Source organism: Verrucosispora sp. FIM060022 (assembly GCF_003977705.1).
GTDB classification, from domain to species: domain Bacteria; phylum Actinomycetota; class Actinomycetes; order Mycobacteriales; family Micromonosporaceae; genus Micromonospora; species Micromonospora gifhornensis.
The window spans coordinates 402,951-459,258 of the sequence record NZ_RQIV01000003.1; the positions used below are offsets into that span (position 1 = coordinate 402,951).

The 56,308-nt window shown below is 71.4% G+C and carries 57 protein-coding genes (2 of these 57 only partly in view); 23 read left to right on the forward strand and 34 right to left on the reverse strand.

Annotation, left to right across the window (positions count from 1 at the left end; genetic code table 11):
* Both hutI and hutH read left to right on the forward strand, forming a co-directional pair.
* On the forward strand, positions 1–410 hold the 3' portion of the coding sequence (gene hutI, locus EG812_RS12355; RefSeq protein ID WP_199743865.1) for an imidazolonepropionase. The gene continues 781 nt to the left of window position 1, outside the view; 410 of the gene's 1,191 nt are visible here — the last part of the coding sequence; the start codon falls outside the window, past its left edge; its stop codon occupies positions 408–410.
* On the forward strand, positions 407–1,942 hold the full coding sequence (gene hutH, locus EG812_RS12360) for a histidine ammonia-lyase (protein ID WP_126711614.1): 1,536 nt from the start codon (positions 407–409) through the stop codon (positions 1,940–1,942). The genes hutI and hutH overlap by 4 nt, the downstream gene beginning before the upstream one ends.
* Positions 1,943–2,057: 115 nt before the next feature.
* Here the strand turns inward: hutH and rdgB are convergent, their stop codons facing one another.
* The 9 genes from rdgB to EG812_RS12405 all read right to left on the reverse strand — a co-directional run bounded on the left by rdgB (position 2,058) and on the right by EG812_RS12405 (position 8,858).
* Positions 2,058–2,663 (reverse strand): RdgB/HAM1 family non-canonical purine NTP pyrophosphatase, encoded by a 606-nt coding sequence (gene rdgB / locus EG812_RS12365; RefSeq protein WP_013731868.1) that lies wholly within the window; start codon positions 2,661–2,663, stop codon positions 2,058–2,060.
* Between the two features lie 111 nt (positions 2,664–2,774).
* On the reverse strand, positions 2,775–3,506 hold the full coding sequence (gene rph, locus EG812_RS12370; protein WP_126711615.1) for a ribonuclease PH: 732 nt from the start codon (positions 3,504–3,506) through the stop codon (positions 2,775–2,777).
* Between the two features lie 56 nt (positions 3,507–3,562).
* Entirely contained in the window at positions 3,563–4,309 is a 747-nt protein-coding gene (locus tag EG812_RS12375; protein WP_126711616.1) for an MBL fold metallo-hydrolase, read from the reverse strand.
* Between the two features lie 267 nt (positions 4,310–4,576).
* Positions 4,577–5,542: a PLP-dependent cysteine synthase family protein gene (locus EG812_RS12380; RefSeq protein WP_013731865.1), complete on the reverse strand. Its 966-nt coding sequence runs from the start codon at positions 5,540–5,542 to the stop codon at positions 4,577–4,579.
* 10 nt (positions 5,543–5,552) lie between these two features.
* Positions 5,553–5,891, reverse strand: a complete 339-nt coding sequence (locus EG812_RS12385; RefSeq protein ID WP_013731864.1) for a MoaD family protein — start codon at positions 5,889–5,891, stop codon at positions 5,553–5,555.
* Positions 5,892–5,954: 63 nt separating this feature from the next.
* The gene (locus EG812_RS12390) at positions 5,955–6,443 is read right to left on the reverse strand and encodes a M67 family metallopeptidase (RefSeq protein WP_126711617.1); all 489 of its coding nucleotides are present in this window, start codon (positions 6,441–6,443) and stop codon (positions 5,955–5,957) included.
* A gap of 54 nt (positions 6,444–6,497) precedes the next feature.
* Positions 6,498–6,992 (reverse strand): DUF2017 domain-containing protein, encoded by a 495-nt coding sequence (locus EG812_RS12395; protein WP_193386308.1) that lies wholly within the window; start codon positions 6,990–6,992, stop codon positions 6,498–6,500.
* 2 nt (positions 6,993–6,994) lie between these two features.
* Complete coding sequence (gene clpS / locus EG812_RS12400; protein WP_013731861.1) at positions 6,995–7,285, reverse strand: ATP-dependent Clp protease adapter ClpS; 291 nt, start codon at positions 7,283–7,285, stop codon at positions 6,995–6,997.
* A gap of 115 nt (positions 7,286–7,400) precedes the next feature.
* Positions 7,401–8,858 carry a P-loop NTPase family protein gene (locus tag EG812_RS12405; RefSeq protein ID WP_126711618.1) on the reverse strand — a complete coding sequence of 486 codons (1,458 nt, stop codon included), beginning with the start codon at positions 8,856–8,858 and terminating at the stop codon, positions 7,401–7,403.
* A 199-nt stretch (positions 8,859–9,057) separates the two neighbouring features.
* Here EG812_RS12405 and EG812_RS12410 point away from each other — a divergent pair, with 199 nt between their 5' ends.
* From EG812_RS12410 to EG812_RS12425, 4 genes are all read left to right on the forward strand, one after another.
* Positions 9,058–11,736, forward strand: a complete 2,679-nt coding sequence (locus EG812_RS12410; protein ID WP_199743854.1) for a LuxR C-terminal-related transcriptional regulator — start codon at positions 9,058–9,060, stop codon at positions 11,734–11,736.
* 16 nt (positions 11,737–11,752) lie between these two features.
* Entirely contained in the window at positions 11,753–13,039 is a 1,287-nt protein-coding gene (locus EG812_RS12415) for a nicotinate phosphoribosyltransferase (RefSeq protein ID WP_013731858.1), read from the forward strand.
* Positions 13,040–13,052: 13 nt separating this feature from the next.
* Positions 13,053–13,634: an isochorismatase family protein gene (locus tag EG812_RS12420; RefSeq protein WP_013731857.1), complete on the forward strand. Its 582-nt coding sequence runs from the start codon at positions 13,053–13,055 to the stop codon at positions 13,632–13,634.
* A gap of 71 nt (positions 13,635–13,705) precedes the next feature.
* A complete protein-coding gene (locus tag EG812_RS12425; RefSeq protein WP_013731856.1) occupies positions 13,706–14,941 on the forward strand; it encodes an MFS transporter in 1,236 nt (411 codons plus the stop codon).
* Between the two features lie 236 nt (positions 14,942–15,177).
* On the opposite strand, the gene ctaD is transcribed toward EG812_RS12425, so the two are convergent.
* Both ctaD and EG812_RS12435 read right to left on the reverse strand, forming a co-directional pair.
* Entirely contained in the window at positions 15,178–16,935 is a 1,758-nt protein-coding gene (ctaD, locus tag EG812_RS12430) for an aa3-type cytochrome oxidase subunit I (protein ID WP_013731855.1), read from the reverse strand.
* Positions 16,936–17,049: 114 nt separating this feature from the next.
* Complete coding sequence (locus tag EG812_RS12435; RefSeq protein WP_013731854.1) at positions 17,050–18,156, reverse strand: FAD-dependent monooxygenase; 1,107 nt, start codon at positions 18,154–18,156, stop codon at positions 17,050–17,052.
* 365 nt (positions 18,157–18,521) lie between these two features.
* On the opposite strand from EG812_RS12435, the gene EG812_RS12440 reads away from it, so the two are divergent.
* Positions 18,522–19,643: a glycoside hydrolase family 12 protein gene (locus EG812_RS12440; protein ID WP_013731853.1), complete on the forward strand. Its 1,122-nt coding sequence runs from the start codon at positions 18,522–18,524 to the stop codon at positions 19,641–19,643.
* A 45-nt stretch (positions 19,644–19,688) separates the two neighbouring features.
* Here EG812_RS12440 and EG812_RS12445 read toward each other — a convergent pair whose 3' ends face one another.
* A complete protein-coding gene (locus EG812_RS12445; protein WP_013731852.1) occupies positions 19,689–20,477 on the reverse strand; it encodes an aldo/keto reductase in 789 nt (262 codons plus the stop codon).
* Between the two features lie 141 nt (positions 20,478–20,618).
* Between EG812_RS12445 and EG812_RS12450 the strand changes: the two genes are divergently transcribed.
* Entirely contained in the window at positions 20,619–21,665 is a 1,047-nt protein-coding gene (locus EG812_RS12450) for a DNA polymerase ligase N-terminal domain-containing protein (protein ID WP_126711619.1), read from the forward strand.
* 16 nt (positions 21,666–21,681) lie between these two features.
* Entirely contained in the window at positions 21,682–22,875 is a 1,194-nt protein-coding gene (locus EG812_RS12455) for a threonine synthase (protein ID WP_126711620.1), read from the forward strand.
* A gap of 7 nt (positions 22,876–22,882) precedes the next feature.
* On the opposite strand, the gene EG812_RS12460 is transcribed toward EG812_RS12455, so the two are convergent.
* The 4 genes from EG812_RS12460 to EG812_RS12475 form a co-directional block, all read right to left on the reverse strand.
* On the reverse strand, positions 22,883–24,676 hold the full coding sequence (locus EG812_RS12460) for a glycoside hydrolase family 15 protein (protein WP_126711621.1): 1,794 nt from the start codon (positions 24,674–24,676) through the stop codon (positions 22,883–22,885).
* A gap of 30 nt (positions 24,677–24,706) precedes the next feature.
* Positions 24,707–25,096 carry a cupin domain-containing protein gene (locus EG812_RS12465; RefSeq protein ID WP_013731848.1) on the reverse strand — a complete coding sequence of 130 codons (390 nt, stop codon included), beginning with the start codon at positions 25,094–25,096 and terminating at the stop codon, positions 24,707–24,709.
* A 244-nt stretch (positions 25,097–25,340) separates the two neighbouring features.
* Positions 25,341–25,715 carry a hypothetical protein gene (locus EG812_RS12470; RefSeq protein ID WP_013731847.1) on the reverse strand — a complete coding sequence of 125 codons (375 nt, stop codon included), beginning with the start codon at positions 25,713–25,715 and terminating at the stop codon, positions 25,341–25,343.
* A 303-nt stretch (positions 25,716–26,018) separates the two neighbouring features.
* A complete protein-coding gene (locus EG812_RS12475) occupies positions 26,019–26,522 on the reverse strand; it encodes a septum formation initiator (protein WP_013731846.1) in 504 nt (167 codons plus the stop codon).
* A gap of 103 nt (positions 26,523–26,625) precedes the next feature.
* Here EG812_RS12475 and EG812_RS12480 point away from each other — a divergent pair, with 103 nt between their 5' ends.
* The 3 genes from EG812_RS12480 to EG812_RS12490 all read left to right on the forward strand — a co-directional run bounded on the left by EG812_RS12480 (position 26,626) and on the right by EG812_RS12490 (position 29,333).
* Complete coding sequence (locus tag EG812_RS12480) at positions 26,626–27,321, forward strand: response regulator transcription factor (protein WP_013731845.1); 696 nt, start codon at positions 26,626–26,628, stop codon at positions 27,319–27,321.
* Positions 27,318–28,592, forward strand: a complete 1,275-nt coding sequence (locus EG812_RS12485; protein ID WP_013731844.1) for a sensor histidine kinase — start codon at positions 27,318–27,320, stop codon at positions 28,590–28,592. Before EG812_RS12480 ends, EG812_RS12485 begins: the two co-directional genes overlap by 4 nt.
* Positions 28,593–28,799: 207 nt before the next feature.
* Complete coding sequence (locus EG812_RS12490; RefSeq protein ID WP_126711622.1) at positions 28,800–29,333, forward strand: PepSY domain-containing protein; 534 nt, start codon at positions 28,800–28,802, stop codon at positions 29,331–29,333.
* Positions 29,334–29,477: 144 nt separating this feature from the next.
* Here the strand turns inward: EG812_RS12490 and EG812_RS12495 are convergent, their stop codons facing one another.
* Positions 29,478–30,362 (reverse strand): sulfotransferase domain-containing protein, encoded by an 885-nt coding sequence (locus EG812_RS12495; RefSeq protein ID WP_126711623.1) that lies wholly within the window; start codon positions 30,360–30,362, stop codon positions 29,478–29,480.
* A 115-nt stretch (positions 30,363–30,477) separates the two neighbouring features.
* Here EG812_RS12495 and EG812_RS12500 point away from each other — a divergent pair, with 115 nt between their 5' ends.
* Positions 30,478–31,536 (forward strand): beta family protein, encoded by a 1,059-nt coding sequence (locus EG812_RS12500; protein WP_502697184.1) that lies wholly within the window; start codon positions 30,478–30,480, stop codon positions 31,534–31,536.
* Between the two features lie 8 nt (positions 31,537–31,544).
* Here the strand turns inward: EG812_RS12500 and EG812_RS12505 are convergent, their stop codons facing one another.
* From EG812_RS12505 to EG812_RS12525, 5 genes are all read right to left on the reverse strand, one after another.
* Positions 31,545–31,826 carry an adhesin gene (locus EG812_RS12505; protein WP_013731840.1) on the reverse strand — a complete coding sequence of 94 codons (282 nt, stop codon included), beginning with the start codon at positions 31,824–31,826 and terminating at the stop codon, positions 31,545–31,547.
* Between the two features lie 300 nt (positions 31,827–32,126).
* Positions 32,127–32,441: a hypothetical protein gene (locus tag EG812_RS12510; RefSeq protein WP_013731839.1), complete on the reverse strand. Its 315-nt coding sequence runs from the start codon at positions 32,439–32,441 to the stop codon at positions 32,127–32,129.
* Positions 32,442–32,540: 99 nt separating this feature from the next.
* Positions 32,541–32,978: a nitroreductase family deazaflavin-dependent oxidoreductase gene (locus EG812_RS12515; protein ID WP_126711625.1), complete on the reverse strand. Its 438-nt coding sequence runs from the start codon at positions 32,976–32,978 to the stop codon at positions 32,541–32,543.
* Positions 32,979–33,053: 75 nt separating this feature from the next.
* Positions 33,054–33,914, reverse strand: coding sequence for a hypothetical protein (locus EG812_RS12520; RefSeq protein WP_013731837.1), 861 nt, complete (start codon positions 33,912–33,914; stop codon positions 33,054–33,056).
* Positions 33,915–34,032: 118 nt separating this feature from the next.
* Complete coding sequence (locus EG812_RS12525) at positions 34,033–34,629, reverse strand: pentapeptide repeat-containing protein (protein ID WP_126711626.1); 597 nt, start codon at positions 34,627–34,629, stop codon at positions 34,033–34,035.
* Between the two features lie 70 nt (positions 34,630–34,699).
* Here EG812_RS12525 and EG812_RS12530 point away from each other — a divergent pair, with 70 nt between their 5' ends.
* From EG812_RS12530 to EG812_RS12540, 3 genes are all read left to right on the forward strand, one after another.
* Complete coding sequence (locus EG812_RS12530; RefSeq protein ID WP_126711627.1) at positions 34,700–35,932, forward strand: serine hydrolase domain-containing protein; 1,233 nt, start codon at positions 34,700–34,702, stop codon at positions 35,930–35,932.
* 70 nt (positions 35,933–36,002) lie between these two features.
* A complete protein-coding gene (locus EG812_RS12535) occupies positions 36,003–36,644 on the forward strand; it encodes an NAD(P)-dependent oxidoreductase (protein WP_126711628.1) in 642 nt (213 codons plus the stop codon).
* 106 nt (positions 36,645–36,750) lie between these two features.
* The gene (locus tag EG812_RS12540; RefSeq protein WP_198408924.1) at positions 36,751–38,193 is read left to right on the forward strand and encodes a M28 family peptidase; all 1,443 of its coding nucleotides are present in this window, start codon (positions 36,751–36,753) and stop codon (positions 38,191–38,193) included.
* A gap of 84 nt (positions 38,194–38,277) precedes the next feature.
* On the opposite strand, the gene EG812_RS12545 is transcribed toward EG812_RS12540, so the two are convergent.
* Together EG812_RS12545 and EG812_RS12550 are read right to left on the reverse strand one after the other, a co-directional pair.
* The gene (locus EG812_RS12545) at positions 38,278–38,742 is read right to left on the reverse strand and encodes a PPOX class F420-dependent oxidoreductase (protein WP_126711629.1); all 465 of its coding nucleotides are present in this window, start codon (positions 38,740–38,742) and stop codon (positions 38,278–38,280) included.
* Between the two features lie 69 nt (positions 38,743–38,811).
* Positions 38,812–39,441 carry a DUF6642 family protein gene (locus tag EG812_RS12550; RefSeq protein WP_013731830.1) on the reverse strand — a complete coding sequence of 210 codons (630 nt, stop codon included), beginning with the start codon at positions 39,439–39,441 and terminating at the stop codon, positions 38,812–38,814.
* A gap of 301 nt (positions 39,442–39,742) precedes the next feature.
* Here EG812_RS12550 and EG812_RS12555 point away from each other — a divergent pair, with 301 nt between their 5' ends.
* The gene (locus EG812_RS12555) at positions 39,743–40,531 is read left to right on the forward strand and encodes a M15 family metallopeptidase (RefSeq protein ID WP_126711630.1); all 789 of its coding nucleotides are present in this window, start codon (positions 39,743–39,745) and stop codon (positions 40,529–40,531) included.
* Positions 40,532–40,614: 83 nt separating this feature from the next.
* On the opposite strand, the gene EG812_RS12560 is transcribed toward EG812_RS12555, so the two are convergent.
* The 3 genes from EG812_RS12560 to EG812_RS12570 form a co-directional block, all read right to left on the reverse strand.
* Positions 40,615–41,160, reverse strand: coding sequence for a hypothetical protein (locus EG812_RS12560; RefSeq protein ID WP_013731828.1), 546 nt, complete (start codon positions 41,158–41,160; stop codon positions 40,615–40,617).
* Between the two features lie 115 nt (positions 41,161–41,275).
* Positions 41,276–42,010 carry a response regulator gene (locus tag EG812_RS12565; protein WP_502697187.1) on the reverse strand — a complete coding sequence of 245 codons (735 nt, stop codon included), beginning with the start codon at positions 42,008–42,010 and terminating at the stop codon, positions 41,276–41,278.
* Positions 41,986–43,227, reverse strand: a complete 1,242-nt coding sequence (locus EG812_RS12570; protein ID WP_126711631.1) for a sensor histidine kinase — start codon at positions 43,225–43,227, stop codon at positions 41,986–41,988. Before EG812_RS12570 ends, EG812_RS12565 begins: the two co-directional genes overlap by 25 nt.
* A 133-nt stretch (positions 43,228–43,360) precedes the next feature.
* Here EG812_RS12570 and EG812_RS12575 point away from each other — a divergent pair, with 133 nt between their 5' ends.
* From EG812_RS12575 to EG812_RS12585, 3 genes are read left to right on the forward strand one after another with little or no spacing between them, the layout of a single operon-like run.
* On the forward strand, positions 43,361–44,332 hold the full coding sequence (locus tag EG812_RS12575) for an ABC transporter ATP-binding protein (protein WP_126711632.1): 972 nt from the start codon (positions 43,361–43,363) through the stop codon (positions 44,330–44,332).
* On the forward strand, positions 44,329–45,114 hold the full coding sequence (locus tag EG812_RS12580) for an ABC transporter permease (RefSeq protein ID WP_126711633.1): 786 nt from the start codon (positions 44,329–44,331) through the stop codon (positions 45,112–45,114). The genes EG812_RS12575 and EG812_RS12580 overlap by 4 nt, the downstream gene beginning before the upstream one ends.
* On the forward strand, positions 45,111–45,812 hold the full coding sequence (locus EG812_RS12585; RefSeq protein WP_126711634.1) for a YqeB family protein: 702 nt from the start codon (positions 45,111–45,113) through the stop codon (positions 45,810–45,812). The genes EG812_RS12580 and EG812_RS12585 overlap by 4 nt, the downstream gene beginning before the upstream one ends.
* 95 nt (positions 45,813–45,907) lie before the next feature.
* Here EG812_RS12585 and EG812_RS12590 read toward each other — a convergent pair whose 3' ends face one another.
* From EG812_RS12590 to EG812_RS12615, 6 genes are all read right to left on the reverse strand, one after another.
* Complete coding sequence (locus tag EG812_RS12590) at positions 45,908–47,518, reverse strand: M28 family metallopeptidase (RefSeq protein ID WP_199743855.1); 1,611 nt, start codon at positions 47,516–47,518, stop codon at positions 45,908–45,910.
* Positions 47,519–47,750: 232 nt separating this feature from the next.
* The gene (locus tag EG812_RS12595) at positions 47,751–48,401 is read right to left on the reverse strand and encodes a 4Fe-4S single cluster domain-containing protein (protein ID WP_126711635.1); all 651 of its coding nucleotides are present in this window, start codon (positions 48,399–48,401) and stop codon (positions 47,751–47,753) included.
* Positions 48,394–49,212, reverse strand: a complete 819-nt coding sequence (locus EG812_RS12600) for a ComEA family DNA-binding protein (RefSeq protein WP_158632505.1) — start codon at positions 49,210–49,212, stop codon at positions 48,394–48,396. The genes EG812_RS12595 and EG812_RS12600 overlap by 8 nt, the downstream gene beginning before the upstream one ends.
* A gap of 79 nt (positions 49,213–49,291) precedes the next feature.
* Positions 49,292–49,504 carry a DUF2997 domain-containing protein gene (locus tag EG812_RS12605; RefSeq protein ID WP_126711637.1) on the reverse strand — a complete coding sequence of 71 codons (213 nt, stop codon included), beginning with the start codon at positions 49,502–49,504 and terminating at the stop codon, positions 49,292–49,294.
* Entirely contained in the window at positions 49,504–49,956 is a 453-nt protein-coding gene (locus EG812_RS12610) for a hypothetical protein (protein ID WP_126711638.1), read from the reverse strand. The genes EG812_RS12605 and EG812_RS12610 overlap by 1 nt, the downstream gene beginning before the upstream one ends.
* Positions 49,957–49,984: 28 nt before the next feature.
* Positions 49,985–51,631, reverse strand: coding sequence for a Ycf46 family AAA ATPase (locus EG812_RS12615; protein ID WP_126711639.1), 1,647 nt, complete (start codon positions 51,629–51,631; stop codon positions 49,985–49,987).
* A gap of 147 nt (positions 51,632–51,778) precedes the next feature.
* Here EG812_RS12615 and EG812_RS12620 point away from each other — a divergent pair, with 147 nt between their 5' ends.
* The 3 genes from EG812_RS12620 to EG812_RS12630 all read left to right on the forward strand — a co-directional run bounded on the left by EG812_RS12620 (position 51,779) and on the right by EG812_RS12630 (position 54,741).
* A complete protein-coding gene (locus EG812_RS12620; protein WP_126711640.1) occupies positions 51,779–52,618 on the forward strand; it encodes an aldo/keto reductase in 840 nt (279 codons plus the stop codon).
* 255 nt (positions 52,619–52,873) lie between these two features.
* Positions 52,874–53,887 carry a daunorubicin resistance protein DrrA family ABC transporter ATP-binding protein gene (locus tag EG812_RS12625; protein ID WP_013731815.1) on the forward strand — a complete coding sequence of 338 codons (1,014 nt, stop codon included), beginning with the start codon at positions 52,874–52,876 and terminating at the stop codon, positions 53,885–53,887.
* On the forward strand, positions 53,884–54,741 hold the full coding sequence (locus tag EG812_RS12630; RefSeq protein ID WP_013731814.1) for an ABC transporter permease: 858 nt from the start codon (positions 53,884–53,886) through the stop codon (positions 54,739–54,741). Before EG812_RS12625 ends, EG812_RS12630 begins: the two co-directional genes overlap by 4 nt.
* Positions 54,742–54,824: 83 nt before the next feature.
* Here the strand turns inward: EG812_RS12630 and EG812_RS12635 are convergent, their stop codons facing one another.
* Positions 54,825–56,308, reverse strand: the final stretch of a protein-coding gene (locus tag EG812_RS12635) for an ATP-binding protein (RefSeq protein ID WP_126711641.1). It continues 1,765 nt past the right edge of the window; 1,484 of the gene's 3,249 nt are visible here — the last part of the coding sequence; its start codon lies beyond the right edge, outside the window; it ends in the stop codon at positions 54,825–54,827.

A 56,308-nucleotide genomic window follows, 5' to 3' on the forward strand; every position in this document is an offset into this window, starting at 1 on the left:
CCTCGACGGCCGTCGACACACCGGCCGGGCCGCAGACGACGACCGTGGCCACCCTGCTGCCCGGTGCCGAGTTCTCCACCAGGTCGCCCTACCCGGATGCCCGTCGACTGCTCGACGCCGGTGTCACAGTGGCGCTGGCCACCGACTGCAACCCCGGTTCGTCGTACACCTCGTCGATGCCGTTTTGCATCGCGCTGGCCGTACGCGAGATGGGGATGACCCCGGCGGAGGCGGTGTGGGCGGCGACCGCCGGTGGCGCGCGGGCGTTGCGCCGCGACGACGTCGGGGTGCTGCGGCCCGGCACCCGGGCCGACCTGATCATCCTCGACGCCCCGTCCCACCTGCACCTGGCCTACCGGCCGGGGGTGCCTCTGATCCGCCAGGTCCTGCACAACGGAGTACCGCGATGACCGTGACCATCCAGCCCACCGGGATCTGTCCCGCCGACGTGCTCGCCGTGGCCCGGGGCACCGCCAAGGTCGTCCTCGATCCGGCCACCCTGGACGCCATGGCGACCAGTCGGTCCATCGTGGACGGCATTGAGGCCGCCGGCCGCCCGGTGTACGGCGTCTCCACCGGCTTCGGGGCGCTGGCCAACACCTTCGTGGCCCCCGAACGCCGCGCCGAGTTGCAGCACGCGTTGATCCGCTCGCACGCCGCCGGGGTCGGTGCGCCGATGCCCCGCGAGGTGGTCCGGGCGATGATGCTGCTGCGGGTCCGCTCGCTGGCCCTGGGCCACTCGGGCGTCCGCCCGCTTGTCGCCTCGGCGCTTGTGGACCTGCTCAACCACGACGTCACCCCGTGGGTGCCCGAGCACGGTTCGCTGGGCGCCTCGGGTGACCTGGCGCCGCTGGCGCACTGCGCCCTGGTGCTGCTCGGCGAGGGTTGGGTGCTCGGTCCCGACGGTCAGCGGCTGCCCGCCGCAGACGTGCTGCGCCAGGCCGGGCTCGCCCCGATCGAGCTGGCCGCCAAGGAGGGGCTGGCACTGATCAACGGCACCGACGGCATGCTCGGCATGCTGCTGCTGGCCAGCCACGACGCGGCGCATCTGTTCACCATGGCCGACGTGACCGCCGCGCTGGCCATCGAGGCGATGCTCGGCTCGGACCGGCCGTTCCTGCCGGAGCTGCACGCCATCCGCCCGCACCCCGGGCAGGGCGTCTCGGCGGCCAACATCCACCGGCTGTTGCAGGACTCGGCGGTGATGGACTCGCACCGCGACGACGTGGCTCACGCGGTGCAGGACGCCTACTCGATGCGGTGTGCCCCGCAGGTGGCCGGCGCGGCCCGGGACACCCTGGACTTCGTTCGCACGGTGGCCGGGCGGGAACTGCTGTCGGTGGTGGACAACCCGGTGGTGCTGCCGGACGGCCGGGTCGAGTCGACAGGCAACTTCCACGGCGCCCCGCTCGGTTTCGCCGCGGACTTCCTGGCCATCGCCGCCGCCGAGGTCGGTGCGATCGCCGAGCGCCGGGTGGACCGGCTGCTGGACGTGACCCGCTCCCGTGACCTGCCGGCGTTCCTCTCCCCCGATGCCGGGGTGAACTCCGGGCTGATGATCGCTCAGTACACGGCGGCCGGCATCGTCGCGGAGAACCGCCGGTTGGCCGCGCCCGCCTCGGTGGACTCGCTGCCCACCAGCGGGATGCAGGAGGACCACGTCTCGATGGGCTGGGCGGCGGCCAAGAAGCTGCGTACCGTGCTGGACAACCTGACCAGCCTGCTCGCGGTGGAACTGCTGGCCGCCGTACGCGGACTGCAACTGCGGGCCCCGCTGACCCCGTCACCCGCCGGGCGGGCCGCCATCGCCGCGCTCGGCGAGATCGCCGGCGAGCCCGGCCCCGATGTCTTCCTCGCGCCGGTGATGGAGGCCGCCCGCGAGGTGGTCGCCACCCCCACCCTCCGCACCACCATCGAGCAGGCGGTCGGCACCCTCGACTAGCTCCCTGGACCTCGGCACCGTCGGGATCTTGGTACGGCAGCGCCCCTGGAGGGGCGATTTCGTACCAAGATCCCGATGCTCAGCGAGACTTCGCGGGGCGGCGGACTTCGCGGGGTCAGAGGACCTTGGCGACCAGGGCGGCCAGTTCGCGCAGGGCCTTGCCGCGGTGGCTGATGGCGTCCTTCTCCTGCGGGGTCAGCTCGGCGTTGGTGCGGTCCTGACCGTCGCCGAGGAAGATCGGGTCGTAGCCGAAGCCACCGTCGCCGCGCGGGGCGCGCAGCAGCCGACCCTGCTGCCGGCCGTCCACCAGATGCTCCTTGCCACCGGGCAGCACCAGCGCCACCGTGCACACGAAGGAGGCGCCCCGGTGCTCGTCCGGCACGTCACCGATCTGGTCGAGCACCAGTTGCAGGTTGGCCTCGTCGTCACCGTGCCGACCGGCCCAGCGGGCGCTGAACACCCCCGGCATGCCGTTGAGCGCGTCCACCGCCAGCCCGGAGTCGTCCGCGATCGTCGGCAGCCCGGTGCGCCGGCAGCCCTCCCGCGCCTTGATCAGCGCGTTCTCCCCGAAGGTGAGCCCGGTCTCCGGCAACTCCGGGTACGCCTCGACGTCGTCCAGCCCGACCAGGGCGATCCGGTGCGCGCCGAGCGCGCCGTCGAGGATGCGCTGCAACTCGATGAGCTTCTTGCGGTTACGGGTGGCGAGCAGCACCTTGTTCATAGAGAACCACCTTTCGTTCGCGACTGCGGGGCTCGCAAGCTCACTCCTCGCGCTTCACAGGGGCTACCTTTCGTTCGCGACTGCGGGGCTCGCAAGCTCACTCCTCGCGCTTCACAGGGAGCCAAGAGCCTTTCGCTGGGCTTCGGCCAGGTCCAGACAGCCGACGGTGGCCAGGTCGAGCAGGGCGTCCAACTGGTCGCGGGCGAACACGCCGGCCTCACCGGTGCCCTGCACCTCGACGAAGTCACCGGCGCCGGTGCAGACGACGTTCATGTCGACCTCGGCGGCCACGTCCTCGTCGTAGCACAGATCCAGGCGCGGCTCGCCGGCGACGACACCGACGCTGATCGCGGCGACAGACCGGTGCATCACCTTCTCCGGGGTGCCGGTCAGGGCCTTGCGGGCGGCGAGCCAGCTGACCGCGTCGTGCAGGGCCACGTACGCCCCGGTGATCGCGGCGGTCCGGGTGCCGCCGTCGGCCTGGAGCACGTCGCAGTCGAGCACGATCGAGTTCTCGCCGAGCGCCTTGAGGTCGATGGCGGCGCGCAGGCTGCGGCCGATCAGCCGGGAGATCTCGTGGGTACGCCCACCGACCCGGCCCTTGACGCTCTCCCGGTCCGAGCGGGTGTTGGTGGCCCGGGGCAGCATCGCGTACTCGGCGGTGACCCAGCCGAGCCCGGAGCCCCGACGCCAGCGGGGCACCCCCTCGGTGACGCTCGCCGTGCAGAGCACCCGGGTCGCGCCGAACTCCACAAGCACCGATCCCTCGGGATGGGTACTCCAGCTTCGGGTGAGGGTCACCGGACGGAGTTGGTCGGGCTGCCGCCCGTCAGGTCGCGCCATGCCTGCACCCTATGCGGTGCCGTGATCGAACCGTCCCCCGGTGCCCGTCCGGCGACTCAGATGTCGTACGTGGCGCCGGGGCGGACCACTTCCAGCGGCCCGGTGTACGCGGCGGAGGCGGAGGCGACGGTGTGCGCCTCGCTGCCCCAGGCGGCCACCAGGTGGGTCAGCAGCAGCCGACCGACGCCCGCCTTGGCCGCCGCCTCGCCCGCCTCCCGGCCGGTGAGGTGCAGATCCGGCGGGTTGTCGACGCCGTCGAGGTAGCTCGCCTCGCAGAGGAACGTGTCCGCGTTCTGGGCCAGCCGGATCAACGCCTCGCAGGGCGCGGTGTCCCCGGAGTAGCAGAGCACCCGGCCGTCGTGCTCCAGCCGCACCCCGTACGTCTCGATGGGGTGCAGCACCCGGTCGACGGTGACGGTGAACGGGCCGATCGGGAAGGTGCCGGGCTCCAGTGCGTAGAACTGGTAGACGTCCTCGACGCTGGCGCCCTCCTGCCCGTACGCGGTGGCGAGCCGTTCCGGGGCGCCGGCCGGGGCGTAGACCGGCAACGGCGGATACGGGCCGTCCGGGGCGTACCGGCGCACCACCACGTACGACGTGGCGTCCAGGATGTGGTCGCAGTGCAGGTGGGTCAGGAGGATGGCGTCGGGGGCGTGCAGCCCGGCGTAACGCTGCAGGGTGGACAGCGAGCCAGGGCCGAAATCGATCAGAAGCCGGAAGTCCTCGGCCTCGATCAGATAGGCCGAACAGGGGGACTCGGGTCCGGGGAAGCTGCCCGCACAGCCCAGGACGGTCAATCGCATCGAGTTGTCTCGCTGTCACGGTAGGTGGTGATCTTCCGGGCCACCGCTCCGGCGGTGATCACTACCGACGCGTACGCCACGCTGCGCAGCCTACGCCCGCCGATGCGAAGGCAAGAATGATCCGCTGGAAGTTGTCACCAACGTGACACCCACCCCGGCCGTCCGATCGAGTCGACGTTGGCTGAGTGGCCAGTCAGTCCAGGCCGACGGACGAGGGCCACCGGCGGTACGCCGGTGGCCCTCGGAGTCGTCACTTTCCGCACAGGGTCAGGCCCAGAGCTGCCCCTCCAGGGCCTCCTCCGCGTCGGCGAGGGTGCCGCCGTACGCCCCGGTGCTGAGGTACTTCCAGCCGCCGTCACTGACCACGAACGCCACGTCGGCGCGACGGCCGTCACGGACCGCCTCGTGCGCCACGGCCAACGCCGCGTGCAGGATCGCCCCGGTGGAGAAGCCGACGAACAAGCCCTCGACCTCGACCAGCTGCCGGGTCCGCAACACCGCGTCCCGGGTGCCCACGGAGAACCGCCGGTTGAGCACGGTGGCGTCGTAGAGCTCCGGGACGTACCCCTCGTCGATGTTGCGCAGGCCGTAGACCAGTTCGCCGTAGCGCGGCTCGGCCGCGACGATCTGAATGCCTTCGACCTTCTCCCGCAGGTAGCGGCCGGTCCCCATCAGGGTGCCGGTGGTGCCCAGCCCGGCCACGAAGTGCGTGATCGTCGGCAGGTCGTGCAGCAGCTCCGGGCCGGTCGTCTCGTAGTGCGCCCGGGCGTTTGCCTCGTTGCCGTACTGGAAGAGCATCACCCAGTCCGGATGCTCGCCGGCGATCTGCTTGGCGGTGGCGACCGCCTGGTTCGAGCCACCGGCCGCCGGCGAGAAGATGATCTCCGCGCCGTACATCCGGAGCAGCTGCACCCGCTCGGTGGAGACGTTCTCCGGCATCACGCAGACCAGCCGGTAACCGCGCAGCTTGGCCACCATGGCCAGGGAGATGCCGGTGTTGCCGCTGGTCGGCTCCAGGATCGTGTCGCCCGGGCGGAGCCTGCCGGCCGCCTCGGCGGCCCGGACCATGAACAACGCCGCCCGGTCCTTGATGCTGCCGGTCGGGTTGCGGTCCTCAAGCTTGGCCCACAGCCGCACCGGCGGCGCCCCCTCGGGCACCGTCGGCGACAGTCGGGGCAGGCCCACCAGAGGTGTGCCGCCGCAGGCGTCCAGCAGGCTCTCGTACCGCGCCATCGAGCTCGCCTCAGCCGGCGGTGACGGGCGTACGGCCGTGCTGCGCGATCGCCGCAGCGGCGGCGAAGCCGAACGCGCCGCCGGCCACGGCCGGCAGGATGGTGACGCTGTCGCCGTCGGAGAGCTTGGCGTCCAGCGCGCCGAGGAAGCGTACGTCCTCGTCGTTGACGTAGACGTTGACGAAGCGGTGCAGCGCGCCCGCGTCGGTGACCAGCCGCGCCCGCAGCCCGGCGTGCCGGGAGTCAAGGTCGGCGAGCAGGTCGTTCAGGGTGTCGCCGCTACCCTCGACGACCTTCGCGCCGCCGGTGTAGCTGCGCAGGATGGTGGGGATGCGAACCTCGATGGCCATGATGTCTTACTCCTTGATCAGGTGTGCTCGGTGACGTGCCGGAAAGGGTGTGCGGGGCTGGGATCAGCTGCCCGAACACTCGTAGTCGACAGTCGCCGGGCTCTGCCCGAACATGTAGGACTGCACGGCGTGCGGATCCACCCCGGCGTCGAGAATCCGCACCGGCTCCTCGGTCACCATCCCGTCCACGATCCGGAAGGAGCGAATCTCCTCGGTGTCCGGTTCCCGGGTGGAAACGAGCAGGTAGTGTGCGTCCGGCTCGCCGGCGAAGGCGATGTCCGTACGTGACGGGTACGCCTCGGTGGCGGTGTGCGAGTGGTAGATGACGACGGGCTCCTCGTCCCGATCGTCCATCTCCCGCCAGACCCGCAACTGCTCCATCGAGTCGAACTCGTAGAACGTCATCGAGCGGGCGGCGTTCTCCATCGGGATGTGCCGGGTGGGCTTGTCGCTGCCTACCGGGCCGGCGACCACGCCACAGGCCTCGTCAGGGTGGTCCCGACGGGCGTGGGCGACGATCGCGTCAACGATCGACCGGTCGATGGTCAGCACGTCGCCAAGCCTAGCGCCCGCCGCTGGCGATCCGCGAGGCGGCGCGGGTCACACTCACTCGATCAAGGCGTTGAGCAGGGATTCCTGGAGGTAGCCCAGGTATGCGTAGACCGAAAGTTGGAACACCCGGCTGGAGGAGGGATCTTCGGCCACCGCGTCGTCGAGCTCGGCGCCCAGGTCCGTCCCGTCCTTGATCTCCAGCCGTACGCCCATCGCCAGCCGGGCGTCGTTGAGTGCCCGCAGCCACGCCTCGGCCGCCTCGGCGTCCAGGAGTACCTCGCCGCCGCCCTCGCCGGGCAGCGCCGCCAGGATCGCCCCGGCCTGGTCGATTTTCGCGGTCTTCAGGTCACCTTCGGTGTACCTGCGGAACTCCGCGGTCCCCGCCGCGTCGTCCGGATACACCTCGGGGAACAGCCGGCACACCACCGGATCGGTGTGGTCGAACCCGTCGGTGAGCAGGCCGACCACCTCGGAGGCGACCTTGCGCAGCACGCGTACCTCGTCGACGGCCAAGCTGGCGACATACCGGTCGCCCTGACGGCGGAACATGCTCACGACCGGTCCACCGTCGCCCAGAGCCCGTACGCGTGCAACTGCGCGGCGTCGTGTTCCATGCGTTCCCGGGCGCCGCTGGAGACCACGGCCTTGCCCTTGTGGTGCACGTCCAACATCAACTGCTCGGCCTTCTCCCGGCTGTACCCGAAGAGCTTCTGGAAGACCCAGGTCACATAGCTCATCAGGTTGACCGGGTCGTCCCACACGATCGTCACCCACGGCCGGTCCGAAGCCGACACCTCGTCGGTGGCCGGAGTCTCGACCGGTGCAACCTGTGGAGCCGCCATGCCCCCCATCGTGCCACCGGATCGGCGGAACCGAGGAACCGGAACGCCGGACCGCCTTCCGGCAGCACCCGCAGGCACCCCGCCGGGGCCGCCGACGGGGTGCGCCGACGGGCGGTCAGGCGAGCAGGATGCCGTGTTCGGCAGCATCGGAGAGCACCGTGCCGAGCGAAATGCGGATCGCCTCGAAACGGCGGGCAACCTCTCGGGACAGTTCCAGTTCGATCTCGCGCAGGGCGCGCTGGGCCCAGGCCCGGGCCGCGTCCGAATCGTTGTTCGCCGGGGTACGCCAGTGCTGCCAGCAGCCACCCGACAGCGCCACCGCCACCGGCGGAAGCACCTCACTGCGGGCCGGCCCGGGATACGTCGACAGCGCGTCGATCGCGGCGGTGCCGCTCAGCCCCGCGACACCCGCGGTACTGGTGATCAGCAGCACTCGCTCCAGCTCCGGTCCGGGAGTGTGCTCGGGCATGCTCCAGGCGACGGCCTGGTAGATCCGCTGCCGGACGCCGGCCGCCAACGGCCCGCCGAAGAGCCGACCGGCGATGTCGTCGACGAGCACCCGTACGGCGTGGTCGCACTGCGCGGTGGCCAGCAGCGACAATGCCTCCATCTCACGGTCGACCAGTTGGGGCAGGCCGGCGCAGCCGCCGCCGAAGAGGATGTCCTGCACCACGCGCAGGTGCACCCTGGCCAACTCCAGCGCCAGACACTGACGGATCCGCTGGGCGGCCGCACGCGACTGCCGGTCGAGTTGTTCGGACCAGGCCCCCGGCTCCGCCACCACCGGCACCCGACCGTGCGTACCGGGCAGCTCCGGCGGCTCGCCGCTGGCGCGGCACAGCCCTTCGTCGGCGGCCCAGGCGACCATGGCCCGCTTCAGGTCGGCCGCGTCACCGTTGATGATCGGGAACCAGCGGGCGTCGGCCAGTCCCGGCACAGCGGCGAGCAGCGCGGCCCGGCACGCGTCGACGGCGGCCGGATCGATCGTGGGGTTGCCGGTGCCCGGCGTGACCGCGAAGAAGACCCGCACCGGGGTTCCTGCGATCTCGGCGAGCAGGTTCAACTCGGCGGAGCTGAAGGACTGGTCCGCCGCGATCACGAAGAGCAGGGCACCGGCCCGACCGACCGCGTCCAGCAGGAGCTGTCCGCCGGCCGGGCCCATCGTCCCGGTGTCCGGCGTGTCGACCAGGGCGAAGTGCTTCAGCAACGGCTCGGGAAGGTTCAACTCGACCCGGCGCGGCGGCCGCGCCAGGGCCGGCCCCACCGTGGGCAGGTCCACCCGGTACGAGTGCGGCTGCCGGTAGCCGGGCACGAAGGCGGCCCGGGAAGGCTGTAGGGCATGGCTTACCACCAGCCAGCTACCGGCCAGGGTGGTGAGCATGCCGGCGTCGAGTTCCAGCAGTGCGGCGAGCACCTCGGTGCGGCCGGCACCGGCCGGGCCGACGGCGATCACCGCGAGCGGCTCGCGCGGGCTGGTGGCGCTGACCCCGAGCCGTTCCGGAAACGGACCGGTGCCCGATAGGCCCGGCGTGCCGTCGGTCGTACCCAGGTGATGGAGAGGGCCCGGCTTCATCAGGCGGCGGCCTCCGTGGCAAGGCGACCGGCAGCGCCGGCCGCGTGAGCATCCGGTGGCGACATCCGGATGCCGGAAGAGTACGGCCGCCAGCGTCGCGTACGAGACAAATCGAGTACTCAGCGGTAACTGTGGCACTACTCAACTTCGCCCGGTCGGGCTACCGGTCGACGCGCAGTAACGTCGATATGCTGCGCGGATGACTCCGTGGAGGTTCGTGGGCCGCACGATGGAACTCGACCGCCTGCATGCGGCGGTGACCGGCCCTCAGGGACGGGGGATGTTCTTCACCGGCAGCGCCGGCATCGGCAAGAGTCGCCTGCTGCGGGAGGGCATGGCCGCCCTGCCCGCCGAGAGCTACGCGGTCTGGTGGATCGCGGCCAGCGCCACCACCGCGGCGATGCCCTTCGGTGGCCTGGTGCAGGTCCTTCCCGTCGAGCAACCGCAAGGGCTCTCGCCCGCCGGCATCCTGCGGTGGGCGGTCGACGTGTTGCAGCAGCAGGCCGCCGGTCGACGGATCGTGCTCGCGGTCGACGACGCGCATCTGCTGGATCCGCCGTCGGCGGCCCTGGTGCACCTGGTGGCCCGTTCCGAGAACGCCTGCGTGGTAGGCACGCTGCGCGACGGTGAGCAGATCCCGCTGCCGATCAGGGCACTGTGGACGGACGGGCTGGTCGAGCACGCCGAGCTCAGTCCACTGGCGCCGACCGAGACCGCCGGGCTGCTCGCCGCCATCCTCGGTGGCCCGGTCGACGGCGGCTCGTCGGACCGGCTGGGCCGGCTCAGCTCCGGCAATCCGCTGCTGCTGCGCGAGCTGGTGCACGCCGCCCAGGGCAGCGAGGAGCTCACCAGGCGGTACGGCATCTGGACCTGGACCGGGCGGCTGGAGCTCGCCCCCAGCCTCACGGATCTGATCGACATCCGGATCGGCCAGCTCAGCCCCGGGGTGCGCACGGTGGTCGAGTTGGTCGCCTTCGGCGAGCCGCTGGGGCTCCAACTGCTCTACCGGGCCGCCAGTCAGACCGATGTGGAGACCGCTGAGGAACGTGGGCTGATCACGATGGTCAAGTCCGACCGGCGGCTCGACGTCCGGCTGGCCCATCCGCTCTACGGCGAGGTGGTACGCCGGCAGTGCCCGGTCAGCCGGACCCGTCGGTTGCAGGCGGACCTGGCCGAGCTGTTGGAGGGGGTCGGTAAACGGCGGCGGGAGGATCTGCTGCGGGTGGCGGTCTGGCGACTGGACTCCGGCACCGCGCAGGATCCGTCGATGCTTGTCGCCGCCGCCGGGCAGGCGTTCGCCCGGTACGACGTACCGTTGGCGACCCGGCTGGCGCGGGCGGCGCTCGACGCCGACGGCGGCTTCAACGCGGCGGAGCTGCTGGCCACCATCCTGATGTTCGCCGACCGGCCGGCCGAGGCGCTCGGTGTGCTCGACGCCGTCGCTCCCGACAGCGACGACGAGGATCGGCTCAGCCGGTGGCTGACCGCCCGCGGCATGGTCAGCTACTGGGGGCTCAGTCAGGAGTCGACGGTGGAGGAGATCGCCGAGCGCGGCGCCAGCCTGACCGATCTCGCCGCGCAGGCCCGGATCCGCGCCTTCGAGGGGATCATGCGTCTGCACCGGCTGGACGCGCCGGCCGCGCTGCGGCTCGCGCAGGGCGTCCTGGACCGGCCGGCGGCCAGCACCGCCGCGCGTGAGCTGGCCCGGTGCACCATCGCCCACCTTCAGGCCGTGCAGGGTCAGCTGTGCCGCAGCGCCACGGCGGTGGACCTGGTCCAGGCGAAGGCGGCCAGTTGGCGGGCGGACATGCCGTACCTGCAACTCGCGGTGGAGCTGGCTCGGGGCACCCGGCTGGCGCTCTCCGGCGACCTGGCCGGCATCGACCGGCTGGTCGCGGACGAGTTCGCCGACCTGGCCGACGCGGGTGACTTCCGGCTCGGCAGCGGATATCTGGCGATCCTGCGGGCGTACGCGGCACGGCTGCGCGGGCGCAGCGACACCGCCCTGCAGGCCGCGCTCGGCGCCTGCGCGATCCTGGCTACCAGCCGGGTGTACGCCGGACTGGCCCAGGCCGAGCGGGCGCAGGCCGCCGCCCTGCGCGGTGACGCCCGGCAGGCGGCCGAGGCGATGGCCGAGGCCGACCGGATCCACGCGCCGAACATGGCGGTGCTGTACCCGTGGCTGGAGCAGGCCCGGGCGGCGGCGCTCGCCGTCGGCGGTGACCTGCCCGCAGCCGTGGCACACCTGCACGACCTGGTCGGTCGGTTGCGTGCCGACGGTTTCACCGGGCACGAGGTGCTGGCCCTGCACGACCTGGTACGCCTCGGCGAGGCCGGCGCGGCGACCGGCCCGACCTGTTCCGACGACAACCGCCGTACCGTCGCCCAGCGGTTGGCCGAGTTGTCGGAACGGGTCGACGGGGATCTTCCCCCGCTGCTGGCCCGGCATGCGCGGGCGGCTGTCGAGGGCTCACCCGAGCAGTTGCTCTCGGTCGCCGACAACTTCATGGATCTGGGGCTGGCCCTGCCGGCCGCGGAGGCCGCCGCAGGGGCCGTGCACCTGCTGCGGCAGCGCCGCTCGCCGGACATCGCCGTGGCCAGCGAGCGGCTCGCCGTCCTGCTCGGCTGCTGCGACCTGGTGCAGACCCCGGCCCTGCGGGCGGCCACGCCGGTGCTGACCGAGCGGGAGTGGCAGGTGGCCCGACTGGCGGCGGACGGCGAAACCAGCCGGGCCATCGCCGAACAACTCTTCCTTTCCGCCCGGACGGTGGAGAACCACCTGCAGCGGGTGTACACCAAGCTCGGACTCAACGGTCGTGCGGAGTTGAAGGCGGCATTGCGGACGATCCCGGGGCACGACGGCACGACAAGCACCTGAACTCTAGGCTGAGGGCGTGCACACCCTTCGTCCCGCGCTGTTGACCGACCACTACGAGCTGACCATGGTCAGTGCCGCCCTGCGGGACGGCACAGCGCACCGCCACTGCGTCTTCGAGGTGTTCAGTCGCCGGTTGCCCGCCGGACGTCGCTACGGCGTGGTCGCCGGCACCGCGCGGCTGATGGAGCTGATCCGCGAGTTCCGCTTCGACCCGGCCGAGATCGACTTCTTGCGGCGTACCGGCGTGGTGGACGAGCCGGCCGCCGCGTGGCTGGCCGACTACCGGTTCACCGGCGACATCGACGGGTACGCCGAGGGTGAGTTGTTCTTCCCCGGGTCGCCCATCCTCACCGTCTCCGGCACCTTCGCCGAGTGCGTGGTGTTGGAGACGGTGGTGCTGTCGGTGCTCAACCACGACTGCGCGGTGGCGGCCGCCGCGGCCCGGATGGTGACCGCGGCCCGAGGTCGCGCCCTGATCGAGATGGGGTCCCGCCGGGCGCACGAGGAGGCCGCGGTGGCGGCGGCCCGGGCGGCGTACCTGGCCGGGTTCCAGTTCACCTCCAACCTGGCCGCCGGTCAGCGGTACGGCATCCCCACCGCCGGCACCGCCGCGCACGCGTTCACCCTGCTGCACGACGACGAGCGGACCGCGTTCGCCTCGCAGGTCGCCACGCTGGGCAGCCAGACCACGCTGCTGGTCGACACGTACGACATCAGTCAGGGCATCCGCAACGCGATCGAGGTGGCCGGGCCGGAGCTACGGGCGGTCCGGATCGACTCCGGTGACCTGGCGGTGATCGCCCAGCAGTCTCGGGAGTTGCTGGACTCGCTCGGCGCCACCGAAACCAAGATCATCGTCTCGGGTGACCTCGACGAGTACGCCATCGCCGCGCTGGCCGCCGAGCCGGTCGACATGTACGGTGCCGGCACCTCGGTGGTGACCGGCTCCGGCGCGCCCACCGCCGGCCTGGTCTACAAGCTGGTCGAGGTCGAGGGACGTCCGGTGGTGAAGCGCTCCGAGCAGAAGGCCACCATCGGCGGGCGCAAGGTCGCCGTACGCCGGCACAAGCCGACCGGCACCGCCACCGAGGAGATCATCGTCCCGCAGGGCGTGCCGGACCGGCACCCGAACGACCGGCTGCTGCAACGGTCGTACCTGACCGGCGGCGAGGCGGTGGCCCTGCCGACGCTTGACGAGTCGCGGGATCACCTGCGGCAGTGCCTGATCTCCATCCCGTGGGAGGGACTGAAGCTTTCCGCAGGTGACCCGGCCATTCCGGTCACCGTGGTACCGACCGAGTAAGAGGAGCAGGTCCATGGCCAACGCCCTGATCATCGTTGACGTGCAGAAGGACTTCTGCGAGGGCGGCTCACTCGCCGTCGCCGGCGGCGCGGGGGTGGCCGCCGGGATCTCCCGGTTGCTGGCCAGCGAGCCGCACCGCTGGGATCACGTGGTGGCGACGAAGGATTACCACGTCGATCCCGGCGCGCACTTCGGCGATCCGCCGGACTTCGTGAGCACCTGGCCACAGCACTGCGTGGTCGGCACCCCCGGTTCGGAGTTCCACCCCGAGTTGGCCACCGACCGGGTGGAGGCCATCTTTCACAAGGGCGAGTACGCCGCCGCGTACTCCGGTTTCGAGGGCCATGCCGGGGACGGCGAGACTCTGGCCGACTGGTTGCGCCGGCACCAGGTCGACTCGGTCGACGTGGTCGGCATCGCCACCGACCACTGCGTACGCGCCACCGCCCTGGACGCCGCGCAGGAGGGCTTCGCCACCACCGTGCTGCTCGACCTGACCGCCGCCGTCGCTCCGGACACCCTCGACGTCGCGCTGCGGGCGTTCGAGGGGGCCGGGATCACCACGCACGGCACCCCTGTGATCAGAGCCGCATGACGCGCTAATTCGTTGGCGATCGCCGCCGCGCAGGTCGAGGATGACCGGCGGAGGTACGGACCGACGTGAACATGAAGCCTTACCGGGAGGCGCTCGCCCTGCCCGGTCTGCGGTCGCTGCTGCTGGTGGCGATCCTGGCCCGGGTGCCGTTGACCGCGACCGGGATCACGCTGACGTTCTACGTCGTACAGGATCTGGGGCGCGGCTACGGCGCGGCCGGGCTGGTCGGCGCGGCGATCACCGTCGGCGCGGCGATCGGTGCTCCGCTGCTCGGCCGGCTGGTGGACCGCCGTGGCTTGCGGCCCGTCCTGGTCCTCACCGTGGTGGCCGAGGCGATCTTCTGGTCCACCGCGCCGATGCTCTCGTACGCCCTGCTGCTGCCCGCCGCGTTCCTGGCCGGCCTGCTGGCACTGCCGATCTTCTCGGTGATCCGGCAGTCCATCGCCGCGCTGGTGCCGGTGGCGAAACGACGCCCGGCGTACGCGCTGGACTCCATGTCGGTCGAGCTGTCCTTCATGATCGGCCCGGCGCTCGCCACGGTCGGCGTCACCACCATCTCGGCCCGTCTCACGCTCTACCTGGTCGGCGCCGGCATCGTCGTCTCCGGTGCCGTGCTGTGGCTGCTCAACCCCCCGGTACGCAGCGCAAGCGAGACGACCAGCGGACCGCAGCCGAGGCTGGCCCGCCGGCAGTGGCTCACCTCCCGGATGATCGCCGTCTTCGCGGTGAGCGCCGCGGCCACCCTGGTCCTCGGCGGCACCGACGTGGCGGTCATCGCCGCACTGCGGGAGAACGACGACACCGCCTTCACCGGCGTGGTGCTCGCGGTCTGGGCAATCGCCTCGCTGGTGGGCGGCTTCGCCTACGGCGCCGCCCGCCGCTCCTTCTCACCGGTCGCGCTGATCGGCCTGCTGGGCCTGCTCACCATCCCGGTCGGGCTGGGCGGTTCACACTGGTGGCTGCTCGCTCTGGCGCTGATCCCCGCCGGCGTGCTCTGCGCACCGACCCTCGCCTCCACCTCCGACGCGGTCAGCCGACTCGCTCCAGCGAGCGTCCGCGGCGAGGCGATGGGCCTGCACGGTTCCGCGGTCACCCTCGGCATGGCCGTGGGCGCCCCACTGTCCGGCGCGGTCATCGACGCCTCCAGCCCGCTGTGGGGCTTCGCCGTCATCGGCGCGATCGGCACCCTGGTGACCCTCGCCGTACTCCCCGTCGAACTACGCCACCGCCGCGACGACGCCGCCGCGCTCACCACCGCCACCACCGACAAGAACACCCCGCAGCCCCTCACCCCCACCTCCGCCTGACCACCCGCCCTGACGCCCACACTCGGAAGGGCTGACGCGCTGGGGGCGAGGCGTGCGGAGAGCGAGGTGCCGGGAGCCAGGCGTCCCCGGGGGGCGAGGTGCGGGAGCCAGGGGTCCCTGGAGGGCGAGCGTCCGGAGGGGGAGGGCGTCCGGCGAGGTGTCGGGGGGAGGGCAGGCAAACAGGAACGGACGCCGCGCCCTGGTGGGGGCGGCGCCCGTTCTGCGGGGTACGGAGGTCAGCGGCGGTCGATGTCGCTGGCCACGTCCTCGGTGTAGCTGGCGCCACCGTCGGACTCGCTGGTCAGGGGCTTGGAACCACCCTCGGGCGGGCCGGCGATGGTCTGGCCGGCCGCCAGCTCGGGGAACTTCGCGTCGAAGGCGGGGCGCTCGGAGCGGATCCGCGGCATCCGGTCGAAGTTGCGCAGCGGGGGCGGGGAGCTGGTCGCCCACTCCAGCGAGTTGCCGTGGCCCCACGGGTCGTCGACCTCGACCACCGGGCCGGCCTTGTAGGCCTTCCAGCAGTTGTAGAGGAACGGCAGCGTGGAGATACCGGTGATGAACGCGCCGATCGTGGAGACCATGTTCAGCGTCGTCCAGCCGTCGATGGCCTGGTAGTCGGCGTAGCGGCGGGGCATGCCCTCGTTGCCCAGCCAGTGCTGCACCAGGAACGTGGTGTGGAAGCCGATCATGGTCAGCCAGAAGTGAATCTTGGCGAGGCGCTCGTCGAGCATCCGGCCGAACATCTTCGGGAACCAGAAGTAGATGCCGGCGAAGACCGCGAACACGATCGTGCCGAAGAGCACGTAGTGGAAGTGCGCCACCACGAAGTACGAGTCGTGCAGGTGGAAGTCCAGCGGCGGGGCGGCCAGCAGAACGCCGGTCAGACCACCGAAGAGGAACGTCACCAGGAAGCCGATGGACCAGAGCATCGGCGACTCGAAGCTGATCTGGCCCCGCCACATGGTGCCGATCCAGTTGAAGAACTTCATACCGGTCGGCACGGCGATCAGGTAGCTCAGGAAGCTGAAGAACGGCAGCAGCACCTGGCCGGTGGCGAACATGTGGTGCGCCCACACGCTCATCGACAGGCCGGCGATGGCGATGGTCGCGGCGACCAGGCCCTTGTAGCCGAAGATCGGCTTGCGGGAGAAGACCGGGATGATCTCGCTGATGATGCCGAAGAACGGCAGCGCGATGATGTAGACCTCGGGGTGCCCGAAGAACCAGAACAGGTGCTGCCAGAGCATCGGCCCACCGGTGTCCGGGCTGTAGACCTGGGCACCGAGCAGACGGTCGGCGGCGAGTGCGAACAGCGCGGCGGCCAGCAGCGGGAAGACCAGGATCACCAGGAGGCTGGTGACCAGCATGTTCCAGGTGAAGATCGGCATCCGGAACATGGTCATGCCGGGGGCGCGCAGGGTCAGGATCGTGGTGATCAGGTTGACCGCGCCGAGGATGGTGCCCAGACCGGAGATGGCCAGACCCATCACCCACATGTTCCCGCCGACGCCCGGGGCGTGTTCGGTGGTGCTCAGCGGGGTGTACGCGGTCCAGCCGAAGTCGGCCGCTCCGCCCGGGGTGAGGAAGCCGGCGGTGGCCATGGTCCCGCCGAACAGGTACAGCCAGTACGCGAAGCTGTTCAACCGCGGGAACGACACGTCCGGCGCGCCGATCTGGATCGGCACGATGTAGTTACCGAACGCGAACACGATGGGCGTCGCGAAGAACAGCAACATGATCGTGCCGTGCATGGTGAACAGCTGGTTGTACTGCTCGGGCGACAGGAACTGCAGCCCGGGCCGGGCCAGCTCGGCCCGCATGATCAGGGCCATCAGACCACCGATCATGAAGAACACGAACGCGGTGACCATGTACATGATCCCGATTTGCTTCGCGTCCGTGGTCCGCAGCATCCGCGCGATGGCCGACCCCTTGACCGGCTCCCGGACCGGCCAGGGCCGGGTCACGACCGGCTTGGGTGCGACGGTGGTCACGAGTGGCCTCCGGTTCTGGGTTGTCCCGCTCGGCACGCTGTCGGGGCGGCCGTCATCCGCAAGGAGGATAGTCCCCGGCAGGTGGCAGCGCCGCGTGGGGTCACCGGGCGTGGATCACAGGGGGCCCAGTAGCAACCGATAGTGCTCGCCGAAGATGCGGTCGCCGCGTCCGCGCAGCAGCGGATCGCGCAGCGCGGGCGGCACGTCGCGGGTGCGGTTGCGGTCGCGGGTCCGGTCCCGCACCCATCGGGTACGCGGCCGGCGGCGACTCTCGTACGCAGTGAGCGCGGCCTCCACGCTGTTCGCGGCGTGCAGCGACTCGGCGAGCACCACCGCGTCCTCCAGCGCCATCGCCGCCCCCTGGGACAGGGTCGGTGCGGTCGCGTGGGCAGCATCACCCACCAGCAGCACCCGACCCCGGTACCAGCGCCCGAGTTCGACCTCGTCGGTGGTCGTGACGTGCACCTGGTCGAGTGCGTCGAGCACCTCCGGCACCGGCCCGCCGTAGTCACCGAACAGCTCCACCAGCCGAGCCCGGGGGTCCGCCGGCACCTCGGTGCCGGCCTCGTCGGCGTAGCAGTGCAATCGGCCGGCGCCGATCGGCACCACGAGGAAGCCGCTGCGCTGCCCGAGCAGCGCAGTCCACTCGTCGACCGCCGGGCCGTCGCGCACGATGCTGCGGTACACCACCTGCCCGGCGGGTCGGGGCGGGCCGCCGAGGGCCGCCAGAGCGCGGATCGAGGACCGTGGCCCGTCCGCGCCGATCACCAGGTCGTACTCCGACCAGGTGCCGTCGACGAAGGTGACGCCGACGCTTGTGGGCAGCAGGTCGATGCTGCACACCTCGGCGCCGTGCCGGACCGCGCCGCCGGCTCCGCTGAGCAACACCCGGTGCAGGTCGCAGCGGGACAGTGCCCGGCACTCGCCGACCTCGGCCCACAGCGCGTCGAGATCAACCTCACAGAGCGGCAGCCCGGCCGCGTCGAGGAAGCGTTGCCGGTGGATGACCTGACCGAAGGGGCGGACCGGACCGTCGAGATCCAGCCGCTGCAGCGCCCGGGCGGCGTTGCCGGGAAGGTAGAGACCGCCGTCGTCGAGCTCGTTCGATGGCGCCTTGTCGGTGACATCCGGCCGGAAGCCGGCCAGGCGCAAGGCCCGGGCCACGGAGAGACCGGCGATGCCTGCGCCGACGACAAGGATGCGCAGGGGGGAGCCACGCATGGGGGTGTACGCCTCCCGGAGGGGGTTCGGAACGCGTCGGAGGCAAGACACTACTCGGCGCAATCGCCGCACACCAGAGGCAATCGGATTCACCACCGGCGCCCACCGATGGGCCACGCCGCCCTTCAGACCCCTCCCGATCCGACCAAGGGGCAGCGGCGACGCACCGCTCGGGCGACGCCTGACACACCTCACTTTCCACCTCATTCTCCCTCGTCGGTTGCGCCAATTGGTCGAGGGATGTAAATGTGACGATGAAGATGGGAGCGCTCCCGGTCCCCACCACCCGTCCGCGTTCCCCCACCACTTCCGTCCGCACCTCCCGTCCCCGGCGTTTCTGCGACGCCGCAGCGCAAGGAGCACTCATGAGACGTACCCTGCGAGCCCTCGCGGCCGCCGGCCTGCTCGCCGCGAGTTCGGTCGTCGCCGTGGCTCTCGGCGGCACCGCCGCCGCCGACACGGTGATCTGCGAGCAGTACGGCAGCACCGTGATCCAGAACCGCTACGTGGTGCAGAACAACAAGTGGGGCACCACCGCCCAGCAGTGCATCAACGTCACCAGCAACGGCTTCGAGATCACCACCCAGAACGGCAGCAACCCGACAAACGGCGCCCCGACGGCGTACCCGTCGGTCTTCCTGGGCTGCCACTACACGAACTGCTCCCCCGGCACCAACCTGCCGATCCAGGTCAGCCAGATCAGCAGCGCGACAAGCAGCATCAACTACCGGTACGTGAGCAACGCCATCTACAACGCCTCGTACGACATCTGGCTGGACCCGTCGCCCAAGCGGGACGGGGTGAACCAGATGGAGATCATGATCTGGCTGAACCGGCAGGGCTCGATCCAGCCCATCGGCTCCCCGGTCGGCAACGCCAACATCGACGGGCGCAACTGGGAGGTCTGGCGGGGCAACAACGGCGGCAACAACGTCATCTCGTACGTGGCCCCGTCGGCGATCAGCAGCGCGAACCTCAACCTGCTGGCCTTCATCAACGACACCCGTAACCGCGGTGCGATCACCAACTCCTGGTACCTGACCAGCATCCAGGCCGGCTTCGAGCCGTGGCAGGGTGGCGCCGGGCTGGCGGTGACCAACTTCTCGGCCGCGGTCAACGGCGGCGGCAACAACCCGCCGCCCACCACCACGCCCCCGCCGTCGGGTTCGGGCGCCTGCGCGGTGAAGTACACGGCCAACTCGTGGAACAACGGTTTCACCGCCGACGTGCAGATCACCAACACCGGGTCGAGCACCATCAACGGCTGGACGCTGGCGTACTCGCTGCCGTCCGGTCAGCAGGTGACCAACTCCTGGAACGCCACGGTGAGCCAGAGCGGATCGTCGGTGACCGCCCGCAACGTCGGCCACAACGGCACGATCCCGCCCGGCGGTACGGCCAGCTTCGGCTACCAGGGCACCCTGAACGGGGCGTACGCCAACCCCACCAGCTTCACCCTCAACGGCACCGCCTGCTCGCGCTCCTGACCAGACCGGCCGGGGGTGCGGCGGTTGCCGCGCCCCCGGCACGGTTCAGACCGTGCCGAGGGCGTCGATGTCGCGCATCTCCTCGGCGGTCAGCGAGAAACCGAAGACGTCCGCGTTGGCCCGGATCCGCTCCGGGGTCACCGACTTCGGGATGGCCACGATCTCGTGGTCGAGGTGCCAACGCAGCACCACCTGGGCCGGCGAGACGTCGTGCGCCGCGGCGATCCGGACCAGCACCGGATCGGACAGGTCGCTGGTCTTGAACGGGCTGTATCCCTCCAGCACCACCCCACGGTCCCGGTGCTCGATGTGCCGCTGCCGGTCGTACAGGAACGGGCTCCACTTGATCTGGTTGACCGCCGGGTTCTCCTCGGTGGCCTGGATCAGCTCGTCGATCTGCCCGGTGCTGAAGTTGCTCACGCCCACCGCGCGGGCCAGCCCTTCGTCGCGCGCGGCAAGCATCTCCCGCCAGACCGGGATCAGCGCTCCCGGCTCACTCGGCGGCCAGTGCACCAGCCAGAGGTCGACGTGGTCGACGCCGAGGGCACGCAGACTCTCCTCGATGGTCCGCCGTTCCTGGCCGACGCGCTCGGGCGGCAGTTTGGTGGTGAGGAAGACGTCCTCTCGACGCAGCCCACTCTCCCGGACGGCCCGGCCGACCTCCTCCTCGTTGCCGTACATGGTGGCGGTGTCGATGTGCCGGTAGCCGGCGTCGAGCGCGGCGAGGACGGCCTTGAAGGCGGTTTCGCCGGTCGCCTGCCAGGTGCCGAAGCCGAGCAGGGGGATCCGGACGTCGCCGGGGAGAAGTGCGGTGGGCTGGTGAGCATGCTCCATACTGCCCGTTTTACCCCTGATTGTGCATACTTCGCGCGGGAACGGAGACGCCAGCCGGATCGCAGGCGGCAACCGGCACCCCATCGGGGTGGGGACGGGTCGAACCGGGCACAACCGGCCGGCGTGACGGAGAATGCGGGTGTGGCTGACCGGCTGGAGGAGTACCGGCGCAAGCGCGACGCGACGCGTACCCCGGAACCGGTTCCGGCGGAGCGACGGCGCCGCCGCTCCGGCGGCGACCGGAGCCGGTTCGTGATCCAGCAGCACCACGCGCGCAGCCTGCACTGGGACCTTCGGCTGGAGCACGACGGGGTGCTCGCCTCCTGGGCGGTGCCGCGCGGCCTGCCCCGTGAACCCGGCCGCAACCACCTTGCCGTGCACACCGAGGACCACCCGATGGAGTACCTCGACTTCGCCGGTGAGATCCCGGCCGGCGAGTACGGCGGCGGACAGATGATCATTCACGACCGGGGCACCTACCACTGCGAGAAGTGGCAGGAGCGCGAGGTGGTCGTGGACCTGCGCGGCGATCGGACGGCCGGCCGGTACGTGCTGTTCGCCACCGGCGGCCGGGACGGCCGGGACTGGATGGTGCGGCGCACCGACCCGGCGCCGCCGGGCTGGACCTCCATGCCCGACCTGGTCGCGCCGATGCACACCACCTCCGCCACCCGGCTGCCGAACGACCCGGCGAACTGGGGGTACGAGCTGAGCTGGGACGGCGTCCGGGCGGTGGCGTACGTCTCGGGAGGCCGGTTGCGGCTGCTCTCCGCGACGGGTGAGGACATCACCGGCGAGTACTCCTGGCTGCGGCCGATGGCCGAGACACTGGCGCCCACCGAGGCCGTACTCGACGGTGTGCTGGTGCGCATCGACCGGGCCGGGCGGGTTCGGCCGGCCCGCGGCGGACGTGGCACCACCGACGCCCAGTACCTCCTGGTCGACCTGCTCTGGCTGGAGGGGTCGACCAGCACGGACCTGCCGTACCGGCAGCGCCGGGAGCTGCTCGAAGCGCTGGCCCTGACCGGCCCGCACTGGCAGACTCCGCCGTGGTTCCCCGGCAGCGGCGCCGAGGCCCGGCACACCGCCCGCGAACAGGGCCTGCCCGGGGTGATCGCGAAACGGTTGGACTCGGTCTACGAGCCGGGTCGGCGCAGCCGGGCGTGGCGTCGCATCGAGGCGAGCTGAGACGGCGAGGAGCATCGTGTACCTGACCCATCTCGAATGCCCGGGCTGCGGCCGGGAACACGACGCCGACGTACCGCAGAACCTGTGCGACTGCGGCTCGCCGCTGCTGGCCCGCTACGACCTGGCCACGGTCGCCGGGGTGCTGCAACCGGAGCGGTTCGGGTTGCGCCCGGCCACCCTGTGGCGTTACCGGGAGTTGCTGCCGGTGGCCGACCCCGCCCACGTCACCACCCTCGGCGAGGGGTGGACACCGATGCTGCACGCCCCGACGTACGGCGCCCGGATCGGCGTGGACGAACTGCTGGTCAAGGACGAGGGGCTGACCCCGACCGGCTCGTTCAAGGCACGCGGCGCGGCTGTGGGCGTCAGTCGCGCCCGCGAGCTGGGCATCCGTCGGATCGCCATGCCGACCAACGGCAACGCCGGTGCCGCCTGGGCCACCTACGCGGCCCGAGCCGGGCTGGACGCGATCATCGCCATGCCGGTGGACGCGCCGAGCATCTGCCGCCGCGAGTGCGTGGCCGCCGGCGCGGACCTGCGTCTGGTCGACGGGCTGATCGGCGACGCCGGGCGGCAGATCGCCGCGCTGGTCGCGGCCTCCGCCGGCACCATCTTCGACGCCGGCACGCTGCGCGAGCCGTACCGACTCGAGGGCAAGAAGACGATGGGGTACGAGATCGTCGAACAGCTCGGCTGGCAGGTGCCCGACGTGATCATCTACCCGACCGGCGGTGGGGTGGGGCTGATCGGCATCCACAAGGCGCTCGGCGAGCTGCGCGAACTGGGCTGGATCGAGGACCGCCTGCCCCGCCTGGTGGCGGTGCAGTCCACCGGCTGCGCACCGATCGTCCGGGCCTTCGCCGCCGGGGAGGACCGGGCCGATCCCTGGCCGGAGGCGCACACCGTGGCGTTCGGCATCACGGTGCCCGCGCCGCTGGGCGATCAGCTGATCCTGGCCGCGCTGCGGGCGAGTGCCGGCACCGCGATCGCGGTCGACGACGCCGAGATCCTGGCCGACCTGCGGGACTTCGCCGCCCGGGAGGGCCTGCTGCTCTGCCCGGAGGGGGCTGCCTGCCTGACCGCTGCCCGCAAGCTACGGGCCGGCGGATGGATCCGGGCCGGGGAACGGGTGGTGGTGCTCAACACCGGAGCAGGCGTGAAGTACCCGGACACGGTGGACGTCTCCGACGTGCCGGTGCTGCCCAGCTGAGGGCAGCTCACTGCCCGCCCGACTCGGTCAACCGCCACGCGGCGTTGATCAGGCCGATGTGCGACAGCGCCTGAGGCGTGTTGCCCAGGTGCGCCCCGCTGTCCAGGTCGATCTGTTCGCTGAGCAGCCCAAGGTCGTTGGCGTGGCCGGTGATCTGCTCGAACAGCGACGCCGCCCGCTCCCGCTCACCGGCCATCGCCAGGCACTCCACCAGCCAGAACGAGCAGAGCAGGAAGCCGCCGGGTTCGTCCTGCCAGCGGCGGATCAGTCCACCGGGGCCGCCCAACTCCCGCTCCACGGCCGCGATGGTGGCCCGCATTCTCGGATCGTCGGCCGGCAGGAAACCCATCACCGGCAGGTACAGCGCCGAGGCGTCCAGTTCCGACGAGCCGAAGGCGCCGGTGTACGCCCCGCTGCGTTCGTCGAAGCCCTCACGCAGCACCGTGGCCCGGATCTCGTCCCGGATGGCCGCCCACCGCCGCACGTCGGCACGTTCCCCGAGGTGCGGACCGAGTTGCACCGCCTTGTCCAGCGCCACCCAGCAGAGCACCTTGGACGACAGGAAGTGCCGCTCCTTCTCGCGCGGCTCCCAGATGCCCCGGTCCGGCAGCCGCCAGGTGGCCGCCACCTGCTCGGTCAGACCGAGCACCATCTCCAGCATCTCGTCGTCGAACTCGTCACCGAGGTAGTCACGCAGCAGCCACGCCGCCGAGACGATCTCGCCGGGCACGTCCGACTGCCGTTGCTGCCAGGCATCGTTGCCGACGCGTACCGGCGTGCTGCCCGCATAGCCGGCGAGGCGGGGACACTCGTGCTCGTAGACGTCGCGTTCGCCTTCCAATCCGAACAGCACCGGGATCGGCTCGGCACCGATGCGACCGATCGAACGGGTCGCCCAGGCGAACAGCCGCGACGACTCGGCCGGGCAGGCCGCCACCCACAGCGCGCGCAGTGTCATGGCGAAGTCCCGCAACCAGGCGAAGCGGTAGTCGTAGTTGCGGTCACCGCCGATCACCTCCGGCAGTGAGGTGGTCGCCGCCGCGGTGACCGCGCCGCTGCGGGCGTACGTCAGGCCGGTGAGCACCGTCGCACTGCGCCGAACCAGATCCTGGTAGCGGCCCTCGTACTGGTGGAGCTCGCGGAACGCCTGCCAGGCCTGCACGGTGTCGGTCACGGCGGCGACCGGGTCCAGTTCCGCCGGAGGATCGCCGTAGGCGGCGCCGTACGCCAGGTCGAATCCGAGCACCTGCCCCTCGGCGATCTCGAAGCTCTGTCGTACCCGGTCGTCATCGGCGCGCAGCCGCAGGCCGTGGCAGCGCAGCACCAGGTCGACCGGGCCGGCACCGGCCAGCACCGCGCCGTCGGCCCGGTCCTTGAGGTACGGCGCGGTCAGGCTGTACTGCGGTCGCGGCCGGAACTCCACGGTCATCGGCACCCGACCGGACAGCCCTTCGACCACGCGCACCAGCACCGCCGGCGAGTTCATGCCGAGTTCGTGAGCCCGCGCCCCCGGTTCACCGGCCAGCGCGTCGGTGACCGCGACACTGCCCTCCGGGGTGCGGTGCACGGTGCGCAGGACCAGCGTGTCCGGCTGGTACGACCGGTGCACCCGATGCCCGGCGGACCCGGCGGCGGCCGGTGCGAGCCGCCAGTGGCCGCCGCCGGGGTCGAGCAGTCGCGCGAAGACCGACGGGGAGTCGAACCGCTGCGGGCACCACCAGTCGACCGATCCGTCCTTGCTCACCAACGCACTCGAACGGAGGTCGGAGAGGAACCCGTAATCGGAGATCGGCGGCTGCATCCGGTCTGCGTACCCGGTCTCCGGGACGCCTCACGTCGGGGGTTCGTCGTCCCCGGCAGCCTCGGCCGCGTCGGCCTCCTCCTTGGTCCGGTGCACCGCCTGGTCGGCATGCTCCGGCGGACCGTAGACGGTGTAGAGCACCAGCGGGTTCGGGCCGGTGTTGACGAAGTTGTGTTTGGTGCCTGCTGGTACGACCACCAGGTCGCCCTGCACGACCTCACGCTTCTCGCCGGCGACCCGGGCTTCACCGGTGCCGCTGACGAAGGTGAGGATCTGGTCGATGCCCTCGTGGACCTCCTCGCCGATCTCACCACCGGCGGGGATAGTCATGATCACCAGCTGGGTGTTCTTCCCGGTCCACAGCACGCGGCGGAAATCCGGGCTCTTCTCGGCGACGGTCGCGATAGTGAAGTGCTCCATGCCTGGGCACATACCCCGTTACCGGCCCCGCCACGCCGGGACTGGCACATGGTGGAAATGACCACGGATCGAGGGTTTGCCACGCCATCGAACGGGGATCGACACCACGGCCGGCAAGCTCCGGCGATGCCAGGTCCCCGCTGACGTACCGCCGTCGGGCTGCGGTGGCGGGAGACGGCCGAGCGCGGCGACGTTTCGATCTCGGGTCGAACGGCGCCGCGCGCTCGTGCGGGCCTGCCGGGTTTCAGGAGAGTACGGCCAGGTGGAACGGCCGGTCGGCGGAAACGCCGGCGCTGTCGTGGGTGGTCACGAAGACCGCGTTCGGGATGCCGGTGCGGCCGGCGACGGTGATCTGTCCGGTCGGGGCGAGGCCGATGCTGCCGGACAGGCCGACCGTGCCGACGCAACTGGCCCCGGTCACATCCTGGTCGAACACCACCTGGTACATGCCGGTACCGAGGCGGTTGGCGGTGGCCGCTCCCAGCCCGCGAACCAGCACACCCTGGGCGTTGACGACCGCGAACAGCACCCGGGCGGTCAGTGGCATGCCCGCACCGGCGCAGGTGGTGTGTTCGGCATCAGCACGGTCCGTCGCGCCCTCCTTGGGCACGGGTTGCACCCATGACCTGCTTCTTGCTTTCGCGCTGGACATCAGACTCCTTTCCGGCCGGCCGCCGCCTTGGCGGGATGTGTGGTCTGAACGGAAACCAGTTGTTCCTCCCAGCCGTCCGGCCGGGAGGTTCACCGCTGAATAGAGGGTCAGGCGTGCCCCGACACGCCTCGCCTTTCCGGGCGACCAGGGACAATCGCACCGTTTCCGTCTCCGAAGGTATGTCGCTCCACCGGCCCGCAGCCACGCGAGGAGCTGTCCGATCAAGGACACCCACACGACATGATCATGCCCTTGACCTGGGCGTGAGACCTAGTCGTCGGTTTCCAGGACCGGCACGCCGCCCTGGCAGCGCAGCGACAACTCGTGCTCTCCGCTCGGGCCGACGAACGTCACCTCGGCGTCGTCGTCGGGCCCCCGGTCGTAGTCGTCGACCCGGTAGCCCTGCCGCGGCGTCCAGGACACCAGGTACACGCCGCCCGGCACGCACTCGGCGACCACGCTGCCACCGGGGCTGGTGAAGCTGCGCCGGCTACCCGCCTCGACGCTCGGGCTCGCCGTGCCGGGCGCGCTCGTCGTACCGCTCGGGTTCGACGGCGTGCCGCTCGGGTTCGACGGGGCCGCGGTCGGGTTGGCGGACGGGACGACCGGCGGCGGCTCGGCCAGGGCGCGGGCAACTTCCTGTTGGCTGCGCACGCCGCCCGGCGTACCGGTGAGGCTCTCCCCCACCAGTTGGATCGCGGCGACCCCGATCAGCGTGGCGAGCACCGCGGTGGCCAGCCATCCGGCGGCGGCGAGAAAGGTACGACGGCCCATGACCCGACTATCCCCGATCACCGGTTCAGATGAGCTTCAGGCAACCCTAAGAGTGGGTTAATGCGACCCGCCGAGCGGCGTGGGCAGGGATACTCTGCCTGCTGTGGCCCGCCTGCTGCTGATCGAGGACGACCTGACCATCCGTACGCCACTGGTGCGGGCACTGCGTGAGCGGGGCCACGCCGTGGCGGCCGCGTCGACCGCGATGACCGGTCTGCGCGACGCCCTCGACGACCGACCGGACCTGGTCGTCCTCGACCTCGGCCTGCCCGACCTGGACGGCCGGGAACTGCTGCGGATGCTGCGCGCGGTCAGCGCGGTGCCGGTCATCGTGGCCACCGCCCGCGACGACGAACGGGAGATCGTCCGGGTCCTCGACGCGGGCGCCGACGATTACGTGGTCAAACCGTTCACCGCCGCCCAACTCGACGCACGGGTACGGGCGGTGTTGCGCCGTGGACCCGGCGGACCGGCCGACGAGGACCCGACCCTGGTCGTCGGGGGTCTGCGGATCGACCCCCGCTCCCGGCAGGTCAGCCTGGACGGCACGCCGATCGAGCTGACCCCCCGCGAGTTCGACCTGCTGCGGCACCTGGCCACCAAGGTCGGTGAGGTGGTGACCAAGCGGGAACTGCTGACCGAGGTGTGGCAGATCCCCTACGGCGGGGCGGACAAGACGGTCGACGTGCACCTGTCCTGGCTGCGCCGCAAGCTCGGTGAGAACGCCCAGCAGCCGCGCTACCTGCACACCGTACGTGGAGTCGGGGTGCGCCTGGTCGTCCCGGAGGTGGGCGGATGAGGGCGCGCCTGGCGCTGCTGGTCGCGGCGGTGAGCGTGCTCATCGTGATCGCCTTCCTGGTGCCGCTGGCGCTGCTGCTGCGTACTGCCGCCGAGGACCGGGCCACCGTACGCGCCACCGGGGACGCGCAGAGCCTCGCCACAGTGGTCGGCACCGCCGACCCGGACACCATCCGGCTGACCGTCGACCAGCTTGTCGCCGAGTCCGGCCGCCCGGTCAGCGTGTTCCTGCCCGACGGCACGGTGCTCGGCTCGCCCGCCGCGCCCACCCCGGCGGTCGAGTTAGCCGCCCGGGGCCAGAGCCTCACCGCCGAGACGTCCGACGGCCGGGAGGTGGTGATCGCGGTGCAGGGCCGAGCGGACGGCACGGCGGTCATCCGCACGGTCGTGCCGTACGCCGAGATGACCGCCGGGGTGGGTCGGGCCTGGCTGGTGCTGGCCCTGCTCGGGGTGGTGCTGGTGCTGATCGGCCTGACCGTGGCCGACCGGTTGGCCCGGACCCTGGTCCGGCCGATCGGTGAGCTGTCGGCGGTGTCCCATCGGCTGGCGAACGCCGAGTTGGACGCGCGGGTGCAGCCGGCCGGGCCGGCGGAGCTACGCGAGGTGGGCGGCGCGCTCAACCATCTGGCCGGCCGGATCCAGGAGTTGCTGGTACAGGAGCGCGAACAGGTGGCCGACCTGTCCCACCGGCTGCGAACCCCGCTGACCGCGCTGCGGCTGGAAGCGGAGTCGCTGCGCGACCCGCAGGACGCGGCCCGGATCACCGAGGCGGTCGACGGGCTGGAACGGGCCGTGACCGGGTTGATCCGGCAGGCCCGCTGGCGTACCCCGGCCGACGGTGCGGTCGCCACCGACGCCGTGGCGACGGTGGCCGAGCGGGTCGCCTTCTGGTCGGTACTCGCCGAGGACACCGGCCGCGCGGTCGACCTGAACCTGGCACCCGGTCCGCTGCCCGTCGGGGTCCCCGCCGACGAGTTGGCGGCGGCGGTCGACGCGCTGCTGGGCAACGTCTTCGCGCACACCCCGGACGGCACCGCCTTCGCGGTACGACTCGCCCCCACCGGCCACCACGTCGCGCTGACCGTCGCCGACGAAGGCCCCGGCATCGCCGCCGACTCCGTCCGCCGAGGTGCCAGCCAGGCCGGGTCGACCGGCCTCGGACTGGACATCGCCCGTCGGGCGGCCCAGGCCAGCGGCGGCCGCCTCGAACTGGGCGAACGCCCCGGCGGCGGCGCCGAGGTGACCCTCCTCCTCGGCTCCCCCAGACCCTGACCCCCCGCTCCGCGCGGGGCTGGTGCGTGATCGACTCCGTTTCGCCGAAACGGCGGTATCCCACTGCCTCGGATACCGCCGTTTCGGCGATATGGCGCGCGCAGACCCACCGACGGTGGCCCTTAACCCGGCCTTAGCGTTCGGACAGCGCGCGGCTATCCCGCCGGCACCGATCCTCTATGCAAGAACCGAGGAAGGGTGAAGACGATGAAGCGCAACCCCCTGATGTTGGCGTCGGTCGGCGGCGCGGCGGCGGTGCTCGCCGCGACTGGAGTGTTCCTGGGTGTCACCGCCGCCGACAGCGACCGGACCCAGCAGACGACGCTGACCGCCGCGACCAGCGCCCCGACGACCGCCGGGGTTCCGGACGACGACGCCAGCAGCGCCGCGCCCGCCCCGCCGGCCACGCCGAGCGACCCGACTGCCACCGGCACGCCCGTGGCGCCGCAGTCCCCGGCGACGCCGACCGAGGGCGCGACGTCGGGCAGCCAGGACGCGGTGAGCGCCGAGCGGGCCGGTGAACTCGCGCTGGCCAAGGCGGGCGGCGGTCGGATCACCGAGATCGACCGGGACCGGGAGGACGGCCGACCGGTCTGGGAGGTCGAGATCGTCAACGGCGACGTCGAACACGAGATCGAGATCGACCGGGAGACCGGTGCCGTGCTCAAGGCCGAGCAGGAGCCGGTCGACGACGACGATGACGACCGGGACGACGATGACGACGACCGGGACGACGACTGACCGGACCGTCTGATCGGGACCTCTGATCGGGACCTCTGAATCGCTGACGCCTCGGCACGGCACCCGCCGTGCCGGGGCGTCTTTCGGTCCGTCCCACCGGGCCGTGTCCCTGCCCCAGACGAATCCCTGCGGGCACCGACCCGGTCAGCGACCTCGGTGCAGCCAGGTGAGGAGGTCGGGTGGGGCCAGCGCGGCGGCCCTCGCGTGGTAGCGGGCTCGGTCGGCCGCGCTGAGCAGGGCGCTGCCCTGGCCGGAGCGGCCGGTGCGGAAGAACGCCTGCCGGTCCTTCAACACGCCGGCCGGGTCCGGGGCGAGCCGGTCGGCGCGACTGCGCATCCGATCGAAGGTGGCGGCCTCCACCAGCTCCGGGCCGGGCGGTTCGAGGTCCAGCATCTCGGCGAGGCGACGCATCTGTCCGGCCAGGTCAGCGCGGAGGTCGTCGTAGTGGATGAGGTGGACGTTTCGCTGGTCGCGTCGTGCCCAGGCGTCGCGCAGGTGCCACAGGACGCCGGGCAGCGAGTCCAACTCCTCGCGCGGGTCGGGGTCCGCGTCGATCCAGCGTACGAGCGCCTCCTCGACCGACGGGCGGCGTCGGTCCGGGTCCGGTGACCCGGGGTGGCCGGTGAGTTCGGCCAGGCGGGCCCGATCGAGATTTCCGCTCTGGTGGTGCAGGGAGACGGCCATGTCCAGCGGATGGCGGGCCACCACGAGATAGTGCACCAGCGGGTCGGCCGGTACGCCGTCGAGTGGAGTGTGGGTCTTGATGAACCGGCGGTGGCGCTGGGCGGCCAGCCGCGCGTACACCTGATCTGCCGGCTCGACAAGCCAGTCCAGCCAGGGTGAGAGCGTGGTCAGCGGTGCCGGCAGATCGGGGGTACGCAACACCAGCAAGGCGCAGATCATCTGCATCCAGGTCGTACCGCTCTTGGATCGCGTACTGATCACGATGTCGCCGGGGCGCAGCGGGAAATCGCGCCAGCGGATGCTGTCCTCGTCGGCGGACCGGTAGCGGGTCAACGGATCGGGCACGCGGTGACGATAGTCCGGCAGCTGACACCGGTCCGGGTATTTTGCCGCCGTTTACCCTGTGAGCTGGGAAATTGGCTGGCTACATTGAATTATGATGCCCGCCCGCGGAGGCCGGGTGACAGAGCCGGTCTACCGTCCGGTGCTCGCCGCCCGGCGCGGTGAGTTGGAGGCACTCGGTCACCTCGACGGCGTCCACGTCCCGCTCGTCGCTCCGATTTTCCAATTGTCCACAACAGATGTGTCGACGGTGGACTCGCTCGGTCGACTACCGGCGGGGTTGCTGCCCGCCGTCGACGTCAGTGCCCTGCCCGACGGGGCCGAAGCCGAACTGGCCCGCTGGGGCGTACCGCTGATGCCGGTGATCTGCCTGACCGACGGTGAGCGACGGCTGGCGGCACACGGGATCACGGCCCGGGAGTACGCCGGGCGGGCCGTGGTGCGGCTCCGCATCGGCCAGGACCGGGCCGGCCCGCACGCCACAAACGCGGTCGTGGAACGGATCTGGCGGTACGCGCGCCTGGCCCCCGAGCAGTGCGATCTGCTGGTCGACTGCGGGGAGGTGGGCTGTCGGGCAGACGTACGGGCGGTCGAGCCCCGGGCCCGCCGGGCGCTGGAGTGGGCGCGTCGGCACGCCTGGTGCTCGGTGAGCGTGGTGGCCGGGGGCATGCCACCGGCCCTCTCCCGGCTGCCGACCGACGAGCCGGTGCGGTTGTGCCGCTGGGACTGGCTGCTCTGGCAGCGGTTGGCCGACCTCGACGTCGGCTTCGGCGACTACGGCGTGGCGTCGGCGGCACCCGACGTGGAGCCCTCCGCCGATCGGCTGCCGACGGTCCGCTACACCGGCGACGACGCCTGGTGGATCTACCGCTGGTCGCGGCGGGGTGGGCGGGGCGACCTGCGGGTGGCTGACCTGTGCCGGGCGCTGGTGTCGGCGCCGCACTGGCCGTCGGCCGGGGCGAACTTCTCCTGGGGCGACCACGAGATCTTCCGCCGGGCCCGACGGGTGGCCGGGGCCGGTTCGACGGCGAACTGGCTGGCCTGGAGCACCTCGCACCATCTCGCTCAAGTGCTGGCGGCGCTGCATCAGCCGGCCCGGGGCGGGGAGCCACGATCCGGCCCACCGCCACCGCGCAGCCGCGCACCGCGCGGCGGGCAGCCCCGCCGCGTCGGTTGAGCTGCGCTCTACTGCTTCTCGGTGAACCCGAACTGCACGATGCCCTCGTCGTCGACCGAGGCGTCGACGGAGGCGTCGCCGAGCAGGTCGGCGGCGTCGGAGTCGAGGAAGATCCGAGCGCCCTGCGTGTCGACCACCTGGTCGCCCTCGACGGGTTCGGCGACCAGCTCGACGGTGAGCGATCCGGCCTGGGTGTCGGCGGCGATGCGCACCCCGCCGCCCTCACTCACGTCCTGCTGGGCGGCGAGGTCACGGATCACCAGGACTGCGTTGTCGGTCATCGTGAGCATGGTGGGACTCCTCGTTGGCTTTCACTCGGCTCCGGCGCGAACGCGGGCTGTGTCGCCTCGCGGGCGGATCACATCACCACCCGCACGCCGGAGGTACGTCGGCGGCCGGGGCTGACCACTGCCGGCGCGGTCGCCGGACGGCGACCAGCCACCGTCGCATCGGGGCAGCTCAGGGCCCCTCCACTGCCCACGTTGCCCCTCTGAGGGACATCCGTCAAATAGGCAGCCGCCGATAGATTTGCCGAGTTTGAACCCGCCGAGAACGGGTACCACAACGGGTTCGGTTCAGGCCTGGAGTGTTCAGGCCGGAGTCGAGGGTGGCAGCGGGGCAGCGGGGTCGCCGCGCTCGATCAGCGCGGCGATGTCGGCGTCGTGCAGGCCGCGCAGCGCCAGCACCCGGGTACCCCACCGGTGCAGGCGGCACGGGTGCGGGCTCGCGTCGTTGCGGCAGACCGTCCCCCCGGACCATCTCCTGGGCGCGTGCACCACGACGGCCCGTACGGCGAACTGTGCATCCTCGGCGGTCACGTACGGCGGCAGCGGGATCTCCCGCATGGCCGCTCCGGCCGGCTCGCCGGTAGGCGCGGTCGGACGGAGGGTACTGCTGCTTGGCATCGGCCGAACCTCCACTCAGGACGGTGTAACCCGGACAGCAGCACGGTACGAGCCGTTCACCGCGCCGCGACGGACAAACTGTCCCGGTAGCCGATCAACTCAGACGCGCTCCAGCACCACCACCGGGATGTCCCGTTCCGTCTTCGCCTGGTAGTCGTCGTACGCGGGCCAGATGTCGGTCATCATCGGCCAGAGCCGGGCCTTCTCCTCCGGCGTGGCGGTCCGCGCCCGCGCGGTGAACCGGTCCGCGCCCACCTGCACCTGGGCGGTCGGGTCGGCCTCGAGGTTGAGATACCACGCCGGGTGCCGGGGGTCTCCGCCCTGGGAAGCGACGATCACGTACGCCTCACCGTCGCGCCCGTAGATCAACGCGGTACGGCGCAGCTTCCCGCTGCGTCGGCCCCGCGTGGTCAGCAGCAGCGTGAAGACACCCGGTCGCCACTCGTGCCCCTCGTCGCCGTCGGTGGCGACGTACCGGTTGATGTGCTCGGCAACCCAGCCCGACGGGCTGTCCAGCACCTGCTCACTCGTGCTCATCGGTCCCCCTGGATGATTGTCGTCATCCCGCACACGCTACTGGGGATTCGACAAGTCGACCGCCGGACCCGGCGATCACCGCAACGCCATCGCCTGGAGCCCGACGTTGCCGCAGTGCGGAGTGAAGGTCTCCTCCACCGTCCACGTGAACACCAGACGGGTCCCCTTCGGTGCCTGGAACCGGACCGTGACCTGGGTGGACGCGCTGGTGTGCCGCTCCTCCAGTCGCACCGTCCGACTCGGCCCGCCACCGGACATCCGCACATCCAGCCGACCCCGGGCCATCCACACCCCGAGATAGGCGGTGACGGTACGCGGCTGCCCGTCGGCGACGACTGCCAACTCGAAGCCGTTGCCCCGGCCGCAGACGTAGACCCCGTCGGGTGTGGGGTCGGCGGATCTCACCGGCGCGCCGTCGCGCCACCGGAACAGTTCCTGATTGCCGTCCCAGCCGCTGCGGTCACCCTTGCCGCCCAGATCACGGAGCTCGCCGGAACCGTCGCGCTTGCGCACCGCGACGTCGGCACCGCCCCGGCCCCAGTGCAGCCAGTCGCGCCGGCCCGAGGAGGTCAGGTCCACCGTCTCGGGGATGTCGGCCCGGCTCATCGCCAGGGTCATCGGCGCGGCCACCGGGGTCGGGCTGTCGCTCGGACTCGGGCTCGGGCTCGGTGACCGTTCGCGGGGTTGCAGCCCGGGCACCGCCATGGCGGTGGGCACCGGGCTGGGCAGGGTCGGTCGACCGACCACCGCCGGCAGGCCGTCAGGCTCCGCCGGATCCTCCACGGCAGGCTCCGACCACCTGTCGACGAACGCGACCAGGGCCAGCAGCCCGGCGAAGGCGGCGAGGGCCTCCACCGCGTACCGACGCCGTCGGCGGGCCCGCGCGATCCGGCGAGCGACCCGGGTGGCACCGTCCGGCCTGGGTTCCTCGGCCACCGACTCTCCACTTCTGCCGGACCGGAATCCCACCGGCATCCGCGACCCGGATGCGGGGCCGACTCACGTAGACATTACGGACACCTTTCGCGCGAGTCGATAGGAAGCGCCCGATACGTCAGGCCCGGACGTCGAACCCGAGCGCCTGCGCCAGCGCCATGGCCTGCCCGACGTCCACAATGGTGCCGGTGCGCTGCACGGCGGTCGGGTCGAGCCCGGTCAGGTCGCTGCCGCGAAGGTCCGCCCGGGTCAACCGGGTGCCGCGCCACTGCGCGTCGGACAGGTCACTGCCACTGACCGTCGCCCCGGTCAGGTCGGCACCGGCCAGATCCGTCTCGCGCATCCGGACGCCTGTGAAACGGGCGCCGCGCAGGTCGGCCCCGGCGAGCGTGACGAAGGACCAGTCGCCGCCGGTCACGGTCAGCGGACGCAGGTCGCAGCGGTCGAAGGTGCTGCCGATGAACTTGCAGCCGGTGAACTCGGCCTCGAACAGGTTGCACCGGATGAACGCGCAGCGGGTGAAGGCCGAGTCGGTGTGCCGGGACACGTTGAACCGCACGTCGCCGAAGGTGCAGCCGACGAAGGAGGCACCCCGGCTGGTCGCCTCGGTCAGGTCGACCCGGTGGAAGTCGCAGTCGACGTAGTGTCGGTCGCCCAGTTCCTCGGCGTACCAGTCCTCGTCGTGAAAGCTGACACCCTCGATCGGCTCCGGCATTCCCGCAGGTTAACCACACCCACCGACAGACACCTTCCCGACGCGAGGACCGGTCGGTAGGTTCGACCGGGTGAGTATCGCGCGCAGCATCGACCCGGCACAGGTCGGCTTCGACCCGGCACGGTTGGCCCGGATCGACGAACACTTCGGCAGGTACGTCGACGACGGCCGGTTGGCAGGTTGGCAGGTGGTGGTCACCCGCCGCGGCGAGGTCGCGCACTGCTCGACGTACGGGCTGCGCGACCGGGAGTCCGGCGCGGCGGTGCAGGCCGACACCCTGTGGCGGATCTACTCGATGACCAAGCCGATCACCTCGGTGGCCGCGATGATCCTCTGGGAGGAGGGTCGGTTCGAGCTGACCGACGAGATCGGGCGCTGGCTGCCCGAGTTCGCCGACATGCGGGTCTACTCGAAGGGGTCGACGCTCAAGCCGTACACCGTTGCGGCGATCGAACCGATCCGGGTCTGGCACCTGCTCACCCACACCGCCGGCCTGACGTACGGCTTCATGCAGACCTCGGTGGTCGACGGCCTGTACCGCGCCGCCGGCTACGACCTGTACCCACCGTCGGACGTCGACCTGGCGCAGGCCTGCCGGGCCTTCGGTGAGCTGCCGTTGCTGTTCCAGCCCGGCACCGCCTGGGGTTACTCGGTCGCCACCGACGTGCTGGGTCGGTTGATCGAGGTGGTCTCCGGGCAGGGCCTGGACTCCTTCCTCACCGAGCGCATCCTGCGCCCGCTGGGCATGGAGGACACCCGGTGGTACGTCGACGGCGCCGACGCGGCCCGCCTCGCCGCGCTGTACGCCGCGGATCCGAAGACCGGCCGGGCGGTACGCCACGACGCGCTCGGCGCGCTGGCGTACGAGAAGCCCACGCTGCTCTCCGGCGGTGGTGGCCTGATCTCGTCGGCCGCCGACTACCACCGTTTCACCCAGTTGCTGCTGCGCGGTGGCGAGCTGGACGGCGCCCGGCTGCTCGCGCCCCGCACGGTGCGTTTCATGACCCGCAACCACCTGCCCGGCGGCCGGGATCTGGGCACCCTGTCCACCGGCGGGTTCGCCGAGACGACCCTGGACGGGATCGGCTTCGGTCTCGGCTTCGCGGTGGTGGAGGACCCGATCCCCAGCCGGGTGCCGAGCAGCGTCGGTGAGTACTACTGGGGCGGCGTGGCCAGCACGGCGTTCTGGGTCGACCCGGTGGAGCAGATCACCGCCATGTTCTTCACCCAGCTGATGCCGTCGAGCACCTGGCCGATCCGTCCCCAGCTGCGGCAACTGGTCTACTCGGCGCTGGTGGGCTGAGCAGCCACCCGGGTCAGCGGGATCGGGCGTTCCGCCGACGGTGACCCGGCCCGCTCCCTAGCCTGGGATCGTGAGCGACATCGTCGTGTTCGGGGCGGGTGGCACCGCGGGTTCGCGGATCGTCACCGAGGCGTTCAACCGGGGTCACCGGGTGGTGGCCGCGGTACGACGGCCGGAGGCCACCACCTACCTGCCGGCCGGGGTGCGGGTGGTCACCGGCGACGCCACAAGCGAACGCAGCGTACGAGAGTTGGCGCCGGCAGCGGACGCACTCGTGGTGGCGATCGGCGGCGGCGACCGTACCCTCTGGCCGAACGCCGCCCGCGCCCTGATCGCCGGGCTGCGGCAGATGCCGGCTGCGCCCCGGATCATCCACGTTGGCGGCGGGGCGACCCTGCTGTCCCCGTCGGGACGCCGGCTGCTGGACGAGCCCGACTTCCCCGCCCAGTACCGTGACTCGGCGCTCGGCCAGGCGGAGGCGCTGGACGTCTACCGCTCAGATGCCGACGGCGTGAGCTGGACGTACGTCTCACCACCGCCGCTGGAGTTCCATCCGGGTGAACGTACCGGGCGATATCGGATCGGAACCGACCACCCGGTTACCGACACTTCCGGACGATGCGCACTCAGCTATGAGGATCTCGCTGTCGCCGTCATTGACGAAATCGAAAATTCGCAATTCCCGAATTCTCGTTTCACCGTCGCCTACTGACCCCTGATCTTGAGTAGCGGCAGCTCGCGGGTTAGATTCAAGCCTCCTTGACCCGGGCCGCAAACCCCCTGCGCCCGGTTCTGACCTCAATTCAGGAGGCGCAGTCTTGTCTTCATTCGACGACACCGTGACACCCTCGCACGAATCGTCCACCTCCATCGGGTCCGGGTTCCTCAATCGTCGCCGGGTGCTGACCGTCGCCCTCGGTGGTGCCGCCACCGTGGCGCTGCCCGTGCCGGCCTGGGCCGCCAACGGCCAGCGCCCCGGCTCGCACCAGGCCCCGAAGCTCACCTCGGACGACCGGAAGGTCATCGCGCAGATCTCCTCGCGCCGGGCCCTGGAGCACCTGGTCCAGCTGTCGGAGAACATCGGGCCGCGCATCGGTGGCACCGAGTCCGAGCGGCGCGCCGCCGACTACATCGCCGCCCACTTCGACAAGCTGGGCTACGACACCACCCTGCAGCCGTTCACGGTGGCCGACAAGTTCACCGGCCAGCTCAGCTCGCCGGCGGGCCTGCCGACCGACCTGAACTGGCAGACCGGGGCGAGCGCCCACGCGGCCCTGAACACCAGCGTCACCGGTGCCGTGGTTGACGTCCGCGCGGGCGCGGCCAGCGACTACCCGGCCGACGTACGCGGCAAGATCGTGCTTGTGGACTACGTCGCCAACCGGCGCGAGCAGGTCGTCGCGACCGCCGTCGCGGCCGGTGCCGCCGGCGTGATCCTTCTCGCCGCCGACGCTGCGGCGCCGCGTCTGGCCGGGACCTTCTCGCCCACCCTGCCCGGCTCGGCCAACAACCCGGTGCCGATCCCGGTGCTCGGCGTTGCGCAGTCCCAGAAGAACCGGCTGCGTGAGCTGCTGGCCGCCGGTCCGCTCACCCTCACCGTCGCCACCACCGCGCACCGCAACCTGACCTCGAACAACGTGCTGGCCGAGCGCGTCGGACGGTCGGGGGCGAACGGCCCGATCGTCATGATCAGCGCCCACTACGACACCGTCATCGGTGCCCCGGGTGCCAACGACGACGGTTCCGGCACCGCGCTCTGCATGGAGCTGGGTCGGGTGCTGAAGGCGATCCCGACCAACGCCACCATCCGGTTCGGGCTGTGGGGCTCGGAGGAGCAGGGCCTGATCGGCTCGCGCTACTACGTCCGCCAGATGCCGCAGGCCGAGCGGGACCGGATCCTCGCCGTCTACCAGAACGACATGGTCGCCACCAGCTGGGACCCGGCCACGAGGTACTGGCTGCTCTCCTTCGACGGCCAGGACAACCGGGCCACCGCCGAGGTCGCCGCGTCGGCCCGCCGCCTCGGCTACGAGCCGCAGATCTCCCCGGTGACCCAGCGTGGTTCCAGCGACCACCAGTCGTTCCAGGAGGTCGGCATCGCCAGCGCCAACTTCTCCTGGCGTGGCGAGGAGTCCCCGGCGCTGCTGGAGCCTCCGTACCACACCCCGGAGGACACCATCGCCAAGAACATCAGCCTGGAGCGGCTCCAGGTGTCGATGGAGCTGATCGGCACCGCCGCGTACGCGACCGCGCGGGCCTGATCTGTTCGTGAACGGGGGTGCGGCCGGTCGGCCGCGCCCCCGTTTCGCGTCTGCCGCGAGGCACCGGCCGCGAGGACGCCGTCCTCAGTCGGCCAGCCGTGCCGGGAACCCGCCGGTGGCCACCGGCCCCCACGAGGTGATGGTGACCCGGATCAGCGACTTGCCCTGCCGGATCATGGCCTGCCGGTACTCGTCCCAGTCGGGGTGCTCACCGGAGATGCTGCGGAAGTACTCCACGAGCGGTTCGAGGGCATCCGGCAGGTCGAGCACCTCGGCGGTGCCGTCGACCTGCACCCAGGGGCCGTTCCAGTCGTCGGACAGCACGCACGCCGACACCCGCGAATCACGACGGATGTTGGCGACCTTGGCGCGTTCCGGATAGGTGGAGATGACCAGGCGGCCGGCGTCGTCCACCCCGGCGGCGACCGGTGAGGACTGTGGTCGGCCGTCGGCGCGGGTGGTCATCAGCAGCACCCGGTGCCGGGGGCGGAGAAACTCGACGAGACCGTCCCGGTCGACCCGGGTGTTGCGTGCGATCATGCGTGCCATCGCTCGTTTCTACCAGCCCGGACCAGCGGCCCGGCGGTACGGCGTGCGCAGCGCGGTCGCGTGCCGGGGTCAGCCGGCCCGGCCGGCCGTCGACTGGCTGGGCACCCTCGGTCGCACCGACGGCCGCCAGGCCCGGCCGTTGGCGTAGATGATCCGGAAGCCGAGGTACGACGCCAACGGTGCCCAGTGCGCCGACCCCATCCGCAGCTCGGCGGCGTTGTGCCGCTGACCGTTGGCGAGGACGTCGAGCAGGACGGTCTCGAACGCGGCGGACTCGACCCAGTCCACCTCGCGGGTGAAGCCGCAGATCAAGGCCGCACCGGTGACGGCGAGGAACTCGCGCAGCGCCGACTCGGGGGCGCGCAGCACCGAGCAGCTGCCGAAGTAGAGCCGCCGTCCCTCGCAGCGCCCGGCCATCCGCTCGGCCACCTCGGTGAGTTCGACGGAGTGCCAGTCGGTCAGGCAGAGCCGGTTCGGCTCGCCGTGCATGGCGAAGAAGCCCAACCGGTGGTCGGCGTACTGCTTGAGCAGCCAGCGGTCGACGAAGTAGAACAACTCGTCGCGGGTGGCGGCGTCCTTGTGGATGAAGCGGATCTTGCCGAGCCGTTCGAGCAGTTCGAGGGTGGGCAGCACCGAGCCACGTTCGTTGAGATCCCGGTGCCACTGACCCTCGACGCAGAAGATGCCACCGCGCGCCACGCCGCCTCCCCGTCGTAACCCGCGCTGACGTTACCGGGATCACTGCGGTCAGGGAACCTCGCCAACGGGGTGACCAGCTGCGATGTTCCGCCCTCGCAGAGCCTTCTGGGCGGTGCTGGGGGTCAATGCCCGGTTGCGGGAAAGCGACCAATTCTCAGCAAATCCTCAGCTACAGCGAATCCTGAGGACAATTCTTGTTAATAGCCGCGAACCATCCCGTCGGGTGCGAGGGTGGATCTACGGGATCACCCTCACCAAAGGCCCGCACGCCACCCCAATCGCTCTTATCGGGAGGACTTCTGTGCGCGTACACAGCTTGAAACGGGTTCTGGTCGCCCTCGCCCTGGCTCTGCCGGGCGCCGCGATCGCCTCCGTGGTCGCCGCGCCAGCGGCCCATGCCGACGCCTGTTACACCTGGGACCGCACCCTCTCCCAGGGGCGTTCCGGCAGCGACGTGCGTGAGCTGCAACTGCGGGTGGCCGGCTGGGCGGGCAACCGCGACATCGTCGAACTCGACGGCCGGTACGGCCCGAAGACCGCCGCCGCGGTACGCCGGTTCCAGTCGGCGTACGGTCTCACCGCCGACGGGATCGCCGGCCCGCAGACCTTCGCGAAGCTGTACCAGCTCCAGGACAACGACTGCACGCCCCGGCACTTCAACTGGGCCGAGATGGACGACGGCTGCGGCCGGGGCGGCTGGACCGGTGGCCCGTTGACGACGGCGCAGACCCGGCAGAACGCGTTGCGCACGATGTGGAAGCTGGAGGCGCTGCGCAAGAGCCTCGGCGACAAGCCGCTGATCGTCACCAGCGGCTTCCGCAGCCGTACCTGCAACAGCCAGGTGGGCGGCGCGTCGAACAGCCAGCACCTCTACGGCAACGCCGCCGACCTGATCTCACGGGACCGGTCGCTGTGCGACGTCGCCCGCGCCGCCCGCAACCACGGGTTCAGCGGCATCATCGGGCCCGGCGTATCGGGCCACAACACCCACGTCCACGTCGACTCACGCCAGGAGAACAACCGCGACGGCGTCACGAACAACACCTACTGGGCCGCCCCCAACTGCGGAATCCCCGCCGGTAACCGCTGAGGGAGCGACGCCGGCCCGGGGTCAGGCGGGGGGAACCAACCCGCACCCCGGGCCGGCGTCGTACCGCCGGCGGGCGAGCCCTCTCAACTCGCCCGTGGCCAGCGCGGCGCGGTGGCGGGGGGTGCCACCGGCCGGCCGGTACCGGCGGTGCGGGCGCCGGCCCGCACCGGGGGAGCCGCCACCCGGGGAACCGGACCCCGCGCCGGATAGCCGGCGGCGAGGCCCTGGCGTGGCGGATACCCGGCGGCCCGGTCGGCGGTCCGCCCTGGGTGGGAAGCGGTCCGGTCGCCGCCCGACGGACGCGCCGCCGGGGTACGTCCCGGGTTGGGTCCGTTCACCAGAAACGGGAACGGCACGTGTACGAACGGGTTGCCGTGCCGGATGAGGGCGTCGAGCTGTCGCTCGTTGAGCCCGTGGTTCAGCAGCACCTGCCGACCCCAGCGGTGCAGACGGCAGGGGAACCGGGATCCGTCGTTGCGGCACAGCGCCCCGGAGGGCCACTCCTCGGCCGCGTGTACCACCACTGCCCGGACCGCCAGCCGGACATCCTCGGGTGTCAGCGGCGTCGGCACCGGCAACTCACCCAGAATCTGATCGATGGGATCCGTCGACTGCTCATCAACTCGCACGGCAGGCCTCCCGCAACTGAGGTGGCGGTGCGCTTGAGCAGCGCACCTCAGCCATTGGTACGGCCCCCGGGGCGGGATAGTTCAACGCCGTTCACCGGCCTTGGCCGAATTCGACTCAGACCAGCCCGGCGTCGTGCACGAGCAGCGCGACCTGCACCCGGTTGTTCAGGTCGAGGCGGGTCAACAGCCGAGAGACGTACGCCTTCACGGTGGCGACGCTCATGAACAGCTCGGCGGCGATCTCGGCGTTGGTGCGCCCTCGCCCGAGGGCCACCGCGACGGCCCGCTCCCGTTCGGTGAGCCCGGCGAGCAGGTGGGCCGCCCGGTCCCGGCGCGGATCGGCGGCGGTGCCCGCCGTGACGTGCGCGATCAGGGTGCGGGTGACCGTCGGGGACAGGGTCGCCTCCCCCGCCGCCACTCGGCGTACCGCCCGGACGATCTCCGCAGGTGGCGTGTCCTTGAGCAGGAAGCCACCGGCACCGGCCCGCAGTGCCCGCAGTACGTGCTCGTCCGCGTCGAAGGTGGTCAGCACGAGCACCTCGGGCGGCTTGGGCAGCGCCCGCAGCAGCTCGGTGGCGGCCAGCCCGTCCAGCCGGGGCATCCGGATGTCCATCAGCACCACGTCCGGCCGGCAGGCGGCGGTCGCGGCCATCACCTCGCTGCCGTCGGCCGCCTCCCCGACGACCGTCAGGTCGGGCGTACCGCCGAGGATCATCGACAGCCCGGCCCGGACCAGGGCGTCGTCGTCCACGATCAGGATCCGCACCGGCCGCAGCGCCGCGTCGGGCGACTCCGACCGGGCCTGCTCGCCCATCGGTCCGCCGCTCACGTCGCCGGCCAGGGCAGCCAGGCGGCCAGGCGGAAGTCGCCGCTGCCGTCGCGGCCGTGTTCCAGCCGCCCGCCGGCGAGGTGCACCCGCTCGGCGATGCCGATCAGTCCGGTGCCGGCACCGGGGATGGCGTCGGTGTCCGGCTCGCCCACCGGCCACCGGTTACGGATCTCCACGCTCAACCCCTCGGCCGGTGCGCCGCGCAGCCCCACGGTGACCGCCGCGCCACGGGCGTGCTTGCGGGCGTTGGTCAGCCCTTCCTGCACGATCCGGTAGGCGGTCCGGCCGGTCGCGGCGGGCAGCTCGTCGGCGGCGGACACCTCGTCGTGCAGATCGACCCGGACCCCGGCGGCCCGGGATTCGGCGACCAGGGTGGGCAGGTCCGCGATGGTGGGTTGGGGGCGTTCCGGTTCCGTGGCGAGCGAACCCTCGGCCCGCAGCACACCGATCACCTCGCGCAGGTCCTGCAACGCGGCGTGGGCGCTGCTGCGGATCACCCCGGCCGCCCGCGCCACCTCCTCGGCGGGCGCGTCGGGACGGAACTCCAGCGCACCGGCGTGCAGGCTGAGCAGCGAGATGCGGTGGGCCAGCACGTCGTGCATCTCCCGGGCGATGCGGGTGCGCTCCACCTGCTGGGCCTGGGCCACCCGCAGTTGCTGCTCGGCCTCGGCCCGCTCGGCGCGCTCCCGCAGCGACAGCACCAACTGCCGGCGGGCCCGCACGAACATCCCCCAGGCCAGCACCAGCAGCGTGATCACCACCCCCCAGGTGGTGGTCGGCCAGTACGCCAGGTCGGGATCGGGACGCAACAGCGCGAAGAACATGTTCGCCACCAGGCCACCCGCGGTGACCGCCAGCGCCACCGCGGTACGCCGGTGCACCACGACCGTGAAGTAGATGACCAGCAGCGAGACCACGGAGGTCATCGAGAACGCCGACAGTGGCAGGGTGGCCACCGCCAGCCCGACCGGCCAGCGGCGGCGGAACCAGAGCGCCACCGCCAAGGCCACCCCGATCACCGCGTCCGCGGGGATCATCCACGGGTACGGCAGCCGCTCGGCGTAGCTCGGTACCGGGGAGGCGGCATCCAGGGTCGCCACCACCACCCAGCCGAGAGCCGCCACGAAGCAGAGGCTGTCGACCAGCCAGTCCCGGGCCGTACGGCGGGCGTGCGGGCGCGTCGGGTCCAGCGCCCCGGGCAGCAACCCGGGGTGTTCGAGGACGGCGGCGCTGGTCACAGGCGCAATGGTAGGCAGCCGCCGCAGGGCCGACCAGCTACCAAAGTCGAGACCTCGGCGTCGACCTTGGTCGACGCGACGGCAGACCGTCGGCCGCTGCGCACGACCGGGTGGCCCGGGCAGGCTGACCGGCATGATCGCGGTACAGCAGCTCACCAAACGGTACGGACGGCACACCGCCGTCGACGACGTGTCGTTCCACTGCGAGCCGGGCACGGTGACCGGCTTCCTCGGCCCCAACGGGGCCGGCAAGTCCACCACGATGCGGATGATCTGCGGGCTCACCCCGCCGACCTCCGGCACCGCCACGGTGGCCGGACACCCGTACCGCCACCTGCCCAACCCCGGCCGTACGGTCGGCGTCCTGCTGGACGCCTCCGCGCAGCACGCCGGGCGGACCGGGCGGGAGGCGCTGGCCCTGTCCGCCGCCACGATGGGCGTGGACCGACGGGCGGTCGGCGAGTTGCTCGACCGGGTCGGCCTCAACGGGGCGGCGGCCCGGCGCCGGGTGCGGGCGTACTCCCTGGGCATGCGGCAGCGGCTCGGCCTGGCGCACGCGCTGCTCGGCGATCCTCAGGTGCTGGTGCTGGACGAGCCGGCCAACGGGCTGGACCCGGAGGGCATCTTCTGGATGCGCGGGCTGCTGCGCGACTTCGCCGACCGGGGTGGCACCGTGCTGCTCTCCTCCCACCTGCTGCGCGAGGTGGAGGCGGTCGCGGACCGGCTGGTGGTGATCGGGGGTGGCCGGGTCGTGGCGCAGGGCAGCAAGGAGGAGTTGCTCGCCGGCAGCGGCACCCTGGTGCGCGCCCGCGACCGTGCGGCGCTGCGCGACGCGCTGGAGCGAGCCGGTCTGCCGGTCGGCGACAGCACCGACGGGCTGCTGGTGAGCGCCGACAGCGAGGCGGTCGGGCTGGCCGCTGCCGCGGCCGGGGTCGCCTTGACCGAGTTGCGTCCGGCCGGCGCGGGCGGTCTGGAGCAGCTCTTCCTCACCCTCACCGCCGAGGCCGCTACCGGCCCGACCTCGGCCCGGTCCGCCGAGACCGCCACCGGCCCGACCTCGGCCCGGTCCGCCGCCGTCCTGCCCACCGAGGAGATCGTCCGATGACCGCCACCATCGACCCGGCCGTGGGCCAGGATGTCGCCGCCGGGCAGCCCCGGCCGCCCATGAGCCGGCTGACCGTGGTCGAGCTGCGCAAGCTCGTCAACACCCGGGCCGGCCGCTGGCTGCTGATCGCCATCGGGGTGGTCGCCGCCGGCATCATCGCCCTGCAACTGGCGTACGCGCCGGACGACGAGCAGACCTTCGCCAACTTCTTCGTCCCGTCGCTGTTCCCGGTCGGGGTGCTGCTGCCGGTGCTGGGCATCCTGTCGATCACCACCGAGTGGTCGCAGCGCACCGCGCTGACCACCTTCGCGCTGGTTCCCCGTCGGGAGCGGGTGATCATCGCCAAGCTCACCGCGGTGGTGCTGGCGGCGCTGGCCTCGGTGCTGGTCAGCCTGGCCGTCGCGGCCGTCGCGACACTGATCGCCGAGGCGACCGGCGGGGCGGGCACCTGGCGCCTCGACGGGATGCTGATCGTGCACGCCGTCGTGCTCCAGGTCTCCACCGCCCTGATCGGGGCGGGCTTCGGCCTGCTGTTGCTGCACACCCCACTGGCCATCGTGGCCTACCTGGTGCTGCCCATCGCGTGGTCCATCCTGGGCGCTCTGGTCCAGCCGCTGTACCGCGCCGGCGAGTGGCTGGACACCAACCGGACGATGGAACCGCTGTTCACCCCCGAAATGACCAGTGGCCAGTGGCAGCGGCTCGCGGTGTCGTTGCTGGTGTGGCTGGTCGTACCCTTGGTCGCCGGGCTGGTCCGCACGATGCGCCAGGAGGTGACGTGACGGCGTACGGGGAACCGACGGTGGTCGGCGACGGTGTCGGGGAACTGGTGGTGCTCTGGGGCGGATTCCCGATCGTCGGTGCCGCGGCGGGTGGACTGCTGGCCGCCGGGGCGGGCTGGGTGACGGGTCTGGCCTGGGCACCCGCCCAGGGTCTGTTCCGGCTGGTCGACGGGCTGCCCGACGGGTACGCCATGGGCGGCGGCGTGGGGCTGGGAGTGCTGGCCGGGCTGGTGATCGCCGCGCTGGGCACCGCCGACCGGGTGCTTGTCACAGTGGACGGCACCCGGATCCGGCTGCGTCACGGCGACACCGAGCAGGAGGTTCCCCGGTCGCGTACCCGGGTGGCGTTCGTCGACGGCAAGGATCTGGTGCTGCTCGACGGTGACGCCGGTGAACTGGTCCGGCAACGGTCCGACCTGCCGGCCGACCGACTGGCCGCGGCGTTGCAGGAGCACGGCTGGCCGTGGGTGGACGCCGATCCGCACCGGGACGAGTACCGGCGCTGGGTGCCCGACCTGCCCGGCCTGCCGACCGGCGCGGACGCGCTGCTGCGGGCTCGGCAGGAGGCGTTGGAGCGGGACCGTCGCGACGAGGCGCGGGAGTTGCGCGCGGAACTCGGCCGCTACGGCGTGGTGGTCCGCGACGACGCCAAGCGCCAGTACTGGCGCTTGACCCGATCGGGCCGGCCACCGCAGTGACGGTCTGCGCCTAGCGTTACCCGAACGCGTTAATAAGGGGCCCCTCCTCTGCCGCAGGCGTTAAGAAGGGGCCCCTCCTTTCGAGCTGAGCCGGCCTACTTCCAGTGGTGCTTGTGGCCGTGCTTGTGGTGGTGCTTGTGCCCCTTGCCCTTGCCCTTACCCTTGCCCTTTCCAGGTGCCTTGCCCGGCACGCCGTTGACGGCCGAGGTGTCGAAGGCAAAGGTGATCACCGAGGCGGCGACCGCGTCGGAGTTGACGTCGAGCGCGAACACGTTGACGTTGCCGTGGAGCTTGTACTTCTTGCCCAGCGACTTGTACACCGCCGCGTCGGCCCCGTCGGCGACGGGCGTACGGCTGTCGCAGGCCAGGTGGTAGCAGGGGTCGTAGGCGACTCCCGCCACACCACCGAAGAGGGCGGCTTCCTCGGCCGTCTTGACGCCTTCCGCCCCGGTGAACAGACCACCGGCGGGGATGTTGACGTCGATGAACGCGCCGTAGTCCGAGCGACCGGTGAAGTCGGAGGCCACCGTGGGCAGCTTCCGGGAGGCGAAGAACTTCTCGAAGACCTTCTCGATCTGCGCCGAACCCTCCGGCCCCGGGCCGGAACCCTCCTGCGCCGAGTCGTCACCGTCGTACACCCCGAACACGTAGTTCGGCGAGCCGATCATGTCGAAGTTGAGGTAGAGGGCGATGTCGGCGACCTGCTGCTCGCTCAGGCTGTCCACGTAGTACTGCGAGCCGATCAGACCCGCCTCCTCCGCACCCCACCAGGCGAAACGGACCGCGTTGTACGGCTTGACCTTCGCCATCTGGAGCGCGACCTCCAGCAGCGCGGCGCTGCCGGTGGCGTTGTCGTTGAAGCCCGGGCCGGCCGGGTCCGAGTCGAGGTGCGCCCCGGCCATGACGACGTTGTCGGTGCGGCCGTGCTTGCTCTGGGCGATGACGTTCTCGGTGCTGCGGATCTCCGAGGTGGTGTCGGCCTCGATCCGCAGGGTGAGGCCCGGCGTCGTCGCGAACTGCGCACCGGTGTTGTAGGACACCGAGACCGTCGGGATGCCGACCGGGGCGCCGAGGGTGCCGGCGAACAGGTCGTAGCGGTCGGCGTTGGCCTCCGGCGTACCGTTGCCCTGGTTCATCACGATGGCGCCGATCGCGCCGGCGGCCTCCGCGTTGACGACCTTGTCGCCGAAGGCGCAGGTGCCCCGCTGCAGCAGAGCGATCTTGCCGGCGACGTCCACGCCGGCGAAGTCGCTTGCCTCACAGCCCGACGTCGACGCGCGCGGCGGGTCGAGGGCGAGGTCCACCGGGACGACGAGGCCCTGGGCGACGCCAGCGCCGGAGTAGTCCATCAGCGTGTAGTCGACCCCGTCGACGTACGTGGTGGCGGTCGGCGCCACCTGCGCGAACGACGAGCCGAACTCCTCGTAGAACGCGAAGTCGAACTGCTGCCGGCTGACCTGGTAGCCGGCCTTCTTCAGCAGCCCGACCACATAGTCGGCGCTCGCGTCGTAACCCGGGGTCCCGGAGGCGCGGGTGCCGTTGTTGGCGTTGGCGATGTCCTGGAACTTGTCGAGGTGCTTGAGCACCCCCTTGACCGTCACCGCCTTGGTCAGCTTGTCGACGGTGTTGTTGTTCGGGCTGGCCTGCGCCGGGCCGGCCAGCGCCATCGTGCCGAGGAGAGTGCTGGCCGCGATAGCGGCGACCACCCGCCTACCTGAGAAAGGCACCACGATGTGCCACGTCCTTCCTCTGTGGATATCCGGCTCCCCGCACCCCCGTGCGCCGGATTGTTCGTCAATCCTGCTGCACCGGGGCGGCACCGCAAAGCACCTGTTCAGCCGAGTCACATAGACGTTCGTCCCAGGCACTCATCTGCCCCGATGACTGCTCCGGAGTGACGGTATCCGATGTCACCGATCGGCGCAGGTCAGCGCCGGTTCACCGGTGCGAGGCCCGCAGACCCGCCAGCAGTTCGTCGAGGGCGTCCGGGTCGGCCCACCCGTTCACCGCGACCCGCCCGGCCGGGTCCACGGTGATCTCGACCCGGTCGGGGTTCGCCGGCAGCTCGTTCAACAGATCCGGGAACCGGTCGCTGAGCACCACGAACTCCTGATTCGTGGAGCCCACCCACGGGCGGCGGATGTCGATCCGGTCCGCCTGGAACGGGCCGGCCACCAGCAGGTCGGTTGCCGCGAGCAGCGCGGCGACGTCGGTACGTCCGGCGTCCACCGCCGCATCCAACTGCGACCGGGTGTAGCCGGTGAAGGTCATCACCGAGCGTCCGGCCGCCCCCACCTCGGCGGCCACCCGGGCCAGGGCTGCCGCCTGGTCGAAGGGTTCGCCGCCCAACAGCGTCAGCCCGTCGGTGCCGGCGTCGAGCACCAGGCGCGCCAACTCGTGCGGCGCGACCTGCTCGCCGCCCCGGAATCCCCACAGGTGCGGGTTGAAACAGCCGGGGCAGCGGATGGCGCAGCCCTGCACCCAGATGGCGGTCCGCTCGCCCGGTCCCTCGGCTCGGGTGGCGGCGAGGAACCGGGCCAGGGCAACGGTCTCCGCCGGGCCGCGCGGGATCGGAACAGGCTCAGACATCCAGTACGCGCCCCTGCGGCGGTAGTCCCGGCGCGGGTGGTGCCGGTGGTGCGCACACCAGACGGTCCCGCAGTCGGGCGTACTCGTGCGGGGCCAGTCCGGCGGCGGCGACGAACTCCGACAGGCTGCCGAATCCCCCGCGCCGGTCCCGCTCGGCGAGCACCTGCCGGGCGCGCTGCGGATCGAAGCCGGGCAGCGCCGCAAGGTCGTGTGGCCCGGCGCTGTTCACCTCCACCGGCCCGGTGTTCGCCGCCTGAGGTCCGGCGTCCACCCGCTGGTCCGGCACCGGCCCGGCGGCCGGACCGGGTCCGAAATAGTCCGTCGGCTGCGGCAGCGGCGGATAGGCAGCAAAGGTCGGGTCCCCCGCCGGATACACCGGCATGGTCGGCGCCTCGGACGGGTACGCCGGAGAGATCGGCGGGGTCGACGGGTATTCCGGGGCGGTCGGGCTCAGGCTCGGTGGTGGTGCGAGCGGGCCGGGCGGGTACGGGCTGCCCGGTCCCCCGGGTGGCTGCTCGGCGTACCAGGGACGGTGTCCGGCCCGCCACTTCAGCCACGAGGAGTTGATCAGGAAGGCATGCACGATGCTGGCGGCCCAGACAGCCAGCACCAGACCAGCCATCCAGTCGGACAGGGCGCTCTCCGAGTCGGCTTCACCGGTCAGGACGAACGCCGTCCAGCCGATCAGCAGGTAGCCGATGCCGGCGATCCACCAGGCCGGCCGACGGGCCCGCAGTCCCACGTAGAGGAAGCCGAACCCGCCGAGACAGCTGAGGCCGAGAATCGGCAGGAGCAGCCACCAGCTGTGCATCAGACGCCAGGAGAATTTCGCCGCCGGTGACGGCTGTCCGGGCGGCGGGTGACCGGTGAGGGGAGGCCACCGCCCCGGCTCAGGCGCGCTCGACATCACGGTTCTCCTGGCGTACGGCCGTGGGGGTACGGGCGTGGTCGGCGGTGAAGGCGCTGTGGAGCGTACGGGCCGCCAGCAGGTCCTCCAGCACGTCGACATAGTCCAGGCACTGGTCACCGAAGATGTCGCGCGTCTCGGCGCTCACCTCACCCGAACTGCTCACGGTGATCACGATTCGCGGTCGCTCGGCCATCAGGACCGCCCCTCGACGGCGAACACCAGCCGTACGGTGTCGTCCTCGACGACCTGTTCGGACTCCAGCCGCAGGCCGGCGGCGGGGGCCTGCTGGCGCAGCCGCTCCAGCACCGCCCGCTGGACCTGCCGCCCGTACGCGACATCGATGGCCCGGACCACCTCGACGGCCCGCTGCTCGTCGACCTCGCCGGCGAAGTGCGCCGTCCAGATGCCGTCGGCACCGCGCTGGAACCTCGCCCGTACGCCCGTCCACTCCGCGGTGATGGCGTCCTGGTCGACGCCGACCACCGCGGCGGTGTCGTGCAGCGCGGCGGCGAGCAGTGTCTCGTCGCGCATCCGGGTCTGCACCTGGCAGACCACCCGGCCCTGCCCGTCGCGTCCGGCCGAAACGCCCTGCGCCGCCGCCACGGCCGCCACGGCCAGCGGCAGCAGTACCAGCGAGATGCTCATGATCGATCTCCCGTGCTCGGCATGGCACTCAGAATTCCACCGCTCGTCCACCCTGCCCGCGCGCAGCGGGCGGGGCGACGGGCGGGGGGACCTCGTCGCGGCGGCCGGACCGGGCGCCACCGTCCCAGTCCTCGGCAGCGGTGGCGGCGACGGCCCGGGTGTCGGCCCAGGTACGCAGGGCGTCGATCCGCTCGGCCTGGGTGACGCTCAGCGGCACCATGCTCACCACCGACTGGGCCAGGTCGTCGCGGCGCAACGGGCGACGCTCGGAGAAGGCGTCGAAGAGCCCGCCGACGACCGCCTGCTCGATCTCCGCCCCCGAGTAGCCCTCGCTCAGTGCGGCGAGTTCGGCGAGCAGCGGTTCGTCGAGGGTCAACCCACCGGCGACGGCCGGATTGCGCAGCCGTCGGGCGAGGTGTACCCGCCAGATCGAGGCCCGTTCGGCGCGGGTAGGCAGGTCGACGAAGAAGATCTCGTCGAAGCGCCCCTTGCGGAGCAGCTCCGGAGGCAGCGCCTCGATGTTGTTGGCGGTGGCGATGACGAAGACGGACTGCTTCTTCTCCTGCATCCAGGTCAGGAAGGACCCGAAGACCCGGGTGGAGGTGCCGGAGTCCCCGGTTCCACCGGCGAAGCCCTTTTCGATCTCGTCGATCCAGAGCACGCAGGGGGCGCTGGCCTCGGCCGTACGGATGGCGGTGCGCATGTTCTGCTCGCTGGAGCCGACGAGCCCGGCGAAGACCCGACCGATGTCCAGCCGCAGCAGCGGCAGCCCCCAGGCGGCGGCGATCGCCTTCGCGGTCAGCGACTTGCCGCACCCGGGCACCCCGGTGATCAGCACGCCCCGCGGCGCGGGCAGCCCGTACGCGGCCGCCTCCGCCAGCCAGGATCCGTCCCGCTTGGCCAGCCACCGCTTGAGGTTCTCCAGCCCACCGACGTCGTCGAGGTCGACGTCGGCTTCGACGAACTCCAGCAGCCCCGACTTGCGGACGGTCTGCCGCTTCTCCTCGTGCACCACCTCGAGGTCGTGAGCGTCGAGCATCCCGTCGTTGACCATCGCCCGGGCGAAGGCGTTCTCCGCCTCGTGCAGGGTCAGCCCGAGGGCCGCCTTGGCGAACCGTTCCCGGCCCTGGTCGTCCAGCACCATCTGGATGCGTCCGTTGGCGGCATTGGCGGCGATCATCGCGTCCAGCACCTGCCGGATCTCCGCCTCGGTGGGCAGCGGGAAGTCGACGATCGTCACCTCCTTGTCCAGCTCGGCCGGGATGTGCAGCACCGGCGAGACCAGCACGAGGGTGCGCGGCACCGGACCGGACTTGAACGCGGCGACCAGATCCCGCAGCCGCCGGATCAGGCCGGGACTGCCGGGTCGACCGTCGGCGCCGAGCGCCGGATGCAGATCCTTGAAGATCAGTACGCTCGGCTGGTCGACCCGCAACGCGGCGTCGAGCGCGGCCTCGGGATCGGTGGTGCCCTGGCGGGGCGTGCCGTCGGGCGCCACCAACCCGGTCGTCAGCGACCAGATCCAGACAGCGCGGGGCGTACGCACCGCCGTGGCGTCCCCGGCGATGGCGCAGACCTCGGCGACGACCCGCTGTTCCTCGGACGACTCGACGTAGAGAATCGGAAACCGAGCCTTGAACATCTGGGCCAGCGCATCGCGGAACGCAATTACCACGCCGCATTCCCTCCCCGCAGAACACCGCCGACGAGGGCAAACCATAACAGCCCTCACCTGTGCCGAAACTCGGGTGCAACCCGGCTAGCGGCATCGACAGCGGCGGGTCGACGTGCGAAGTTCGACGTCAACGGGTAAGCCGATGCGATGGCGAACACCATTCCGACCGTCACGCTGAACGACGGCAACACCATCCCGCAGCTCGGCTTCGGGGTGTTCCAGATCTCCCCGGCCGACAGCACCGAGGCGGTACGCCGCGCGCTGGACATCGGCTACCGGCACATCGACACCGCGCAGGGTTACGGCAACGAGGCCGAGGTCGGTCAGGGCGTACGCACCGCGGGGCTGGCCCGCGAGGAGGTCTACCTCACCAGCAAGCTCAACAACAACGCCCACCGTCCGGCGGACGCCCGCGCGGCGTTCCAGGCGTCGCTGGACGCGCTGCGCACCGACTACCTCGACCTGTTCCTGATCCACTGGCCGGTGCCGACCCGCTACGACGGTGACTTCGTCTCCACCTGGAAGGTGCTGGAGGAGTTCAAGGCCGACGGCCGGGCCCGGTCCATCGGGGTGTCCAACTTCCAGGTGCCGCACCTGGAGCGGCTGGCCGCCGAGACGGAGGTGGTGCCCGCGGTCAACCAGATCGAGGCGCACCCCTATCTCAGCAACGACGAGGTGCGGGCGTACGGCGCGAAGAACGGCATCGTCACCGAGGCGTGGTCGCCCATCGCCCAGGGTGCGGTGCTCGACGACCCGACCATCACCGACATCGCCGCGCAACTCGGCCGCACGCCGGCCCAGGTGGTGCTGCGCTGGCACATCCAGCGCGGCGATGTGGTCTTCCCGAAGTCGGTCACGCCGACTCGGATGGCGGAGAACTTCCAGATCTTCGACTTCGCGCTGGACGAGGCGACCATGGAACGGATCACCCGGCTGGACCGGGGTGAGGACGGACGGACCGGCCCGCACCCGGACACCTTCGGATAGCTGCCGAGCTGACCTCACGGTTGTTCGCCGGCCGCCGCTAGATCGGATCTAGCGGCGGCCGGTCGCCGTCTCGCGCCAGTAAGGCGAAGCTGGCTACAACCACGGCCGACCGCCATCGTTGTAGGAGTGGTCGGCCACGCTGCGAATTGTCGTACGCGTGCGCTGTGGTGGGGCAGCATGCGGGTCGAGCGTACGGGCGTACCGCCGGTGCCCTGGCGACCCGCAGACGTCCCGGACGGAAGGAAGAACAAGATCATGAGTAGACGCGCCACCGGCCTCGCCATCGAGGCCGCGGGGCTGACCAAGTCGTTCGGCGAGACCCATGCGCTCGCCGGACTGGACCTGGCGGTGCCCGCCGGTGCCGTGTACGGGCTGCTCGGCCCGAACGGCGCCGGCAAGACCACGGCGGTGCGGGTGCTGGCCACGCTGCTGCGCCCGGACGGCGGGCAGGCCCGGGTCTTCGGCCACGACGTGGTCGGCGAGGCCGACGCGGTCCGCGCCCGGGTCAGCCTGACCGGCCAGTACGCCTCCGTCGACGAGGACCTGACCGGCACGGAGAATCTGGTCCTGCTGGGCCGGCTGCTCGGTCTGGGCAAGGCGGCCGCCCGGGCGCGGGCCGAGCAGCTGCTGGAGGCGTTCGGGCTGACCGAGGCCGCCGGTCGGCAGGTCAAGAAGTACTCCGGCGGCATGCGGCGGCGCATCGACATCGCGGCGAGCATCCTCAGCACACCCGACCTGCTGTTTCTCGACGAACCGACCACCGGGCTCGACCCGCGCAGCCGCAACCAGGTGTGGGAGATCGTCCGGGCGGTGGTGGCCCACGGCACCACCGTCCTGCTTACCACTCAGTACCTCGACGAAGCCGACAAGCTGGCCAGCCGGATCGCGGTGGTCGACCACGGCCGGGTGATCGCGGAGGGCACCCCGGGCGAGTTGAAGTCGTCGGTCGGCTCCGGCACCATCCACCTGCGCCTACGGGACGCGGCGAAGCGGCCGGACGCCGAGCAGTTGCTGCGGACCACCCTCAACGTGCCGGTGCAGCTGGATCCGGATCCGGTGGCGATCACCGCTCGGGTCGGCGGCGACGGCAGCGACCTCGACGCCGGCGCCCAGGCGGCCCGGGCGCTGGGCGAGTTGTCCCGCGCCGGGATCGTGGTGGACGACTTCTCCCTCGGTCAGCCCAGCCTGGACGAGGTCTTCCTGGCCCTGACCGACCGTCCCGCCGTGCCGGCCGAAGCCGAGCCGGAAGCCTTGGAGGCAGCCCGATGAGCAGCGACACCGCCACCTCGAGCGGCCGGGCACCGTCGGTCTACGTGCCGTCGACCGAGGCGTTGGCGACGATTCTCGCGCCGGGGCAGCGACCGCCGCGGCCCAGCCCGCTGGCGGCGTCACTGGCCTTCAGCTGGCGCGCCCTACTCAAGATCAAGCACGTGCCGGAGCAGCTGTTCGACGTGACGGCGTTCCCGATCATCATGGTGCTGATGTTCACGTACCTGTTCGGCGGGGCGCTCGCCGACAGCCCGCGTGACTACCTCCAGTTCTTCCTGCCGGGCATCATGGTGACAAGCGTCGTGATGATCACCATGTACACCGGGGTCGGGCTGAACACCGACATCGAGAAGGGCGTCTTCGACCGGTTCCGGACGCTGCCGGTGTGGCGACCCGCCGCGCTGGTCGGCATGATCGTCGGGGACGTGCTGCGCTACATCCTGGCGGCGGTGGTGATCCTGACCGTCGGGCTGGTGCTCGGCTTCCGCCCGGACGGCGGGGTGCTCGGCGTACTCGCCGGGATCGGCCTGCTCGTGATCTTCTCGTTCGCGTTCTCCTGGGTGTGGACGTTCTTCGGGCTCGTCCTGCGCAGCGAGAAGTCCGTGATGGGGGTCAGCATGATGGTGCTGTTCCCGCTGACCTTCCTCAGCAACGTCTTCGTCGACCCGTCGACCATGCCGGGCTGGCTCCAGGCGTTCGTCAAGGCCAACCCGATCACGCACCTGGTGTCGTCGGTGCGGGCCGCGATGGGCGGTACGACGGACGCGTCGAGCATGACCTGGATGGTGGTGTGGAGCGCCCTGTTCATCGTGGTCTTCGGCACCCTGACCATGTACCGCTACAACCGCCGCTGATCAGGACGCGGCGCCCGGGCCGTGGCGGGACCGGCAGACCGGTCACCGTCACGGCCCGGCCACCACGGCCACGACCCGGTCGGTCACCGTCGCCACGGCACGGGTTCGGTGGGCTGGTAGCGGCAGGCGGTGCCGGTGGAGATGGTCTGACGCAGGTGCGCGGCGAGCGGCGGGTGTTGCTGGTCGAGCCGGCGCAGCGTGTCCCGGATCCGGGCGGTGACGGTCTTGCGGGCCCGTTCCGCCTCGTCGCCGAGGCGGCGGTGGCGCCCGGCCAGGCCGGCGGCCGAGCGCAGTTGGCCGATCAGGGCCCGACGCTCGTCGTCGAGGGTCGCCACGCGCGCCGTGTCGTCCCGCATCGCCGCCCGGTCGATCTCGTCGTCGAGCAGCGCCAGGTGCCGCCGGTAGCGGTTCCTGGCCTCCTCGTCGAGAATCTCGTCACCACCGAGCCGTCGAGCGGCGACGAGTTCCGGCCCGGCGGCCGGGTCGAGCAGCCCGACCGCCGGCACGTCGACACCGGGGCAGCCGAGCAGCAGATGCAGGTCGTTGAGCCCTTTGGTGTCCGGCAGGTACGCGGTGGTGCCGCCGTACGTGAGTCGCCAGACCGCCCCGTCCCGGCAGAACTCGTACGCCGGGGTGGTTGTCGCCGCACCCGACCCGGAATCGGGCGATGGCTTACCGGCCGGTGCCGGAGACGAGCCGACGGGTGTGGGGGCGGCCAGCCGGGCGAGCACCTGCCGCATGTCGAGGCTGCGCGCCTCGCGCTCGGCTTCGCGGCGCAGACCGGCGGCGACCGCCGAGTCGCCGGGGCCGTCGCGGGCGATGAGCGCGTCGGCCAGTGCGGTGCTGGCGATCAGCGACCAGGGCCGTGAACCCATCCGGTCGGCGTTGTCGCGGGCGGCGGTGAAGCCGGCGACGGCGTCGTCCCAGCGCTTGTCGGCCGCGTCGACCACGGCCAGCCAGTGGTCGACCGGGCCGCTGATGTCACAGCCGTACACGGCGACCAGCCACTGCCCCCGGTACGGTAGCAGGGCCTGCCGGGCGGCCTCGCAGCGATCGGGGGCGGTCACCGTGACCTGGGCCTGCAACCGCAGCCACAACGGCAGGATCACCGACGGGTAGGTGCCACCGGCCGCTTCCAACCGGGCGGTGATCCGGGCGGCGTGGCGGTGGTCGCCACGTTCGGCAGCGGTGACCGCGTGGAGCAGGTCGAGGAACTGATGCTCGGCCGGATCAAGCCCGTCGAGCAACGCCTGCGCCTCGTCGAGGCGACCACGCAGCAGCAACAGCGACCAGATCAGGTGCAGGTCGATGAACAGGTGTTTGTCGTCCTCCCATCCCTCCCACCACAAGCCCGACGACGATTCCGCGACGGGGCTGCGCAGTTCGGCGTAGCAGGCTTCGGCGGCCGCGAAGTCGCCCCGGAAGGCGCTGATGATTCCGCTGTCGATGTTGGCGGCCATCTGATGCCGGACCTTGCCGGCCTGCCGGCCGGCGGTCACGAAGGCGGTGAGCTCGTCGAGGTAGCGCGGATCGCCGAGTTCCAGTAGCGCGACCCAGCGCAGCGACG

Bases quoted from the DNA above. Each gene is read 5' to 3' on its own strand.
- EG812_RS12610 (WP_126711638.1), bottom strand. From the start codon at position 49,956: ATGAGCATCTCGCTGGTACTGCTGCCGCTGGCCGTGGCGGCCGTGGCG.
- clpS (WP_013731861.1), bottom strand. From the start codon at position 7,285: ATGGCGGCTCCACAGGTTGCACCGGTCGAGACTCCGGCCACCGACGAG.
- EG812_RS12545 (WP_126711629.1), bottom strand. From the start codon at position 38,742: ATGGCACGCATGATCGCACGCAACACCCGGGTCGACCGGGACGGTCTC.
- EG812_RS12505 (WP_013731840.1), bottom strand. From the start codon at position 31,826: ATGCTCACGATGACCGACAACGCAGTCCTGGTGATCCGTGACCTCGCC.
- EG812_RS12630 (WP_013731814.1), top strand. From the start codon at position 53,884: ATGAGCAGCGACACCGCCACCTCGAGCGGCCGGGCACCGTCGGTCTAC.
- rph (WP_126711615.1), bottom strand. From the start codon at position 3,506: ATGGCGCGACCTGACGGGCGGCAGCCCGACCAACTCCGTCCGGTGACC.
- EG812_RS12600 (WP_158632505.1), bottom strand. From the start codon at position 49,212: ATGCACAGCTGGTGGCTGCTCCTGCCGATTCTCGGCCTCAGCTGTCTC.
- EG812_RS12605 (WP_126711637.1), bottom strand. From the start codon at position 49,504: ATGGCCGAGCGACCGCGAATCGTGATCACCGTGAGCAGTTCGGGTGAG.
- EG812_RS12375 (WP_126711616.1), bottom strand. From the start codon at position 4,309: ATGCGATTGACCGTCCTGGGCTGTGCGGGCAGCTTCCCCGGACCCGAG.
- EG812_RS12510 (WP_013731839.1), bottom strand. From the start codon at position 32,441: ATGCCAAGCAGCAGTACCCTCCGTCCGACCGCGCCTACCGGCGAGCCG.
- EG812_RS12595 (WP_126711635.1), bottom strand. From the start codon at position 48,401: ATGTCTGAGCCTGTTCCGATCCCGCGCGGCCCGGCGGAGACCGTTGCC.
- EG812_RS12385 (WP_013731864.1), bottom strand. From the start codon at position 5,891: ATGGCCATCGAGGTTCGCATCCCCACCATCCTGCGCAGCTACACCGGC.
- EG812_RS12445 (WP_013731852.1), bottom strand. From the start codon at position 20,477: ATGGAGCATGCTCACCAGCCCACCGCACTTCTCCCCGGCGACGTCCGG.
- EG812_RS12405 (WP_126711618.1), bottom strand. From the start codon at position 8,858: ATGAAGCCGGGCCCTCTCCATCACCTGGGTACGACCGACGGCACGCCG.
- rdgB (WP_013731868.1), bottom strand. From the start codon at position 2,663: ATGAACAAGGTGCTGCTCGCCACCCGTAACCGCAAGAAGCTCATCGAG.
- EG812_RS12580 (WP_126711633.1), top strand. From the start codon at position 44,329: ATGACCGCCACCATCGACCCGGCCGTGGGCCAGGATGTCGCCGCCGGG.
- EG812_RS12380 (WP_013731865.1), bottom strand. From the start codon at position 5,542: ATGGCGCGGTACGAGAGCCTGCTGGACGCCTGCGGCGGCACACCTCTG.
- EG812_RS12395 (WP_193386308.1), bottom strand. From the start codon at position 6,992: ATGTTCCGCCGTCAGGGCGACCGGTATGTCGCCAGCTTGGCCGTCGAC.
- EG812_RS12425 (WP_013731856.1), top strand. From the start codon at position 13,706: ATGAAGCCTTACCGGGAGGCGCTCGCCCTGCCCGGTCTGCGGTCGCTG.
- EG812_RS12575 (WP_126711632.1), top strand. From the start codon at position 43,361: ATGATCGCGGTACAGCAGCTCACCAAACGGTACGGACGGCACACCGCC.
- EG812_RS12435 (WP_013731854.1), bottom strand. From the start codon at position 18,156: ATGCGTGGCTCCCCCCTGCGCATCCTTGTCGTCGGCGCAGGCATCGCC.
- EG812_RS12440 (WP_013731853.1), top strand. From the start codon at position 18,522: ATGAGACGTACCCTGCGAGCCCTCGCGGCCGCCGGCCTGCTCGCCGCG.
- EG812_RS12420 (WP_013731857.1), top strand. From the start codon at position 13,053: ATGGCCAACGCCCTGATCATCGTTGACGTGCAGAAGGACTTCTGCGAG.
- EG812_RS12620 (WP_126711640.1), top strand. From the start codon at position 51,779: ATGGCGAACACCATTCCGACCGTCACGCTGAACGACGGCAACACCATC.
- EG812_RS12475 (WP_013731846.1), bottom strand. From the start codon at position 26,522: ATGGGCCGTCGTACCTTTCTCGCCGCCGCCGGATGGCTGGCCACCGCG.
- EG812_RS12515 (WP_126711625.1), bottom strand. From the start codon at position 32,978: ATGAGCACGAGTGAGCAGGTGCTGGACAGCCCGTCGGGCTGGGTTGCC.
- EG812_RS12460 (WP_126711621.1), bottom strand. From the start codon at position 24,676: ATGCAGCCGCCGATCTCCGATTACGGGTTCCTCTCCGACCTCCGTTCG.
- EG812_RS12485 (WP_013731844.1), top strand. From the start codon at position 27,318: ATGAGGGCGCGCCTGGCGCTGCTGGTCGCGGCGGTGAGCGTGCTCATC.
- EG812_RS12465 (WP_013731848.1), bottom strand. From the start codon at position 25,096: ATGGAGCACTTCACTATCGCGACCGTCGCCGAGAAGAGCCCGGATTTC.
- EG812_RS12525 (WP_126711626.1), bottom strand. From the start codon at position 34,629: ATGCCGGAGCCGATCGAGGGTGTCAGCTTTCACGACGAGGACTGGTAC.
- hutH (WP_126711614.1), top strand. From the start codon at position 407: ATGACCGTGACCATCCAGCCCACCGGGATCTGTCCCGCCGACGTGCTC.
- EG812_RS12410 (WP_199743854.1), top strand. From the start codon at position 9,058: ATGACTCCGTGGAGGTTCGTGGGCCGCACGATGGAACTCGACCGCCTG.
- EG812_RS12490 (WP_126711622.1), top strand. From the start codon at position 28,800: ATGAAGCGCAACCCCCTGATGTTGGCGTCGGTCGGCGGCGCGGCGGCG.
- EG812_RS12625 (WP_013731815.1), top strand. From the start codon at position 52,874: ATGAGTAGACGCGCCACCGGCCTCGCCATCGAGGCCGCGGGGCTGACC.